The 56,144-nt window shown below is 62.9% G+C and carries 56 protein-coding genes, 1 tRNA gene and 1 pseudogene (1 of these 58 running past the window's edge); 40 read left to right on the top strand and 18 right to left on the bottom strand.

Annotated features, from left to right (window positions below):
* Window positions 1–80 precede the first annotated feature (80 nt).
* On the top strand, window positions 81–581 hold the full coding sequence (locus tag LDB26_RS08350) for a hypothetical protein (RefSeq protein ID WP_257541561.1): 501 nt from the start codon (window positions 81–83) through the stop codon (window positions 579–581).
* 49 nt (window positions 582–630) lie between these two features.
* Here the strand turns inward: LDB26_RS08350 and ppdK are convergent, their stop codons facing one another.
* The 3 genes from ppdK to LDB26_RS08335 all read right to left on the bottom strand — a co-directional run bounded on the left by ppdK (window position 631) and on the right by LDB26_RS08335 (window position 6,549).
* Window positions 631–3,333, bottom strand: coding sequence for a pyruvate, phosphate dikinase (gene ppdK, locus LDB26_RS08345; RefSeq protein ID WP_257541559.1), 2,703 nt, complete (start codon window positions 3,331–3,333; stop codon window positions 631–633).
* A 142-nt stretch (window positions 3,334–3,475) separates the two neighbouring features.
* Window positions 3,476–5,677: a glycine--tRNA ligase subunit beta gene (glyS, locus tag LDB26_RS08340; protein ID WP_257541556.1), complete on the bottom strand. Its 2,202-nt coding sequence runs from the start codon at window positions 5,675–5,677 to the stop codon at window positions 3,476–3,478.
* Complete coding sequence (locus tag LDB26_RS08335; protein ID WP_062068812.1) at window positions 5,677–6,549, bottom strand: glycine--tRNA ligase subunit alpha; 873 nt, start codon at window positions 6,547–6,549, stop codon at window positions 5,677–5,679. The genes glyS and LDB26_RS08335 overlap by 1 nt, the downstream gene beginning before the upstream one ends.
* A 157-nt stretch (window positions 6,550–6,706) precedes the next feature.
* On the opposite strand from LDB26_RS08335, the gene LDB26_RS08330 reads away from it, so the two are divergent.
* The 5 genes from LDB26_RS08330 (at window position 6,707) to LDB26_RS08310 (ending at window position 11,639) form a co-directional block, all read left to right on the top strand.
* Window positions 6,707–7,621, top strand: coding sequence for a TraB/GumN family protein (locus LDB26_RS08330; protein WP_257541554.1), 915 nt, complete (start codon window positions 6,707–6,709; stop codon window positions 7,619–7,621).
* 7 nt (window positions 7,622–7,628) lie between these two features.
* Window positions 7,629–8,510, top strand: coding sequence for a TraB/GumN family protein (locus LDB26_RS08325; RefSeq protein WP_306812062.1), 882 nt, complete (start codon window positions 7,629–7,631; stop codon window positions 8,508–8,510).
* 117 nt (window positions 8,511–8,627) lie between these two features.
* Entirely contained in the window at window positions 8,628–9,248 is a 621-nt protein-coding gene (locus LDB26_RS08320; protein ID WP_062065566.1) for a 50S ribosomal protein L25/general stress protein Ctc, read from the top strand.
* A gap of 86 nt (window positions 9,249–9,334) precedes the next feature.
* The gene (gene pth / locus LDB26_RS08315; protein WP_257541550.1) at window positions 9,335–9,904 is read left to right on the top strand and encodes an aminoacyl-tRNA hydrolase; all 570 of its coding nucleotides are present in this window, start codon (window positions 9,335–9,337) and stop codon (window positions 9,902–9,904) included.
* 106 nt (window positions 9,905–10,010) lie between these two features.
* On the top strand, window positions 10,011–11,639 hold the full coding sequence (locus LDB26_RS08310; protein ID WP_257541548.1) for an alpha-D-glucose phosphate-specific phosphoglucomutase: 1,629 nt from the start codon (window positions 10,011–10,013) through the stop codon (window positions 11,637–11,639).
* Between the two features lie 4 nt (window positions 11,640–11,643).
* Here the strand turns inward: LDB26_RS08310 and LDB26_RS08305 are convergent, their stop codons facing one another.
* Window positions 11,644–12,096: a DUF983 domain-containing protein gene (locus LDB26_RS08305; RefSeq protein WP_082635216.1), complete on the bottom strand. Its 453-nt coding sequence runs from the start codon at window positions 12,094–12,096 to the stop codon at window positions 11,644–11,646.
* 147 nt (window positions 12,097–12,243) lie between these two features.
* On the opposite strand from LDB26_RS08305, the gene ychF reads away from it, so the two are divergent.
* The 3 genes from ychF (at window position 12,244) to LDB26_RS08290 (ending at window position 14,414) form a co-directional block, all read left to right on the top strand.
* Window positions 12,244–13,344 carry a redox-regulated ATPase YchF gene (gene ychF / locus LDB26_RS08300; RefSeq protein ID WP_062065557.1) on the top strand — a complete coding sequence of 367 codons (1,101 nt, stop codon included), beginning with the start codon at window positions 12,244–12,246 and terminating at the stop codon, window positions 13,342–13,344.
* A gap of 6 nt (window positions 13,345–13,350) precedes the next feature.
* Window positions 13,351–13,869, top strand: a complete 519-nt coding sequence (locus LDB26_RS08295) for a DNA-deoxyinosine glycosylase (protein WP_257541546.1) — start codon at window positions 13,351–13,353, stop codon at window positions 13,867–13,869.
* Window positions 13,870–13,946: 77 nt separating this feature from the next.
* Window positions 13,947–14,414: a MaoC family dehydratase gene (locus LDB26_RS08290; protein WP_257541544.1), complete on the top strand. Its 468-nt coding sequence runs from the start codon at window positions 13,947–13,949 to the stop codon at window positions 14,412–14,414.
* 9 nt (window positions 14,415–14,423) lie between these two features.
* Here the strand turns inward: LDB26_RS08290 and LDB26_RS08285 are convergent, their stop codons facing one another.
* A complete protein-coding gene (locus LDB26_RS08285) occupies window positions 14,424–14,975 on the bottom strand; it encodes a hypothetical protein (RefSeq protein ID WP_231746281.1) in 552 nt (183 codons plus the stop codon).
* Between the two features lie 2 nt (window positions 14,976–14,977).
* Window positions 14,978–16,753 carry a DNA mismatch repair endonuclease MutL gene (gene mutL, locus LDB26_RS08280; protein ID WP_062065548.1) on the bottom strand — a complete coding sequence of 592 codons (1,776 nt, stop codon included), beginning with the start codon at window positions 16,751–16,753 and terminating at the stop codon, window positions 14,978–14,980.
* Between the two features lie 90 nt (window positions 16,754–16,843).
* Here mutL and LDB26_RS08275 point away from each other — a divergent pair, with 90 nt between their 5' ends.
* From LDB26_RS08275 to LDB26_RS08250, 6 genes are all read left to right on the top strand, one after another.
* Window positions 16,844–17,890, top strand: coding sequence for a rod shape-determining protein (locus tag LDB26_RS08275; RefSeq protein WP_021246840.1), 1,047 nt, complete (start codon window positions 16,844–16,846; stop codon window positions 17,888–17,890).
* An 18-nt stretch (window positions 17,891–17,908) separates the two neighbouring features.
* The gene (gene mreC / locus LDB26_RS08270) at window positions 17,909–18,823 is read left to right on the top strand and encodes a rod shape-determining protein MreC (protein ID WP_257541542.1); all 915 of its coding nucleotides are present in this window, start codon (window positions 17,909–17,911) and stop codon (window positions 18,821–18,823) included.
* Window positions 18,820–19,347, top strand: a complete 528-nt coding sequence (gene mreD, locus LDB26_RS08265; RefSeq protein WP_257541540.1) for a rod shape-determining protein MreD — start codon at window positions 18,820–18,822, stop codon at window positions 19,345–19,347. The genes mreC and mreD overlap by 4 nt, the downstream gene beginning before the upstream one ends.
* Window positions 19,344–21,413 (top strand): penicillin-binding protein 2, encoded by a 2,070-nt coding sequence (gene mrdA, locus LDB26_RS08260; RefSeq protein ID WP_062065539.1) that lies wholly within the window; start codon window positions 19,344–19,346, stop codon window positions 21,411–21,413. The genes mreD and mrdA overlap by 4 nt, the downstream gene beginning before the upstream one ends.
* Window positions 21,410–22,522 (top strand): rod shape-determining protein RodA, encoded by a 1,113-nt coding sequence (gene rodA, locus LDB26_RS08255; protein WP_062065536.1) that lies wholly within the window; start codon window positions 21,410–21,412, stop codon window positions 22,520–22,522. Before mrdA ends, rodA begins: the two co-directional genes overlap by 4 nt.
* A 117-nt stretch (window positions 22,523–22,639) precedes the next feature.
* A tRNA-Lys gene (locus LDB26_RS08250) sits at window positions 22,640–22,715 on the top strand.
* A 330-nt stretch (window positions 22,716–23,045) separates the two neighbouring features.
* Here LDB26_RS08250 and LDB26_RS08245 read toward each other — a convergent pair.
* Window positions 23,046–23,261, bottom strand: a complete 216-nt coding sequence (locus LDB26_RS08245; protein WP_086485633.1) for an AlpA family transcriptional regulator — start codon at window positions 23,259–23,261, stop codon at window positions 23,046–23,048.
* 431 nt (window positions 23,262–23,692) lie between these two features.
* Here LDB26_RS08245 and LDB26_RS08240 point away from each other — a divergent pair, with 431 nt between their 5' ends.
* Both LDB26_RS08240 and dmeF read left to right on the top strand, forming a co-directional pair.
* Window positions 23,693–23,968, top strand: coding sequence for a metal/formaldehyde-sensitive transcriptional repressor (locus LDB26_RS08240; protein WP_086485632.1), 276 nt, complete (start codon window positions 23,693–23,695; stop codon window positions 23,966–23,968).
* A complete protein-coding gene (gene dmeF / locus LDB26_RS08235; protein ID WP_257541538.1) occupies window positions 23,965–24,969 on the top strand; it encodes a CDF family Co(II)/Ni(II) efflux transporter DmeF in 1,005 nt (334 codons plus the stop codon). Before LDB26_RS08240 ends, dmeF begins: the two co-directional genes overlap by 4 nt.
* A 131-nt stretch (window positions 24,970–25,100) precedes the next feature.
* Here dmeF and LDB26_RS08230 read toward each other — a convergent pair whose 3' ends face one another.
* Window positions 25,101–25,517: a helix-turn-helix transcriptional regulator gene (locus LDB26_RS08230; protein WP_086485630.1), complete on the bottom strand. Its 417-nt coding sequence runs from the start codon at window positions 25,515–25,517 to the stop codon at window positions 25,101–25,103.
* 447 nt (window positions 25,518–25,964) lie between these two features.
* On the opposite strand from LDB26_RS08230, the gene LDB26_RS08225 reads away from it, so the two are divergent.
* From LDB26_RS08225 to LDB26_RS08120, 22 genes are all read left to right on the top strand, one after another.
* On the top strand, window positions 25,965–26,273 hold the full coding sequence (locus LDB26_RS08225; RefSeq protein WP_086485629.1) for a hypothetical protein: 309 nt from the start codon (window positions 25,965–25,967) through the stop codon (window positions 26,271–26,273).
* On the top strand, window positions 26,260–27,042 hold the full coding sequence (locus tag LDB26_RS08220) for a DsbC family protein (RefSeq protein ID WP_160985502.1): 783 nt from the start codon (window positions 26,260–26,262) through the stop codon (window positions 27,040–27,042). Before LDB26_RS08225 ends, LDB26_RS08220 begins: the two co-directional genes overlap by 14 nt.
* A gap of 156 nt (window positions 27,043–27,198) precedes the next feature.
* Window positions 27,199–27,516: a hypothetical protein gene (locus LDB26_RS08215; RefSeq protein WP_086485627.1), complete on the top strand. Its 318-nt coding sequence runs from the start codon at window positions 27,199–27,201 to the stop codon at window positions 27,514–27,516.
* 133 nt (window positions 27,517–27,649) lie between these two features.
* Entirely contained in the window at window positions 27,650–27,916 is a 267-nt protein-coding gene (locus LDB26_RS08210) for a type IV conjugative transfer system protein TraL (RefSeq protein WP_086485626.1), read from the top strand.
* 9 nt (window positions 27,917–27,925) lie between these two features.
* The gene (locus tag LDB26_RS08205) at window positions 27,926–28,564 is read left to right on the top strand and encodes a TraE/TraK family type IV conjugative transfer system protein (RefSeq protein WP_086485625.1); all 639 of its coding nucleotides are present in this window, start codon (window positions 27,926–27,928) and stop codon (window positions 28,562–28,564) included.
* Window positions 28,548–29,306: a type-F conjugative transfer system secretin TraK gene (locus LDB26_RS08200; RefSeq protein WP_086485624.1), complete on the top strand. Its 759-nt coding sequence runs from the start codon at window positions 28,548–28,550 to the stop codon at window positions 29,304–29,306. The genes LDB26_RS08205 and LDB26_RS08200 overlap by 17 nt, the downstream gene beginning before the upstream one ends.
* Window positions 29,303–30,628: a TraB/VirB10 family protein gene (locus LDB26_RS08195; RefSeq protein ID WP_086485623.1), complete on the top strand. Its 1,326-nt coding sequence runs from the start codon at window positions 29,303–29,305 to the stop codon at window positions 30,626–30,628. The genes LDB26_RS08200 and LDB26_RS08195 overlap by 4 nt, the downstream gene beginning before the upstream one ends.
* A gap of 35 nt (window positions 30,629–30,663) precedes the next feature.
* Window positions 30,664–31,257, top strand: coding sequence for a TraV family lipoprotein (locus LDB26_RS08190; protein ID WP_086485622.1), 594 nt, complete (start codon window positions 30,664–30,666; stop codon window positions 31,255–31,257).
* Window positions 31,254–33,776, top strand: coding sequence for a TraC family protein (locus LDB26_RS08185; protein WP_086485621.1), 2,523 nt, complete (start codon window positions 31,254–31,256; stop codon window positions 33,774–33,776). The genes LDB26_RS08190 and LDB26_RS08185 overlap by 4 nt, the downstream gene beginning before the upstream one ends.
* Window positions 33,773–34,099, top strand: coding sequence for a hypothetical protein (locus LDB26_RS08180; RefSeq protein ID WP_086485620.1), 327 nt, complete (start codon window positions 33,773–33,775; stop codon window positions 34,097–34,099). The genes LDB26_RS08185 and LDB26_RS08180 overlap by 4 nt, the downstream gene beginning before the upstream one ends.
* Window positions 34,096–34,503, top strand: coding sequence for a hypothetical protein (locus LDB26_RS08175; RefSeq protein WP_086485619.1), 408 nt, complete (start codon window positions 34,096–34,098; stop codon window positions 34,501–34,503). The genes LDB26_RS08180 and LDB26_RS08175 overlap by 4 nt, the downstream gene beginning before the upstream one ends.
* On the top strand, window positions 34,500–34,736 hold the full coding sequence (locus LDB26_RS08170; protein WP_086485949.1) for a hypothetical protein: 237 nt from the start codon (window positions 34,500–34,502) through the stop codon (window positions 34,734–34,736). The genes LDB26_RS08175 and LDB26_RS08170 overlap by 4 nt, the downstream gene beginning before the upstream one ends.
* The gene (locus tag LDB26_RS08165) at window positions 34,726–35,385 is read left to right on the top strand and encodes a conjugal transfer protein TraW (protein WP_254908046.1); all 660 of its coding nucleotides are present in this window, start codon (window positions 34,726–34,728) and stop codon (window positions 35,383–35,385) included. Before LDB26_RS08170 ends, LDB26_RS08165 begins: the two co-directional genes overlap by 11 nt.
* Window positions 35,382–36,398, top strand: coding sequence for a TraU family protein (locus tag LDB26_RS08160; protein ID WP_086485618.1), 1,017 nt, complete (start codon window positions 35,382–35,384; stop codon window positions 36,396–36,398). Before LDB26_RS08165 ends, LDB26_RS08160 begins: the two co-directional genes overlap by 4 nt.
* Before the next feature lie 319 nt (window positions 36,399–36,717).
* A complete protein-coding gene (locus tag LDB26_RS08155; RefSeq protein ID WP_086485617.1) occupies window positions 36,718–38,655 on the top strand; it encodes a hypothetical protein in 1,938 nt (645 codons plus the stop codon).
* A complete protein-coding gene (gene traN, locus LDB26_RS08150; RefSeq protein ID WP_160985500.1) occupies window positions 38,652–39,767 on the top strand; it encodes a conjugal transfer protein TraN in 1,116 nt (371 codons plus the stop codon). The genes LDB26_RS08155 and traN overlap by 4 nt, the downstream gene beginning before the upstream one ends.
* Complete coding sequence (locus LDB26_RS08145) at window positions 39,739–40,617, top strand: type-F conjugative transfer system pilin assembly protein TrbC (protein WP_048577678.1); 879 nt, start codon at window positions 39,739–39,741, stop codon at window positions 40,615–40,617. Before traN ends, LDB26_RS08145 begins: the two co-directional genes overlap by 29 nt.
* Entirely contained in the window at window positions 40,589–41,185 is a 597-nt protein-coding gene (locus LDB26_RS08140) for a S26 family signal peptidase (protein WP_048577677.1), read from the top strand. The genes LDB26_RS08145 and LDB26_RS08140 overlap by 29 nt, the downstream gene beginning before the upstream one ends.
* Entirely contained in the window at window positions 41,182–42,054 is an 873-nt protein-coding gene (locus tag LDB26_RS08135) for a conjugal transfer protein TraF (RefSeq protein WP_231923301.1), read from the top strand. Before LDB26_RS08140 ends, LDB26_RS08135 begins: the two co-directional genes overlap by 4 nt.
* Window positions 42,055–42,137: 83 nt before the next feature.
* A complete protein-coding gene (locus LDB26_RS08130; RefSeq protein ID WP_373886193.1) occupies window positions 42,138–42,635 on the top strand; it encodes a hypothetical protein in 498 nt (165 codons plus the stop codon).
* Between the two features lie 45 nt (window positions 42,636–42,680).
* Window positions 42,681–44,105, top strand: coding sequence for a conjugal transfer protein TraH (locus LDB26_RS08125; RefSeq protein ID WP_048577675.1), 1,425 nt, complete (start codon window positions 42,681–42,683; stop codon window positions 44,103–44,105).
* 14 nt (window positions 44,106–44,119) lie between these two features.
* Window positions 44,120–47,890, top strand: coding sequence for a conjugal transfer protein TraG N-terminal domain-containing protein (locus tag LDB26_RS08120; RefSeq protein ID WP_048577674.1), 3,771 nt, complete (start codon window positions 44,120–44,122; stop codon window positions 47,888–47,890).
* Here the strand turns inward: LDB26_RS08120 and LDB26_RS08115 are convergent.
* The 6 genes from LDB26_RS08115 to LDB26_RS08090 form a co-directional block, all read right to left on the bottom strand.
* Window positions 47,877–48,332, bottom strand: a complete 456-nt coding sequence (locus LDB26_RS08115) for a hypothetical protein (RefSeq protein WP_048577673.1) — start codon at window positions 48,330–48,332, stop codon at window positions 47,877–47,879. The genes LDB26_RS08120 and LDB26_RS08115 overlap by 14 nt on opposite strands.
* Before the next feature lie 243 nt (window positions 48,333–48,575).
* The gene (locus tag LDB26_RS08110) at window positions 48,576–49,103 is read right to left on the bottom strand and encodes a hypothetical protein (protein WP_048577672.1); all 528 of its coding nucleotides are present in this window, start codon (window positions 49,101–49,103) and stop codon (window positions 48,576–48,578) included.
* A complete protein-coding gene (locus tag LDB26_RS08105; RefSeq protein WP_237449632.1) occupies window positions 49,100–49,345 on the bottom strand; it encodes a DUF1778 domain-containing protein in 246 nt (81 codons plus the stop codon). The genes LDB26_RS08110 and LDB26_RS08105 overlap by 4 nt, the downstream gene beginning before the upstream one ends.
* A 267-nt stretch (window positions 49,346–49,612) precedes the next feature.
* Entirely contained in the window at window positions 49,613–50,491 is an 879-nt protein-coding gene (locus LDB26_RS08100; protein WP_202408155.1) for a LuxR family transcriptional regulator, read from the bottom strand.
* 117 nt (window positions 50,492–50,608) lie between these two features.
* Complete coding sequence (locus LDB26_RS08095) at window positions 50,609–50,767, bottom strand: hypothetical protein (RefSeq protein ID WP_158500997.1); 159 nt, start codon at window positions 50,765–50,767, stop codon at window positions 50,609–50,611.
* Window positions 50,768–50,958: 191 nt separating this feature from the next.
* The gene (locus LDB26_RS08090) at window positions 50,959–51,891 is read right to left on the bottom strand and encodes a 1-phosphofructokinase family hexose kinase (RefSeq protein ID WP_048578303.1); all 933 of its coding nucleotides are present in this window, start codon (window positions 51,889–51,891) and stop codon (window positions 50,959–50,961) included.
* A gap of 233 nt (window positions 51,892–52,124) precedes the next feature.
* Here LDB26_RS08090 and LDB26_RS08085 point away from each other — a divergent pair.
* A pseudogene (locus LDB26_RS08085) lies at window positions 52,125–52,721 on the top strand (MBL fold metallo-hydrolase); the annotation flags it as partial.
* Between the two features lie 125 nt (window positions 52,722–52,846).
* Here LDB26_RS08085 and istB read toward each other — a convergent pair.
* The 4 genes in view from istB to LDB26_RS08065 are tightly spaced (at most 59 nt apart) and all read right to left on the bottom strand, a layout consistent with a single transcriptional unit that may run on beyond the window.
* Window positions 52,847–53,614 carry an IS21-like element helper ATPase IstB gene (gene istB, locus LDB26_RS08080; protein ID WP_063976957.1) on the bottom strand — a complete coding sequence of 256 codons (768 nt, stop codon included), beginning with the start codon at window positions 53,612–53,614 and terminating at the stop codon, window positions 52,847–52,849.
* A complete protein-coding gene (istA, locus tag LDB26_RS08075; RefSeq protein ID WP_081261070.1) occupies window positions 53,611–55,101 on the bottom strand; it encodes an IS21 family transposase in 1,491 nt (496 codons plus the stop codon). Before istA ends, istB begins: the two co-directional genes overlap by 4 nt.
* A 59-nt stretch (window positions 55,102–55,160) precedes the next feature.
* On the bottom strand, window positions 55,161–55,565 hold the full coding sequence (locus LDB26_RS08070; RefSeq protein WP_245843016.1) for a phasin family protein: 405 nt from the start codon (window positions 55,563–55,565) through the stop codon (window positions 55,161–55,163).
* Window positions 55,566–55,612: 47 nt separating this feature from the next.
* Window positions 55,613–56,144, bottom strand: the 3' end of a protein-coding gene (locus LDB26_RS08065) for an ABC transporter permease (protein ID WP_088137969.1). The gene runs 599 nt beyond the window's last position; the window shows 532 of its 1,131 coding nt (coding positions 600–1,131); the start codon falls outside the window, past its right edge; it ends in the stop codon at window positions 55,613–55,615.

Raw genomic sequence — 56,144 nt, 5'->3', positions numbered from 1 at the left:
TTTTCCGCCTTTCCTTCCAGGGAGCCTTCCGAGCAACTTTCCGGCGCTGAAATCGTTCAATCTTCACAGAGAGGATAGCCATGTCTTTTACTTTGAACGAGATCGCATTGCTTGGCATCGCCCTGGTCGTTGGGTTGATCCTGGGGCTTATGATAAGCGGCCGAGGCAAGTATAAAAGGCTGTGGCGGGATGAGCAGACCGTCCACAGACACAGCATTCAGGATCGGGATCAGCGGCTTCATGCCGCCAATGAACGGATTGCCGAACTTGAGAGGCAATCAGGCCCCATTGGCCCGGGAACCGCCTCTGCCGTAGCTGGTGCAGCTTATGGTCGGGACGATCTGGCCATGATGCAGGGCGTATCGCTTCAGGACGAAATCACGCTCAATGAAGCTGGCTATCATCGTTATTCGCAGATCGCAAACCTGACGGACGAGCAACAGGCGACATTGGAGGCCCGTCTGGGGCGCGCGCCCGGTACCATTCATCGCGAGGAATGGCTTGAACAGGCGCAACTGCTGAATGAAGGCAAATTGGAAGAGCATGGCCGTCGATATGACCGGCCCGCTATCCCACAATAATGCCTATAGAAAGGGCGGATCATCAACCCGCCCTTTTCCATTTCTATTTCTATGCCTTGTTAGCCAGCGCCGCCTGCGCCGCGGCTAATCGGGCAATCGGCACACGATAGGGCGAGGCCGACACATAATCGAGACCGGTTTGCTCACAAAAGGCAATGGAGGCCGGATCGCCGCCATGCTCGCCGCAAATACCCAGCTTGATTCCAGGACGCGCCGCGCGACCGCGTTCGGCCGCCAATTCGATGAGTTCGCCCACGCCCTCCACATCGATGCTGACGAACGGGTCGCGAGCGAAGATGCCCTTGTCGACATATTGCGTCAGGAAGCGGCCTGCATCGTCACGGCTGATACCAATGGTCGTTTGCGTCAAGTCGTTCGTACCGAAGGAGAAGAATTCACCCACCTCAGCGATCTCACCGGCCTTGAGCGCTGCGCGCGGTAGTTCGATCATGGTGCCAACCAGATAATCGACCGTCGCCCCCTGCTCCGCAAAGACCTCGCTGGCTACGCGATCGACGATCGCCTTCATCAGTTCCAGTTCCTTCTTCGTCGCCACCAGCGGGATCATGATCTCTGGGATCGGCGCTTCGCCGCTACGCTGCTTGATGAGCAATGCCGCTTCGAAAATGGCGCGGGCCTGCATCTCATAGATTTCGGGATAAGTGACGCCAAGGCGGCAACCGCGATGGCCCAGCATCGGGTTGAACTCGTGCAGTTCGGCGGCACGGCGCTTGAGCGCGTCGACTCCGACCCCGGCTGCCTTCGCCACTTCCTCGAACTCCGATTCGCCATGGGGCAAGAATTCGTGCAGCGGCGGATCGAGCAGGCGTATGGTGACAGGTAAACCCGCCATCACCATGAAGATCTGCGCGAAGTCGTCCCGTTGCTCCGGCAACAGCTTTTCGAGCGCGGTGCGGCGCCCCTTTTCACTGTCGGCCAAAATCATCTCACGAACCGCCGTGATCCGCGCGGCATCGAAGAACATATGTTCGGTGCGGCACAGGCCTACGCCTTCCGCACCGAAATCGCGCGCAGTCTGGCAGTCGAGCGGCGTTTCCGCATTGGCGCGGACCTTAAGCCGGCGGACCTTGTCAGCCCAAACCATCAGCGTACCGAAATCGCCCGCCAGTTCAGGCTGCACCGTCGGGACTTCTCCCGCCATCACCTCACCGGTCGAACCGTCGATGGTAAGAATGTCTCCTTCCCTGAGTTCGCGGCCGTCGATACGCAGTGTCTTGGTGGCGTTGTCGATCGACAAGCTGCCCGCGCCGGAAACGCAGGGACGACCCATGCCGCGCGCCACCACTGCCGCGTGGCTGGTCATGCCTCCGCGCGCGGTCAGAATGCCCTTGGCCGCGTGCATGCCGTGAATATCTTCGGGGCTGGTTTCGACGCGGACCAAAATGACCGAATCGCCCAGTTCATTACGGCGCTCAGCGGTATCGGCGTCGAACACGATCGCGCCCGAAGCCGCGCCCGGCGAAGCAGGCAGTCCCTTGGTCAGCACGTCGCGGGACGCTTTAGGATCGAGCGTGGGATGCAGAAGCTGGTCGAGTGCGGCGGGATCGACGCGGGCGACGGCTTCCTCTTCCGAAATCAGCCCTTCGCTGGCCATGTCGACTGCGATCTTGAGCGCAGCCTTGGCGGTGCGCTTGCCCGAACGGGTCTGGAGCATCCAGAGCTTGCCCTGCTGCACCGTGAACTCGATGTCCTGCATGTCGCGATAATGTTTTTCGAGGGTCTCGAACACCCGCGCCAGTTCGGCATAGGTTTCGGGCATCGCTTCTTCCATCGACAGCGGCTTGGCCCCTGCCCGTTCGCGTGCCTGCTTGGTGAGATATTGCGGCGTGCGGATACCCGCCACTACATCCTCACCCTGCGCGTTGATGAGATATTCGCCATAATAGGCGTTCTCGCCAGTAGCCGGGTCGCGGGTGAAGGCGACGCCGGTGGCGGACGTGTCGCCCATGTTGCCGAACACCATCGCCTGTACATTGACGGCAGTGCCCCAGTCGTGAGGAATGGCGTTCAGGCGGCGATAGACCTTGGCACGGTCGGCCTGCCATGAACCGAACACCGCAGAAATCGCGCCCCATAGCTGGTCGCTCACATTCTGCGGGAAATCCTTACCCCAAAGTTTTGAAACAAGGGTTTTATATTCCGCGACCAGTGCTTTCCAATCCTCGGCGGTCATTTCGGTGTCGAGCGTGTAGCCTTGATCTTCCTTAGCGATTTCAAGGGCTTCCTCGAACGCGCCATGGTCGAGTTCCAACACCACATCAGAATACATCTGGATAAAACGGCGATAGCTGTCCCATGCGAAGCGCTCGTCACCCGAGGCAGTGGCAAGGCCGAGCACGGTTTCGTCATTGAGGCCCAGGTTAAGGACGGTATCCATCATGCCGGGCATCGAAATGCGCGCGCCGGAACGGACGGAAACCAGCAGAGGGTCGTCGGCATCACCGAATGTCTTGCCTGTCACCGATTCGATATGGCTGATACCGCTTTCGACTTCGGCCTTGAGGCTTTCGGGATAGACGCCGCCATCCTGATAATAGCGGGTGCACATCTCAGTGGTGATCGTAAAGCCGGGGGGCACGGGCAAGCCAATGGCGGCCATGCCGTCCAGATTAGCTCCCTTGCCGCCGAGAAGATTCTTGTCTCCCTTGCCGCCATCATCGACGCCGCCGCCGAAACGATAGACATAACGAGTGGCCGTAGTGCTCATGCTGTTCTCTTCCATCGTCAACATATCCGCGGCTCCCAAAAACGTGGCCGCATCTTTGTGCGTTGCAACAAGCCCTAAACAATATGCAGGCGACAAATGCACCTGCTTTTACGATATTTTACGCGCAAAGTCGCAACTGCCTCACAGAATTCGCCATTTTTTGCCGCTATCCGGTAATTTTTGAAAAGTCAGCAACCGCGTGAACCGCGTCCCGCACCCGCGCAAGAAGCGCGAGACGCGCTGTACGCTTAGCCGGATCAGCATCATTGACCGTGACGCTTTCGAAGAAAGCATCGATGGGCCCGCGAAGCATGGCCAGCGCCGCCATTGCGCCTTCAAAATCTTCCGTCTCCACGGCCTGCCGCGCACGTGGCTCGGCTCCTTCGAGCGCAGCGATGAGGTCCGCTTCCGCTTTTTCGGGTGTGTAAGACAACGGCTTTTGCTCCGCCTGCTCCACGCCTTCCTTCCTGAGGATGTTCGCGGCGCGCTTGTAGCCCGCGAGCAGGTTCTCGCCGTCGTCGGTAGCGATGAAGAATTGCAACGCCTTCACGCGGGCCAGAAGGCAGACGAGATCATCCTCACCGCCGAGCGCGAACACCGCGTCAATGAGGTCGTGGCGAACGCCTGCTTCCTTTTGCTGGACCTTTAGACGGTCAGCGAAGAAGTCGAGAATGGAAGGCACTGCCTCAGAAACGATATTCCAAACTTGATCCGCCTCTTCTTTCGGCGTTTCAACAGCATTCAAGGCCGCTGTCAGCGCTACCGTAGCAGCACCTTCTCCAACGGCGGCAATCAACGATGGGTAAACTTTTACCAACTTATGGCCAACCGATGGCTCAGTTTGCAGAAGCACGTTCATGGCAGCTTCAACGATTGCTTTTCTAAGCGGTATTCTAAGTCCGTTATCTATCGTCGTGGAAGAAACGCCCAAAACCGCACGGCGCAATGCGAAGGGGTCTCGCGAGCCGGTCGGTCTCTCATTTTTAATAAAGAAGCCGACAATCGTATCCAACTTATCCGCTAATGACACAGCCACCGTCACCGAGGCAGTCGGAACATCATCGCCCTGCCCGACTGGCTTGTAATGATCGCGGATAGCGTTTGCCACAGCATCGGGCAGCCCCTCGGCGCGCGCGTAATAGCCACCCATGATGCCCTGCAATTCAGGGAATTCGCCAACCATTTCGGTGACGAGGTCGGCCTTCGCGAGGCGGGCAGCCTGTTCGGCCTGATCCGCGTCCGCGCCCTTCACGATGCCTTCTTCCACCAGCCAGCGGGCGAGTTTCGCCACGCGCTCCACTTTGTCGGCGACGGTGCCGAGCTTCTCGTGGAAGGTGATGCGTTCCAGTTTCTTCGCATGGTCCGCCAGACTAGTCTTGCGGTCCTGCTCCCAGAAGAAGCGGGCATCGGAAAGGCGCGCGGCCAGAACCTTGCGATTGCCTGCGATGATTGCCGCACCGCCATCCTTTGCCTCGATATTGGCTGTGCAGATGAAGGCGGGAGCCAGTTTGCCCGCGCTATCGCGTAGGACGAAATATTTTTGGTTGATACGTAAGGTTAGCTGGATAACCTCAGGCGGCACCTCAAGAAAGGCGGGATCAAAATCGCCCAACAGCGGAACGGGCCACTCGGTGAGGCCTGCATTCTCCGCGACCAGGCCTTTATCCTCGATCACGGTATAGCCGTGCGCCGCAGCGGCTTCATTGGCTTTCGCCTCGATGATTGCCTGTCGTTCCCGATGGCTGACGATCACATGGCAGGCGCGCAGCTTTTCGGCATAGTCCTGCACACCGCCTATGGTGATCTCACCGGGATGGTGGAAGCGGTGGCCGAGCGTGGTGTAGCCGCTTTTGACGCCCTCGATCTCAATATCGACAAGGTCTTCGCCAAGGATCGCGACGATCCCTTGCAGCGGCCGGACCCAGCGGAGGCTTTCAGTCGTCCGCGACGCCGTGCCCCAGCGCATCGACTTGGGCCAGGGGAAAGCACGGATTATGGCAGGAATGGCTTCCGCGAGAACTTCCGTCGTAGCGCGACCCGGCGTATTCACGACGGCGAACCAGACGCCGTCGCGGTCCTCAAGCTGCTCCTGTTTCAGGCCGGTCTTGCGGAGGAAACCCTCCAGTGCCTGCGGGGGGGCATTGGTGCGGGGGCCTTTGAACTCCTCGTTCACCGCCTGCGTTTCGAGCGGCAGGTCACGGGCGATCAGCGCTAGGCGGCGGGGTGTGACGAAACTGTCGATAGCGGTGGGCTTCAGACCTGCCCTGCCCAATTCCTCGGTAAAGAGGCGGGCCAGGTCGTCCGATGCCTTGATCTGCATCCGCGCAGGGATTTCCTCACAACGCAGTTCAAGCAGGAAATCGGTCATTATGCGGCCCACCCGTTCACTTCCATCCATGCCTCGCAGCTTCCCTTTGCGAGTTCGCGGACGCGACCGATATAGCTGGCGCGCTCCTGCACGGAGATGACACCGCGAGCCTGGAGCAGGTTAAAGACATGGCTCGCCTTGATTGCCTGATCATAGGCGGCAAGGGGCACGCCTGCTTCTATGCAGGTCTTGCATTCCGCTTCGGCGTCGCGGAACCAACGGAACAGCTTTTCGGTATCGGCGATCTCGAAATTCCATTTCGACATCTGCCGCTCGTTGGCGAGGAACACGTCACCATAAGTAACACCGGCATCGTTGAATTTCAGGTCATAGACGCTGTCGACGCCCTGGATATACATGGCGAGGCGTTCAAGGCCGTAGGTCAGTTCGCCCGCAACGGGTTTGCAGTCGAAGCCGCCCATCTGCTGAAAATAGGTGAACTGGGTGACTTCCATACCATCGCACCAGACTTCCCAGCCAAGACCCCATGCGCCTAGCGTCGGGCTTTCCCAGTCGTCCTCCACAAAGCGGATGTCGTGGACCAGTGGGTCGATGCCGATTTCCCGAAGCGATCCCAGATAGAGGTCTTGCAAGTTCGCCGGGGATGGCTTCATGATGACCTGATACTGGTAATAATGCTGTAAGCGGTTGGGGTTCTCGCCATAGCGGCCATCGGTCGGGCGACGACTGGGCTGGACGTAGGCAGCATTCCAGTTATCCGGACCGAGGCTGCGGAGCGTAGTCGCAGGATGAAAGGTGCCTGCGCCCACTTCCATGTCATACGGTTGCAGGATGACGCAGCCCTGCTTCCCCCAGTAAGCGTGAAGGGTCAGGATCAAATCCTGAAAGGATAGCGCTTTGCCTTCGGCCACCGATGGTCCTTCGGAAATGACGGTTTCTTTGCCGCGCGCCTTGGCGCAGCCGGGGCGAACGGTCAAGGGCAAGAGGGGCCGATGAGGGTTAATCCCCTTGCTCTGGCGCTCCCACGTCCGCATGGATGGAGAATGGATCACAGGATATCGGGCTGAGATGAGATTGTTTTTCCCCCGGCTGCTAGTCGCCGCGCTGTTGCTGTCTGGCGGACTGCTTGCGGAACACCGCACAGCGTTCGCCCGGACGGAAGCGCATAATGGGCTTATCGCCCCTGCTCTGTGGGAAGTGAAGGATGCGGACACGACCATCTATCTGTTCGGGACCGTCCATGTACTGAAACCGGGCGTGGACTGGTTCAAGGGCGGGATTAGGCGCGCCTTCGATCAATCCGATGAACTGGTGCTCGAAATCATCGAGCCGGACAATCCGAATGAGATGGCCTCCATTATGGGCGCGAAAGCCATCGCACGGGACGCGGCGGCGCTTTCCAAGCGGCTGGAGCCCACGGCGCGCGAGAAATATCAGGCAGCGATGGAGGCCAACGGCCTGCCTTGGCAAGCGTTCGAAGTCTTCAATCCGTGGATGGCCGGCCTTGCCCTATCGGTCGCGCCACTGGAAAAGCTGGGATATAAGGCCGATCAGGGCGTGGAAAAGATGTTGAGCGCCGCTGCTAGGGCCACCGGCAAGAAGATCGGCGCGCTGGAAACCCCGGAGCAGCAGATCGGCTATTTCGCGGCGCTGCCGATGGAGCAGCAGATAGCCTTCCTCAATTCGACGGTAGAAGGCCTTAACGACATAGAGGCGCAGTTCGATTCGCTGGTCCAACACTGGCAGGCGGGTGAACCGGACAAGCTGGCCGAGGAAATGAACGAATCGCTCGAAGCGACGCCAGAGTTGGCACAGATCCTGCTGTTCCAGCGTAACGCCCACTGGGCGCAATGGATCAAGGCGCGGATGGGGCAGCCAGGAACCGTATTCATTGCCGTGGGCGCGGGACATCTGGCAGGAAAAAACAGTGTGCAGGACCAGTTGAAAGCGCTGGGAATCAGCACGGCGCGCATCCAGGAATGAGTCAGTGATACGCATCTTCACTCGCTTCCTGACCCTCTTTGCGTTCGCCTTCGTCGCAGCCTGCGGGCAGGAACCTCCCACGCCGCAGCCGGAGCATGGCCCGGCCATCTGGCGGGTGCAACGGGGCGCGCTGGACGGGTGGATTTTCGGCACCATTCATGTGCTGCCAAAGGGAATTGCGTGGCAAACCCGCACATTCGGGGAAGCCATCCAACAGGCCGACAGGCTGGTTCTGGAGGCGGCAGATCTACAAAATCCGCAAAAGACGCTGGCGCTGTTCGAGAAAATGGGGCGCAGCCCTGATCTGCCGCCGTTGGGAGCCCGCATCCCCCCCGCCGACCGTGACGCGCTGGAGCAGATCGTCGCGGGCGGAGGCACCAGCACACAGGCGCTGGCGGGCTATGAAAGCTGGGCTGCGGCAATGCTCCTGTCGGCGGCAACGCAGCAATCCTTACACGTCAGTCAGGACAATGGCGTCGAACCGGCATTGATCGCAGCCTTCAAGTCAGCGGGGAAGCCCATCGACGGCCTCGAAACCGTGGAGCGGCAGTTCGCGGCCTTCGACACTTTGCCCGAAGCGGCGCAGCGGCGCCTGCTGGTGCAAACCGTGCATGAGGCGAAGGACATGCGCGCGCTTTACGACCGCATATTGAATGCGTGGATGAAGGGCGACATGGCCGCCATCGCGAAGGAGGACCAGATAGGGGATCAGCCCGATCCACTGGTCGAGGAAGCCGTGCTGATCGCCCGCAACCGCGATTGGGCAAAGGCCATCGAGCCGATGACCGGTCGCCCATTCATCGCGGTAGGTGCGGGACATCTGACCGGCACCGACAATCTGATCGACCTGCTCAAGGCAAAGGGTTTTTCGATCACGCGCCTGCAATAAGTTGAGCGCAGCCTTGCCTTCTGACGCCTTTCTGCTACAGGGCCGCCTTCCCGTGATGGTCATCCCTGGAGGCGTCACGGGTTAAACCGCAATATTTACGCTTTTGGAGACATGCAAATGAGCGAGCAGCTTACGCTGTCGGCCGAGGCACGCGATCGGGCAGGCAAGGGAGCCTCCCGCGCCCTCCGCCGTGAGGGCCGCGTTCCCGCCGTCATCTATGGTAACAATGAAGAACCCCTGTCGATCCACGTCGAGGAAAAGCTCCTGGGCAAACTGCTCGGCACCGGCCACTTCTTCAATTCGGTCGTCATGGTTGAAGTGAACGGCAAGGCCGTACGTACCCTGCCCAAGGACGTGGCTTTCCATCCCGTGTCCGACCGTCCGCTGCACGCCGACTTCCTGCGCGTTTCCGAACATGCCCAGGTGCACGTCAACGTGCCCGTTCGCTTTGAGAATGAAGACGCTTCGCCGGGCCTGAAGCGCGGCGGCGTGCTCAACGTCGTGCGCCACGAGATCGAACTGATCGTCGACGCAGCCCATATCCCCGACGATCTGGTCGTCGACCTCAAGGGCTTTGACGTAGGCGAATCGATCCACATCAGCGCCGTCACGTTGCCCAAGGGCGCGAAGACCGCCATTGATGATCGCGACTTCACCATCGCGACCATCGTTGCGCCGTCTGCTCTCAAGAGTTCCGAAGGCGACAACGAAACCCCGGCGGTCGAGGAAGGCGAATAAGCCTTTCCTTTCCGCCAGAGGGCTGGAAATTCCGATCCCGTCCGCCTACCCGGCGGGCGGGATTTTCTTTTCGGGAGCATGGGACGATGCAGATCTGGGTAGGCCTTGGCAATCCCGGTCCCCAATATGCAATGCAGCGGCACAATGTCGGCTTCATGGCGGCGGACGTGATCGCGGACCTGTATCGCTTTACCCCGGTAAAAAAACAATTTCAGGGCTGGGTGCAAGAAGGCCGGATCGGCAACGAAAAGATCCTCCTCCTGAAACCGGCGACCTTCATGAACGAAAGCGGCCGGTCCGTGGGCGAAGCCATGCGCTTCTACAAGCTGGCACCGGAAGACGTAACTGTGTTTCATGACGAACTCGACCTTACCCCAATGAAGGTGAAGGTGAAGCGCGGCGGCGGCAATGCCGGGCACAACGGCCTGCGTTCAACCGACGCGCATATCGGCGCGGATTTCCGGCGCGTGCGAATCGGCATCGGGCATCCGGGGCATAAGGACCGGGTGCACGGTTATGTCCTTGGCAATTACCACAAGAGCGAGATGGACGCTCTTTCCGACATGTTAGGCGCGATCGGCGCGGAGGCGGAGTGGCTGGCGAAGGGCGACGACGCGCGTTTCATGAACGAAGTAGCGCTGCGGATGGCCGATTGAGCGGCAGCCAGCCTCTTTGCAGCGCCGGAATGGCGCCGTTCCGCATTGCACAAGAAGCGCACGGCAGGCCATAAGGCATTAATTCCAACATGCTGAGAGGTTTTGGGTGATTCAGCGTCTGTCCACCACCCCCTTCAACGACCAGAAACCGGGCACTTCGGGCCTCCGAAAGAAAGTTCGGGTCTTTCAGCAGCCCCATTATGCGGAAAATTTCATTCAATCGGTGTTCGACAGCCTGGAAGCGTTTGAAGGCAAGACGTTGGTGCTGGGCGGCGACGGACGTTTCCTCAATCGCGAAGTGATCCAGATTGCGCTGAAGATGGCGGCGGCCAATGGCTTCGGGCGCGTTTTGGTGGGCCGAGGCGGAATATTATCGACGCCCGCTGCATCGCATCTGATCCGGTCATCGGACGCTTTTGGCGGGCTGATCTTGTCGGCCAGCCACAATCCGGGTGGGGCGGACGAGGATTTCGGGATCAAATATAACGTGTCCAACGGCGGCCCCGCGCCGGAAAAGGTGACGGAAGCCATCCACGCACGAACGCTGACCATCGACCACTACAGGATATTGGAGGCGGGTGAGGTGGACATCGACACGCTGGGCACGAGCCTGCTCGGCGAGATGGCCGTAGAGGTCGTCGATCCGGTGGCGGGTTATGCCGATCTCATGGAAGGCCTGTTCGACTTCGGCGCAATCCGGGCGATGATCGCGGACGGCTTTACCCTTTCCTTCGATTCCATGAGCGCCGTGACCGGTCCTTATGCGGTCGAAATTTTCGAGAAACGGCTAGGCGCGCCTGCTGGCACCGTACGGAATGCAATCCCCCTTCCCGACTTCGGTCATCATCACCCCGATCCCAATCTGGTCCATGCCAAGGAGCTTTACGACCGGATGATGGCCGAGGACGCGCCCGATTTCGGCGCGGCTTCTGACGGCGATGGCGACCGCAACCTCATCATTGGGCGGCACAGCTATGTGACGCCATCGGACTCGCTGGCGGTGCTGGCGGCGAACGCGCATCTGGCACCCGGCTATGCGCTGGGTCTCAAAGGTATTGCGCGCTCCATGCCGACCAGCGGCGCCGCTGACCGGGTCGCGGAAAAGCTGGGCATTCCGCTTTACGAGACGCCGACGGGTTGGAAATTCTTCGGCAACCTGCTGGACGCCGGGATGGCGACTATCTGCGGCGAGGAAAGCGCGGGCACGGGTTCCGATCATGTACGGGAGAAGGATGGCATCTGGGCAGTGCTGCTGTGGCTCAATATATTGGCGGTTCGGCGGCAAAGCGTCGCCCAGATCATGACCGAGCATTGGGTCAGCTATGGTCGCAATTACTATGCCCGGCATGACTATGAAGGCATCGCGAAGGATAAGGCCGACGCGCTGATGGAAGCGTTGCGCGGCAAGCTGGCATCGCTGCCCGGCACGTCGAACAGTGGCGGCAAAGTGGAAAAGGCCGACGACTTCACCTATACCGATCCGATCGACCAGTCCGTTAGCCGCAACCAGGGCGCGCGCATCCTGTTCGAGGACGGATCGCGGGTGGTGTTCCGCCTGTCGGGAACGGGAACGGAAGGTGCGACCCTACGCATCTATATCGAACGCTATGTCGGCAGCAGCGGCGAACTTGGCATGGCGACGGCAGAGGCGCTGGCGCCGCTGGTGAAGGCGGCGCAGGAGGTCGCAGATATTTCCGGCTTCACCGGGATGGAAGGACCAAGCGTCATCACTTGACGGGTCAGGCGTTGGGGCCCTCTCCCTTGGTGCCGTGCAACCTGGCCCACAGCTCGGCCGTACCCGCTTCCTGCGCCTTGTTGGTGAACTGCGCGGCGACTAGCCATCCCTTGATAGGACGCAACGGCAAAATGGTAGTCAGGATCAGCACGGGCACGCCGACTGCCAAATGAATCCAGAGACCCGGCCGCGCCATGATTTCCAGCATCACAATAAAGATGACACCCGGCACGCAGGCGAAAAGCTGGACAAAGACCGCAGGGCCGTCAGCCGGATCAGCGAAAGAATAATCAAGGCCGCACACATCGCAATGGTCGCGGATCTTCAGGAACCCAGTGAAGATATGCCCTTCTCCACAGCGCGGGCAGCGGCCAAAAGGACCCGTTTCATGCGCGGGGCGCCGGGGCCAGCGCCTTCCGGCTTCGTCCACGAACATCTGCTGGTCATCCTGGGTCATTGCAGCCTCCTCAAGCTCGGGTCCCGCTGGGACCATAAGGCAGATATTGCAATTGCGCCTTTTGTCCTACCCCCTGCGAGGCAGGCTGGCCAAGCGGGCGGGAAAAGGCTATCGGCGCGGCCATCATCCAGACATGAAGGCAGTTCCATGGGTTTTCGTTGCGGTATCGTCGGGCTTCCCAATGTGGGGAAATCCACTCTGTTCAATGCGCTTACCGAAACGCAGGCGGCGCAGGCGGCGAACTATCCCTTTTGCACCATCGAACCCAATGTCGGGCAGGTCGCGGTGCCGGACGAGCGGTTGCAGACCATCGCGAAGATCGGCGGATCGGCCAAGATCATCGAAACGCAGCTTGCCTTTGTCGATATTGCGGGGCTGGTGCGCGGTGCATCCAAGGGCGAAGGGCTGGGGAACCAGTTCCTTGCCAATATCCGCGAGGTGGACGCCATCGTCCATGTGCTGCGCTGCTTCGAGGATGACGACATTACCCATGTAGACGGCAAGGTCGATCCCATCGCCGACGCAGAGACGGTCGAAACGGAATTGATGCTGGCGGACCTTGAAAGCCTGGAAAAGCGGGTGCCTGCCTTCGCCAAAAAAGCGGCGCAGGGCGACAAGGAGGCGAAAGCCGCCGCGTCCGTGCTGGGGCAGGCGTTGGACCTGCTGCGCGACGGCAAGCCTGCGCGGCTGACGCAGCCCCGCGACGACGAGGAAGAGCGGCTCTTCCATCAGGCGCAACTGCTGACAGCCAAGCCCGTTCTCTATGTCTGCAATGTCGAGGAAGAGGCGGCCGCTGAGGGCAACGCCCATAGCGCGCGCGTGTTCGAAAAGGCCACTGCGGAAGGCGCCAAGGCGGTGATCGTGTCCGCCGCGATCGAGGCGGAACTCATCACCATGCCGGTGGAGGAACGCGCCGAATATCTTGAAGCCTTGGGCCTTGCCGAAGCGGGCCTCGCACGGATCATCCGGGCGGGATATGAGTTGTTGGGCCTCATTACCTTCTTCACCGTGGGGCCGAAGGAAGCGCGGGCCTGGACGGTAACGCAGGGATCGAAGGCTCCGCAAGCGGCGGGCGCGATCCATTCCGATTTCGAGAAGGGCTTCATACGGGCCGAAACCATGGCCTATGCCGACTATGTCCAATTCAACGGCGAGGCCGGGGCCAAGGAAGCGGGCAAGTGGCGCTCCGAAGGCAAGGATTATGTGACGCAGGACGGCGACATCATGCTGTTCCGCTTCAACGTCTGATCCGGCATGCTGCGTCCCGGACAGATGCCGGCGCAGCGCAAGGCGGCTTTTCCCCCCAGCGTGGATGAAAATACACGCCTGCTGATCCTCGGCAGCCTGCCCGGCGACGCCTCGATCCGACAGGGGGAATATTATGCCCATCGCGGCAATGCCTTCTGGTCGCTGCTCGGCGATGTGCTGGGTGAGGATTTGCGCGGCTTGCCATATGCAATGCGTCTCAAAAGGCTGCGGATGCGAGGCGTGGGCTTGTGGGACGTCATCGAAAGCGCGGATCGGGAAGGCAGTCTGGACAGCGCGATCCGGGGCGCGGAATTGCGCGACCTTCCTATCTTTGTGTCGCGGCTTCCCGTGTTGCGCGCAATCGCCTTCAACGGAAAAACAGCCGCGCTCCATGGGAGGCGGCAGATTGGCGAAGATAGCGGATTGGCGCTGATTGACCTGCCCTCTTCCAGCAGCGCTTACGCCTCCATGCCGCGTGAAAAGAAGGCCGAAGCCTGGCAGCTTTTGCGGCGCTGGATCGACTAGCTCGACCTTGATTCACTTGACGCGAACGTAAAGCATCTTTACCTGCGCTTTCGTTGCGGAAGAAAACGGAACCAGGCATGAGCGAAGCCATCTATTTCGAAGACATAAAACTAGGCGACAGCATCAGCTTCGGTCCGTTGACGGTCGATCGCGACGAAGTGATCGAGTTCGCGGGCAAATATGACTTCCAGCCCTTTCACCTCTCAGACGAGGCCGCGGCCGAAACCCATTTCGGTAGCATCATCGCCAGCGGCTGGCACACGTTGGCGCTCTATATGAAGATGTTTCTGACCGAGATGCAGAAACATGGCTGGCAGGAAGCGAGCCTTGGCGGCATCGGCATTGACGAATTGCGCTGGCTAAGGCCAGTCCGTCCCGATGACACGCTTCGTGGCACGGCGGAAATCATCGAGACATCGGCATCACGAAGCCGCCCGGAAATGGGCATCGTGAAATCGAAAGTCATGCTGTTCAATCAACACGACGAACCCGTGTTGACCATGATTCCTATTACCATGGCGCGGACCCGGCCCACCGCCGCCTGAAAATCCTCCCTAAAAATCTTCGTCGTCCGGCTGCGGCGCAGGCAGGTTGGCCAACGCATCCGCAGCCATGATACGGATTTCCTGTCCCGGCGCACCGGCAATCTGGACAAGGTGCAGGCCCTCCCGCAGATCGAACCAGACGATCTTGCGGATGCCCGAACAGTCGGGACCATGACCATGGTCCGCTGCCACAACCGTAGACTTGTTATCGACCACATCGACCCAAGCCGCATCGGACAACGCGATGCCGACATGTGCCGGAACCCTGAGCGACAAAGTAAAAAGACCGCCCTGCCCCTGACCAGCGCCTTTGTCGGGAATTACTGCATAGTGCACATAAGCTGATGGTCGAAGCGTTGCCATTACAGGTTTTCCGAGGATAAGGGGAGGCGCGCTGACACTATCTCCTCCCGCGATGACGGCCCCGCTTTGCGTCCAACTCGTCCATGGCTCGGCAAGCGGCGTTGGGCTTTCACAGGCCGATTTCTCGCTCGTCTGCGCGAAGGCCGATAGCGGGATGGAAAATATGCCGAGCATCAGCATGTTTGGAAAATGCTTCATCCTCATTTCCTTCCGAACAGCTTTTCGATGTCGCCATGGCCCAGCTTCACCCATGTGGGGCGGCCATGGTTGCACTGGCCGCTACGGGGCGTGACTTCCATCTCACGCAGGAGGGCGTTCATTTCCGCCACGCTCAGCACCCGACCCGCGCGCACGGATCCATGGCAGGCCATGGTCGCGGCAATGAGGTCGAGACGCTCCTTGAGCGAAAGCGCGCTGTCATATGCGGCCAGATCGTCCGCCAGATCGGTGACGAGCCCCTGTGCGTCGGCCTGCCCCAAAATCGCGGGAATAGCGCGCACCAACATGGCCGAGGGACCGAAACGCTCCAGTTCCAGACCAAATTCGCGCAATTCCGGCACCCGCGCCTCCAACCGGTCGCAGGCAGGTTCGTCCAGTTCGACGACTTCTGGAAGAAGGAGCGCCTGTGAAGCCACCCCTTGCCCTTCCATCGCGCGGCGCATCCGTTCCAGCGTCAACCGCTCATGCGCCGCGTGCTGGTCGACAATGACGAGGCCGTCCTCCGCTTCCGCAACGATATAGGTGCGCGCCACTTGCCCACGCGCAACGCCGAGAGGAAAATTCTGGCCTTCCGGCGCAGGCGCTGCGGCAGTTTCGGCGCGAGCCTGCGGCGGGGGCGTGAAGAAACTGGCGCGCCGATCCGCGAAGATGGGGGACGCAGACGCGCTGGCATTTGCCGCCTCGAAGATGGGCATGGCACTGATCGGCGTTGGGGATATAGGCTCGCTTTTCCAGGCCGAAAGCGCAGCGGGATCGGCATGTTGAACGGCGCGGAAGCCTTCCGCATCCAGCGCGCGGCGGAGGCCGGATACGATCATGCCCCGGATCATTGCTGGATCGCGGAAGCGCACCTCCGTCTTGGCCGGATGGACGTTCACATCGACCTCCAGCGGCGGCACGTCCAAAAACAGGGCAACCACCGGATGCCTGTCACGCGCCAGCATGTCGGCATAGGCGCCGCGGACCGCCCCCACCAGCAGTCGATCGCGCACCGGTCGGCCGTTCACGAACAGAAACTGATGATCGCCGACGCCGCGATGATAGGTTGGGATCGACGCCACGCCCGACAGGCGCACCCCTTCCCGCTCCAGCGAGATGATGACATGATTGTCCGCCAGCGCCCGGTCGGTGAGTGCGGCCACGCGGTCCTCCCGCGAATCCCCTTCCTGCACGTTCAATATGCGGCGCCCGTCATGCTCCAGGCTGAAGGCAACGGAGGGGTGCGCCATCGCCAGTCGGCGGACGACATCCATGCAGGCGGCATATTCGGACTTGGAAGAGCGCAGAAATTTGCGGCGCGCCGGCACACGGGCGAAAAGCTCTTCCATCACCACGCGTGTTCCGGGTGGGAGCGCTGCGGGGCCTTCGCTCACCACTGCGCCATTATCCACCGTGCGATTCCAACCGTCCATCCCATGCGGGCGGCTGTCTATCGACAGTCGGGCCACGCTGGCGATGGATGGAAGCGCCTCCCCCCGAAAGCCGAGTGTCGCGACATTCTCGATTGCGTCATCGGGCAGCTTGGAGGTTGCATGACGTTCCAGCGCGAGCGCGATTTCGCCCGAATCCATGCCGCAGCCGTCATCGCTGACCTCCACGCGATCAAGCCCGCCATTGGACAAGCGGATGACGATCCGTCTCGCTCCGGCATCCAGTGCGTTTTCAACGATTTCCTTGAGCGCGCTGGCGGGCCGTTCGACCACTTCGCCCGCAGCGATGCGATTGACCAGATGTTCGGGCAGACGGCGTATTGACATTAGTTAGTGACTAGCCCAAGCGAGCGCTTTCCGCGACCCACAGCCCCAGCTTTTTTTCGTCGGTCAAGGGCAGGCTGAACAGGATAAGGCATGTCGATTTTTTCGCGTCTCTTCAAATTCTCCTCTCAGGATATGGCAATCGATCTGGGCACCGCCAATACGGTGGTCTACGTGCGTGGGCGCGGGATTGTGCTGAACGAGCCTTCCGTGGTGGCGGTTGAAACCCTGAACGGGGTCAAGCGCGTCAAGGCCGTGGGCGACGATGCGAAGTTGATGATGGGCAAGACGCCCGATTCGATTGAAGCCATCCGCCCGCTGCGCGACGGCGTCATCGCCGACATTGACGTCGCCGAGCAGATGATAAAGCATTTCATCACGAAGGTGCATGGCGGCAAGCAGCGCCCTTGGCGCTTCCCCGAAATCGTGATCTGCGTGCCCAGCGGTTCCACCAGCGTCGAACGCCGCGCCATCCGCGACGCGGCCAGCAATGCGGGTGCAAGTCAGGTGTTCCTGATCGAGGAACCCATGGCTGCTGCGATCGGTGCGGACATGCCCGTTACCGAACCGATCGGTTCGATGGTCGTCGACATCGGCGGCGGCACGACTGAGGTCGCGGTCCTCTCGCTGCGCGGCCTTGCCTACACCACCTCCGTCCGCGTGGGTGGAGACAAGATGGACGAAGCCATCGTTTCCTTTGTTCGCCGCCATCACAACCTGTTGATCGGCGAAGCCACCGCCGAGCGTATCAAGAAGCAGTTCGGCGTCGCCCAGCCGCCCGAAGACGGCGTAGGCGAAACGATCCACATCAAGGGCCGCGACCTGGTGAACGGCGTACCCAAGGAAATCAGCATCAATCAGGGCCAGATCGCCGACGCGCTGGCCGAGCCGATCAGCACCATCGTCGAAGGCGTGCGGATCGCACTGGAAAACACGGCGCCCGAACTGGCGGCCGACATTGTCGATCAGGGCATCGTGCTGACCGGCGGCGGCGCGCTACTCAAGGGGCTGGACGACGAACTGCGCGATGAAACGGGACTGCCCGTCACCATCGCGGAAGATCCGTTGACCTGCGTCGCGATCGGCACCGGGCGGGCGATGGAAGACCCGATCTTCCGGGGCGTGCTGCAAACCACCTAAGGCACGGGGGAGCAAGAGATGGCGCGGCCACCCAGCCGACGCCCCGGCCATAACCGGAAGGCGCAATATAGCCTGTTCGCCAGCTATGTGGTGGCGGTGACTGGCGCGGTCGTCGGCCTGCTGCTGGTGGTAGTCGCCATATTCGATCCCACGGGTTTTGCCGCTATCCGAACCGGCACGGCCGAATTGACGCGTCCGATGTCCACAGGCCTTCGCCACATGGTTAGCGGAGCGGCGTCCCTGGATGAAGTGCTGGCCGCCTATTGGCGCGCCGGCACACAGAATGTCGCATTGCGCCGGCAAGTGGAAGCGGATCGCAACCTCATCATCGAAGCGAAGGCTGTCGCGCAGGAAAATACGCGGCTGAAGAAGCTGTTGAAACTGGTGGATGAAGATGGAAGCGAGCTGCTTGCCGCCCGCCTCATCAGTTCCTCTTCCAGCAGTACGCGGCGTTTCGCGCGGCTGAATGCGGGCAGCTGGCAAGGGTTGAAGACCGGAATGCCGGTGCGTGCTCCCGAAGGACTGATCGGGCGTGTGCACATCACAACACCCAACACGGCCGAAGTGCTATTGCTGACCGACAGCAGCAATATCGTTCCGGTGCGGCGCGCCAACGATAATATTCCGGCGATTTCAACGGGTCTTGGCGACGGCACATTGGAAATCCGCGCATTGTCGGCAGGGCGCAACCCTTTCAAGCCCGGCGACCTGCTGGTCACGTCCGGCATAGGCGGCATCTATCAGCCCAATATTCCCGTTGCTGTGGTGGTCCGCGTACAAGGTGAAATCGGCTATGGCGTCCCGCTCGCCAACCCTTCGCGCGTGGATGCCGTCGTCGTGGAGCGCGCTTTCGAGCAGGTCGTGACCCGTTCTGAAGCCAACGCCCCCGTTGAGCAAGAGGCGCCCGCCGCAGAAAATGCGGCGGCCCGATGATCGACCGGCATCTTAACCATGCCACCCGACTTGGCCGCCATCCTTCCCGTTTCCGCTTGACCGGCACGCCGGTCATCACTGTCCTGGTGGGATCGATGGTCACGACCCTGCCGGTAATTGCTCAATTTCCGTCCATGCCGCCCTTTGGCCTTCTGATTCTGCTCGCCTGGCGGTTATTGCGCCCCGAATTGTGGAGAGCATGGATCGGACTGCCGCTGGGGCTGTTCGATGACATGTTGAGCGGGCAACCTATTGGTTCCGCCATGTGTCTTTGGACACTGACCCTGATCGGCATCGACGCCATCGAACACAGAATGGTGTGGCGCGGCTATCGGCAGGACTGGCTTATCGCTTCGGTCGCGATTATCTTCTGCCTCGCTGGAGGCGTATTCTTCGCGCGCATCACCGGTGGAGGAGAAATCAAGCTGATACTGGTCGCGCCGCAGATGTTCTGGACGATATTGCTTTTTCCCTTCATCGTGCGGCAATGCGCCCGGATAGACAGCTGGCGCGTGATGGCATGAAATTTCCCCGTTCCAAGCGCAAGATCGTCACGGAAGCCACCCAGTCCTTCACCTTCACGCGTCGGGCCATGGTAGTGGGCGGGCTGCAAGGCGGTTTTGGCCTGTTGCTGGCTGGACGCATGGCGTGGATCAGCGTGGCGGAGAATGAGAAATACAAGCTCCTGTCGGAAAGCAACCGCGTCAATTTGACGCTCATTCCGCCGCGTCGTGGATGGATCATAGACAGGAATGGCCGGCCGCTGGCCAATAACCGCACCGATTTCCGTGTCGACCTGATCCCTGAGCGGGTGAAGGATGCCGAAGGCACCATCCGCAGCCTTGCCGCACTGCTGGCGCTGGAGTCGGATGAAATCGAGCGGATCAAGGAAGAGTTGGACAAATCGCCCGGATTCCGCCCGGTGCAGGTCGCGGACAAGCTGACCTACGATCAATATGCTGCCGTCAGCGTCCGCTTGCCCGACCTGCCCGGCGTCGCGCCCAGCCAGGGCTTTTCTCGCTATTATCCGGCGGGAGCGTCCGTGGGGCATTTGCTGGGCTATGTCGGCGCGGCTTCCGCCAAGGAATATGAAGAACGCAAGGACCCGCTGCTCATCACACCTGGCTTCAAGGTCGGCAAGGATGGTCTGGAACGGTCGTTCGATAGGGAACTGACCGGGAAACCGGGCGCCAAGCGGGTCGAAGTCACAGCGCGTGGCAAGATCGTGCGTGAACTGACCACCCGGCCGGATATGCCCGGCAACACCATCCGCCTGACAATTGACGCCGGATTGCAGGAATATGCGGGCCGGCGCCTTGCCACGCAGAGCGGTTCCGTCGTCATTCTCGATTGCCGCAACGGCGATGTGCTGGCCATGGCGTCCATGCCCAGTTTCGATCCCAACAGTTTTTCCGACGGCATCAGTCACCTGGAATGGGAAATGCTGTCGAAGGACGATCATGTCCCACTGCGTAACAAAACGTTGCAGGGGCTATATCCGCCGGGCTCTACCGTCAAACCCATGGTAGCGCTCGCACTACTGGAAGCGGGTGTCCAACCGTCCGAAACAGTGACCTGCGCGGGCGCGATCAGAGTTGGCAACACATTGTTCCACTGCCACAAAAGGCGCGGTCATGGCGCGGTCAACATGCGGACCGCCATTGCCCAAAGCTGCGACATCTATTTCTATCAGATGGCCCAGCGCATTGGCATGGACCGGATCGCCAGCATGGCGCGACGCGTGGGCATGGGACAGAAATTCCCCCTGCCCTTTCCCAGCCAGAGCTATGGAACGGTGCCGGACCCTGCCTGGAAGCTCAAGAAATATGGGCAGCAATGGCAGGTATATGACACGGTCAATGCCACCATCGGTCAGGGCTATATGCTGATCAACCCGCTCCAGATGGCGGTGATGGCGGCGCGGCTGGCCACGGGCAGGCAACTCATGCCCAATTTCATCCATGGCGCCGATCGCCCCGAAGCCGAGCCGGTCGGCGTCAATGAAGGCCATCTGGTCGTCATCCGCGACGCGATGAGCGCGGTGGTGAACGGCGGTGGAACGGGTGGCGCGGCGCGTATGAACATCCCGGGAGTGATGATCGCCGGTAAAACCGGCACAGCCCAAGTTCGCAGAATCTCCATGTCCGAACGCGCAGGCGGCGTACGCGGCAATGCCTCCTTGCCCTTCAAGCTGCGCGACCACGCCTTGTTTCAGGGCTTCGTTCCATTCGACAATCCGCGCTACGCGGTGGGCTGCATCATCGAGCATGGCGGTCACATCAACCGGGTTGAAGACGCGCCAATGATCTGTAGCGATACCTTGTCCTTCCTCTTCGACCCGAAGAAAGCGACGGAAAAGCTAGAAACGCTGGAAAAAGGCTGGGGCGGCACGCCCGCAGAGCGTCTGGCGCGGCAAACCGCCGCGTTTCGCCTTTCCAATGCAATCAAGAAGGGTGAAGTCCCAGCCCCCGAAGCCAGCAATGCGGCCCACGCAACCACACCGCCAATGTCGTCTGTGCCCGGCACGGCTCCGGAAGACGATAATGATGCGCCGCCGCCTCCGGGCTCAAATCCGGCCAGCGCGCCATGAGCATCATTCCCCAGCCCCTCACTGAACTTCCATGGCGCGTGCTGCTGTTGCTCCTGGCGATTGCCGCTTTCGGCACTGTCGTTCTTTACAGCGCTGCAGGCGGCAGCATGACGCCATGGGCTGTCAACCAGATCGTCCGCTTCATCCTCTTTTCGGTGATGGCGCTGGTACTCAGTCGGATAAGGGTGGAGACCTTCGCTCGTTTCGCTTTCCCTGCCTATGCGGCCGTCTTGATTGCGCTGGTGGTGGTCGAACTGGTCGGCGGAGTGGCGGGCGGAAGCCAGCGGTGGATCAATCTCGGTTTCATGCAGCTTCAGCCATCGGAGTTCATGAAACCCATCATCGTCCTTGCCGTCGCGCGATTTTACGCCCTGCTTTCCGTCGGAGAAATTCGCCGATGGAACGCGATCTGGCCCGCACTGGTCCTGATCGGCGTCCCTTGGTCGCTGGTCCTGATCCAACCCGACCTGGGCACGGCAACCATGATAGCGGCCGGTGGCATCACCGTCATGTTCCTGGCTGGGCTGCCTCTCCGTCTTTTCATCGGATCGGCATTGGCGCTGGCGGCCATCATCCCCATAGTTTTCAGCTTCTTGCATGATTATCAGCAAAAACGGGTTCTCATTTTCCTTGATCCTGAAAGCGATCCGCTGGGCGCTGGATACCATATCAGTCAATCGAAGATCGCCATTGGATCAGGTGGCATTTTCGGCAAGGGCTTCCTGAAGGGAACACAGAGCCACCTGGACTATTTGCCCGAAGGCCACACCGATTTCGTATTTGCGACCATGGCGGAAGAATGGGGGCTGGTGGGAGGTATTCTACTGATCTGCGCGTTCATGTTGCTGTTCCGGTGGGGCCTTCGCGTATCGACGCGCACGCAGGACAAGTTCGCCCGACTTGCCGCAGCAGGCCTTACCACCACCATCTTCTTCTACATGGCGATCAATCTGATGATGGTCATGGGGCTCGCACCGGTCGTCGGCATCCCCCTGCCTTTCATGTCCTATGGTGGATCATCGATGCTGACCGTGATGCTCTGCGTTGGCATCATCATGAGCATCGATCGGTCCTGCAGGCGAGGAAATCGGCCAAGTGATTGGTCCTGAAATCCGGCAGCGGGATTTTTTTCGGCGCTGCATCATTTTATGTTTGCAAGCCGGGAGGATCATGCTAACCGGCCGACCTCACGACGGAGCAGGCCACCAAGCTGCTCCAAACGATGTGGACGCATAGCTCAGTTGGTAGAGCAGCTGACTCTTAATCAGCGGGTCCTAGGTTCGAGCCCTAGTGCGTCCACCACTACTTTCTTAATAATTTCAGTGACTTGTCACAGTAACCTAAGGTCGATTTTCGATCAAGATTCCGCTGGTGTGCAGCAAACTGTGCAGCAGATTTCACGTGATGCGAGGCTCCCAGAGGTTCGGGAATGTTCCTGCCAGTGACGCCTTGTTCGCGTGCGCCGACCTCAAAATCTGCCGTGCAAGACCTGACTTGAGGCATCTAGCCCTGGCTTGTGAACGAGCCTTATGCTGCTCACGGAAAGCCGATTCGCAAGCGACGTTCGGGGAAGGCTTTGCCTGCGCACCGTTCGGAACTAGCGGACGTTCGGTCTGCTATCGTGAAAATTGACTATGGGTTTCCTGGCCGCGATGCCAGAGCCTCATCCCGGGCGGCCTTTCGCTGATCCAACCAGTCATCGATCTCGGAAGCTATCCAGCGGTTCGTGCCTACGCCCAGTTTGATCGGTGCGGGAAAGCGCCCCTGCTTGATCAAGCGTGCCACATGCTGGCGGGTGAAAGGAATATCCTTCGCCTTTAGATCGGAGAATGCCAGCAGATTACGCATTGCAACGTCCGATCGGGTCGCCTGCCGACTTCAGTGTTGTGGTTGAGGGATTGGGGTCTTCGACAGTTGTCTGTCCGCTGCTTCCGCTTCCTTCCCTCTCCCTTCCCTTCCGGCCGATTTGGAACGGTTGGACCGCCATCCGGCCATTACGCGAACGCGTTCGCCGAAGCTGATCGTATGAGTCCGCATGGGAATAGCGCATGGATTGCTACCCTGTGGGCAACGCAGGCAGGCCATGACGCGCAGCCAATCTAGCATTTCCGGAGCGGCTTCCAAAGGACGAAGATCGCGCTTTCAGGCAAGCAAATGCCGCATATTGCGTTCTCGCTTATCATTCCCGCGGCGGGATCTCGTCGCTTAGCTCCGGTGTATGCCACCGCCCGCCCGGAACAGTTGTCAGCCTGTCCCTAAATAATATAGGGGGGTATAGTATGGCACACACATCTCGAAACGACTCCGATCTCATGGCGCGGGTCAAACGCATCGCAGGACAGGTCGCAGCGGTCGAACGCGGCCTCACTGACAAGGCGCCCTGCGCCGATATTCTCCAACTCGTCGCGGCGGTGCGCGGCGCTGTGAACGGGTTGATGGACGAGATCATCGTCGAGCATCTCAATGAGCATGTCGCACGGCCCGGCCTTGACGATACCGAGCGCGCGGCCGGCGCCGCGGAGCTGACAACCGTGATCCGGCGCTATTCCAAATGACTCGCGATACGGACGTCTTGCGAAGCGCCGAGACCCTCGCGCACTATCACAACTTCCTGGGCGCGAGCCATGACGAGAATGCGCGGCGCACCCGCATCGTCGTCGTGCTGACCTTCGCGATGATGATCGGCGAGATCGCCGCCGGCTATCTGACCGGATCGATGGCGCTGCTCGCGGACGGCTTCCACATGGCGACCCATGCGGGCGCGCTCGGCGTCGCGGCCTTCGCCTATGGCTATGCCCGGCGCCATGCGCGCGATCCGCGCTTCACTTTCGGCACCGGCAAGGTCGGCGAGTTGGCCGGCTTTGCCAGCGCCCTCGTGCTGGCGATCATCGCGCTCGGTATCGGCATCGAGTCGGTCCGGCGACTCTTCGCGCCCGCCGACATCGCCTATGTCGAGGCGATCTGGATCGCGATCCTCGGCCTGATCGTGAACCTCGTCAGCGCCTGGCTGCTCGGCAGCCATCATCATCGCCACGGTCACGAGGGCCATCACGATCATCATGCGCACGACCATCACGGGCATTATCGCCATCATCACGAGCACGACAACAATCTGCGCGCGGCCTACTTCCATGTCCTCGCCGACGCGCTGACCTCGCTGCTGGCGATCGCCGCGCTGCTTGCCGGTTTGTTTCTCGGCTGGCGCTGGATGGATGCCGCCATGGGAGTCGTCGGTGCGGTCGTGATCGCCCGCTGGTCATTCGGCCTGCTGCGCGACAGCTCGGCCGTGCTGGTCGACGCGGCCGCCAATACCGAGCTTGAAGACGAGATCCGCGAGGCGATCGAGGACGGCGATGCCCGCATCACCGATCTTCACGTCTGGCAGGTGGGTCCGGGCAAGTTCGCCGCGATCGTCGCTCTGGTCGCGGAACGACCCTTGCCTCCCGGGGATTATGCCAGACGGGTCCGGGTGCATGACGAGTTCGTCCACGTCACGATCGAGCCGCACCCCGCCAGAGAAGAGACCGGGCACATATGCGGGCTGTGTAGTCGCTGACCGTTGGTCTGGATCCAGCTGCGTTGGCCGATCATCGCAAAGCAGCTGTGGCCCTATTTGTCTGCGGGTCAATCGGATCGAACAATATCCGCTCGATGAAGATGCGTCGCAGTTCGGAGCGGTCGCGGGTTTCATATCTGGCCGCAATCATCGCCGCGCCGCCATTGGGGTGAGAGATCCTGCTTGAGCGCGGTGAGCACCGAATCCGATATCATCTCGATGCACTTGCGCTCGATGGCGGGCAGATCGCCGTAGATGAGCTGACGCGGGAACCGCATGCGCTGGCCCGCAAAGAGGATCGAGAAGGCGATATGTCCCGTCGGCATACCGAGGCTGAGCGTGGCTTTCAGATGATCCTCCAGCTTCGTGCCCGGCGCCCCGGCCTCGATCTCGCGCATCCAGCGCGGGCTGCCGCCCATGTTGGCGGCAAGCTCTATTTGCGTGATGCCGCGCAGGTTCCGCTCGTGCCTGATCCGCTCGCCGGACAGCAGCTTGATCTCCCTGAAGATCGACGTGTCGACGGCGGCAAATTTATCGTCGGGCTCCATGATCTCGTCCTCCGCAGCAACGCGTCCTGGCGCGATGGATCGCCCGAAATATCTAATTAGCCCAGACGGTCGTCCGCAATAATAGATGCCGATGATTTTAGAGGAATATATCTACCGAATAGGCATGAATACGTGCCCGCACCAGTCGAATACGGTATAGTCGGCATTTCGTTGCCGAATTCATCCAAAATGGGGTGTTTCGGAGTTTATCTTCCGAAAGTGCGACAGAGCGGCGCGAACGAACCCATCATACCGAAATAAAGCTATTTTCGAGCAATTCCGGCTAATTTCGAAGCTGGCGGCACTCAGCTGCCGGGGCCTGTTGCAATCGACTTCGAATCCCATCAGTCAAACCTCGTTCCGAACAACTCAAGTCGAATCGGGCCTGATACTTCGGATCGTTAAGTAACTTTAACCTTGGCGCGTTGCGCCGACATGGAGTCGTGCATGAAGCCGATTGCCAAAGCGATGACGGCTGCCCTGGGCGTCCTCGTCCTTACGACGACAGCCTGCGCGACGCCGGACAATCGCTCCCAGCGCCTCAGCTCCATGCCGGACGTGGGGCGGCATCGGACCATCGCCGCGACGGCGGACGGCTTTGTGATCCGCGCGGCGGCATCGGCCCCGGCGGAGAACGGCGGCCTGTCGGCCACGGCCCGTGAACACATCCCGGTAGGATCGGGCACGCATCTCGATGCGCGCCTGCTCTCACCTCCGGTTAGCGCCATTCAGGAGATTTCGCATGCGCATCCGTAAGCTCGGGCCAAAGATCGGGGCAGCAGCCCTCGCCCTGCCTCTGATCCTCGCTGCCCAAAGCGCCGCCTCGGCGCAGCAAGCCGATCCGCTCGCCGCGGCGGCGCGCGAAGCCGAGAGCGAACTGCGGCAGACCTTCACCAATCTCCAGTTCGAGGATTTCGGACCGGCGCCGGTCAAGGGTCCGATCTACCAGGCGAGCGCGGGTGGTCGCATCATCTACTACGCGCCCGAGAGCGAGCACCTGCTGTTCGCGGAGGTCTACGACCGCAACGGGCAGAATCTGACCGCGCTGGCGCAGAATTCCACTGCGGCGAGGAAGCTCGCCGCGATCGACACCAGCAAGGCCCTAGCTATCGGCCCCGAAGGCGCACCCGTCGTCCTCGAGTTCACTGATCCCGATTGCCCCTACTGCCGCGCGCTCGACCGCTTCTGGGCAGCAAAGGCCGCCGAGGGCAAGCCGGTGCGCCGCCTCATCTTCTTCGTCTCCGGCATCCATCCCGAGGCTGCCGCCAAGGCCGAGCATGTCCATTGCTCGCCCGACAAGGAAGCCGCGTTCAAGGCGATCTACGCCGGTGCCGCTCCCGCGCAGTTGCGCAAATGCGCGGAAGGCAAGGCGCGGGTCGAAGCCGACGCCGGCGTCGTGCGCAGCGTCGGGATCACCGGCACGCCGACGCTGATCGCGGAAGGCAAGATCATCTCCGGCTTCCGGCAGGCCGAGATCGAGGAGTTCCTCGCCGGGACGAAGGCGCTCGCCAATGCCGGGCGCTGACCACGTCCCGATCCCTGGTGCGGCGATCACCGCGCCAGCCCCATGCCGGCGGCGAGACCCGAGACGGGCCGTCCAGCCTCGCCGCCGGCCGACAGCGATCCCCATCGATGCCGGCAAGCAGATCCCGGAGCGGCCCATCTTCACAGGAGCAAATGCATGTTGAGGACCATCGGTCGGCAGACCGTCTCGCTCGCCAATGTCGGCATCCCTTTGACCGCGCTCGCGCTGCTCGGCGCCGGTGGGGCTCACGCCTTCTCCGCGCCGGCCGCGGGTGACCTCGGCTACGACATCTACGATATCGTCGTGAACCAGGGCGTCAAAGGCCCGCTCGGCTTCGTCGGCGGCGTCGCCGCCTTCCTGTTCGGCGTGAGCAGGCTGTTCTCGAACATCATGATCGGCATCCCGACGATCGTCGCGGCGGTCTGCCTGATCAAGGCGGACTCGATCCTCCAGACCTTCGGGATGGTCATCTGACGGTTCGGTCCGTGGTCCGCCCACGCGGACCGCGGGCCTCAACGGGCCAGCGCGCACAGGCGCGATGGCGAGACAGCCCACGAAGTTCAACCGGCTTCGGAAGGGAGGTCACGACGCAAGGAGGAGAAGGCTCATGAACGAGCGGCTACCCCAATATCTGCACAAGCCGGTCCAGATCCTGTGGTTCGGATCGGACGAATTCGTGCTGGTGATCACCGTCATCTTCGTCGCCGTAGTCCTCGGCGGGATGCTCGGTTGGGCGCTCGTTGCGGGTCTTCTCCTTTTCGTCCCCTGGCTTCGCACCAAGCCGCGCGGGTTCATCCCGCACATGGCCTGGCGCTGGGGCCTCGTCAGCTTTCGCAACTATCCGGGTCCGACGCAGACCCGCTTCTTCGAGTGAGTCCAAGCGATGTTCGGACGCAAATCCCCCGACGCGCCTCCACGCGACCCCCTGCTCGGCAAGCCCGCAAGCTTCGGCATGCACCGCTACCTGCAGGGCGCGAGCAACCTGTTCGAGGAGAACCGGCTGCTGAAGCTCGCCGTGATCGGCCTGTTCGGCATTACCGCCGTGCTCGGCACGCTCATCTACACCTCGAACCAGAACACCCGCACCGTGGTCGTGCCGTTCGGCAGCGGCGGCGACCTCTATGTGACCGGCAGCGAGCCGTCCGAGGCATACCTGCGCACGATTACGCGCAACGTGGTGTCGCTGTCGGGCACCTATTCGGCTTACTCGGCGGACCGGCAGTTCCAGGAGCTGCTCTCGATCGTCCACCCCTCGACCTACAATAGCGTGCGCGACAGTCTCAACCGCCTGCTCGACGAGCTGGCCGACAATCCGACACTCTCGATCGCGACTTATATCCGCCCCGATCAGCCGGTGACCTGGACCAGGACCGAGATCCTCGTTCCCGTCGAAAAGGTGCGCGTGATCGGCGGCGTGATCCGCAAGTTCCGGGGCAATCTGCGGATCCGATACGTGATCGACAACGGCCGCTTCTGGCTGACCGCCCTCAATGAGGAGAAGTTTGATGCACAGCCCCGCTAAGCGGCTGCTGGCGCTCGGCCTCGCCCTGATGCCGCTGCCCGTCATGGCGCAGACCATCGTCGCGCTGCCCGACCAGACCAGCACGATCCGCCTGTCCAACCGCGACATCAATCATGTGATCTGCGCGGGCGGCGAGATCGAGGACGTCAAGTTCTCCGCCGAGAAGGCGATCGCCGTCGAAAAAGCCGGACGCGACGCGTGGATCAAGTTTCTCGTCCGCGAGATCGACGACGCCGGTGCGGTGACGCGGACTTTCGTGACGGTCCCGTCCGAATTCTTCATCACCTGCAACGGCGCGGTCTTTGCGCTTTACGCCGAACCATCCGACATTCCGGCGCAGACGGTGACGTTGCAGCCGGGGGGCGCCCAGCGCGCGCAGGCGAACGAGGAACTGCTCGGACCGCTGGTCGAGGAAGAACGCGCGGTCTCGATCACGCTCTCGATGCTCCAGGACCGGATACCGGCGAGCTTCACCAGCGTCGCACCGCGCTCGGGCCCGCTCCGCCTGGGGCTGCTCCCCGATGCCAGCATCGAGGAACGGCGCCGCATTGAGGTCGACGGCTCGGGCCTCTCGGCCTCGGAGTATCTGGTGTCGGTGGCGAGCGACACGCTGCTCGACGAACGCAGCTTCCTCGACAGCGCGCTCGGCGCCAATATCTTCGCGGTCACGCTCGACCGCGGCACTCTGTCGGCGGGCGAGACGGCCCGGCTGATCGTCGTGCGCCGGGGAACCATACAATGAGCCCCGCCGGTCCCAATGATCGCAGCCCCGGCAATCGCGGCGGTCGCGGTGATCGCACGCTTCAGGACCGGGACGGCGAACTCGACCTCGACGGTTTTCAGGAGGAACGCGTTCGTCCCGACCTCGCCTCGCGCGGTCCGGCATTGCTCGATCTCAAGGCGCGCTGGCAGACGCTGAGCGCGCGCCAGCAGCTGCGCTTGAAGCAGCTCGGCGTCGCCGGCGTGATCGGCGCGCTGGGGCTCGGCCTCTATTCGGCGAGCGGCGACAAGGCCGAGGAAGCCGCCGCGCCGCCGAGTTCGCATCTCGACATGGGTGCGGGACTTCGCGGCGACAGCCTCGAGATCAAGCTGCGCGGCGACCTGAAGAAGATCCTCGACGGTCAGACGCTGCTCGGCGAGCGCGTGACCGCGATCGAGGAAGGCAAGATCGTGCCTGGGACCGGCACGGCGGGCGCGATCGACGGCGACCTGCCGCCGGCGATCCCCGGCGCGGTTCCCGACTTTCCCGAACCGCCCGCGACCGGCGACATCGATCCATCGGCGTCCGCTCCTCCGGCGCCTCCCGCGGCCCCGCCCGCACCCCCTGCTCCGCCGGTCGAAAAGACAGTGGGCGCGATCGGCGCGGCGACCGCGCCGGTCGGCGGCGGAGATGCGGCAGCGGGCGCTAAAAAAAAGGCCCGGACGATCTATTTGCCGCCTGGTTTCATGAAGGCGCGGCTGCTGACCGGGATCGACGCGCTGGCGAGCCGGGACGCGACCAACAATCCCGAGCCGCTGATCGCGCGTGTCCAGGCGCCTGCCGTGCTGCCCAATGACGTCAAGGCCAACCTCTCCGGCTGCTTCGTCATCGGCAACGCCACCGGCAGCCTCGCCAAGGAGCGGGTCGAAGTCCAGCTGGTCTCGCTGTCCTGCGTCGACTTCGACGAACGCTCGGTGGTCGATCAGCCGATCAAGGGCTTCTTCGTCGATGCCGACGGCAAGAAGGGCCTCTCCGGCAAGGTCGTCACCCGTGCCGGCGCGGCGCTGGCCCGCTCCTTTATCGCGGGCACCATCACCGGAGTCGCGCAGACGGTCGAGAACACGGTCGGCAATGTCTCGACCTCGGCGCTGGGCTCGGTCCGCACGCTGGATGCGGGCGACGCGGCGCAGGCGGGCATCGCCGGCGGCCTGTCGCGCTCGTCGGACAAGCTGACAGACTTCTATCTCGATCTCGCGCGCCAGGCCGGCCCCATCGTCGAGGTCGGCGCGGCCAAGGATGTCGTCGTCGTCATCCAGGAAGGCGTCAGCCTCGAAATCAAGCCCACCGCGGGGAGCAAATTCTGATGCGCCCGCCAGCAAACACCAGGGGAGTACGTCCCATGTTTCATCGTCCGCGAGGCCGCGCGATCCGGGCCGCTGCATTGATCCTCACGCTTCCCTTGCTCGGCGGCTGCGCGACGCTGGGATCGGTGATGTCGCCCTACAGCGAGAAGTTCAGCTGCAAGAACGACGATCATGGCCAGTGCATCCATCCCGACAAGGCCTATGCCGACGCCGTGGCTGGCGTGGCGTCGAAGTCCGATCCGGCCGTCACCAACGACAGGAAGCTGCTGAAGGACGGCAAGCCCGCGCGCGGTTCCGGCAAGGCAGGCACCGCAAAGACAGGGTCGGGCGCGTTCGCGGGCTATCGTGACTCCGTATATCGCGAACTGCAGGGCCTGATCGAGCAGCCAGTCACGCCGATGCTGAAGCCCCCGCGCACGGTACGCACCCTGATCCTGCCCTATGCCGATCGGCAGCGGCCCGACCGGCTCTACATGCCGCGCTATGTCTATTCTTTGGTCGAGCGCCCGCAATGGGTTGTGGGCGACTATCTGGTCACGCCCGTATCTCCGGCATCGCGCGCGAACGTGCTCGAACAGGTCAGGGATCGTGCCGACGACGGCCAGAACGACACGGGACCGCGGCCATGACCAGCTACCAATCCGGCATGACGCTCGCGCGGCTGCGCCGCAGCGTCGAGCGCGACAGCTATTCCGACTATCTGCCGCTCGCCGCCTGGGTCGAGGAAGAGCAGGCCTTCCTCACCATCGACGATGGCTGGGGCTACGCCTGGGAGCTGGTTCCCACCGCCTATTTGTTCGCGCATGTGCATGAGGCGTTGCTGGGGCTCCTCAATGTCAACTTTCCCGAAGGGACGATCCTCCAGCTTCAGAGCTTCGCCGATCCGCTGGTCGAAGGCGCTCTCGATGCCTTTCTCGATCTCAAGACGCGCCCCGATCCGCTGATCCAGGCATCGGCGCGGCGGACCTTCGACTATCTCCAGGCGGGAACCATGGGGCTGAAAGCGCTCCACGGCATCCCGGTCCGCAATTTCCGCACTTTCCTCTCGGTCAAGGCCAGGGCGCCGATGGACAGCGATCTGCGCCGGCAGATCGAGGAGCAATTATCCAAGCTCGGTATCCGGCCGATGGGGGCGGGCGAGATCGTTAGTTTCTATCGCCGCATCTTCAACGGCGTCCATGCCGCCGCGCCCGGCGTGTTCACCCAGACCGCCGATGTCCCCTTGCGCCGCCAGATTATCGACGCGGGACCGGCGCTGCTTTTCGACGGACCGGAAGTGTTTCTCGGCAACCAGGTGGCGCGCTGCCTGACCCCCAAGTCGCCGCCCAAGCGGATTACCGCCGAGCGCGCCAATCGCCTGACCGGCGGCATGCGCGGCTCGGCCGAGGACAGCGACCAGATCGGCGGGCCGTTCCTCTTCACCCTGAACGTGTTGTTCGACCATTCGCAATTCGAGATCCACAAGCGCGCGCAGATCCTCTCGGCGCAGAAGGCCGCGGGCAGCTTCGCGGTCGAGGTCGGCAAGCAGATCGAGGAGATTTCGTGGATCCTGGACGAAGTGGGCAACAGCCGCTTCGTCTCGGTGATCCCGACGCTCTGGGTGTTCGGCCGCGATCGTCACCAGGCCCGCGAGATGGCGGCGCGCGCCAAACGCCTCTGGGAGAGCGAGCCGCTGCCCTGGATGGTGCAGGAGGAAAGCTACCTCAATCCGATCCTGCTCGCCGCGAGCCTGCCGTTCGGTCTCTATCCCGAGCGCCGCACGGTCCGCATGCTTCAGCGCGATTTCCGCGTGCCGGTGCGCGCGGGCGTGCTGATGTCGCCGATCCAGACCGATTTCCGGGGCGGCGGCCGGCCGGCGCTGCTCTACACGGGCCGCAAGGGTCAGCTTATCACGCTCGACCTCTTCGATCCTCGGATCAACAATTACAACTTCATCGTCTCGGCCGAGTCCGGCGCGGGCAAGAGCTTCCTGCTCAACAACCTCTGCCAGCAATATTTCGCGCAGAACGCGCTCATCCGCATCATCGACATCGGGGGCTCCTACCGCAAGCTCTGCTCGCTCTGCTCGGGCCGCTACATCGACCTCGGCGAAGAGCATCTCGTCCTCAATCCCTTCGATCTGGGCTTGGCCCTCGACGGCGACGATCGCGAATCCGCGATCAGCATGGCCGTGTCGATCGTCGCGGAAATGGCCAATGCCGCGACCCGCAAGGGCGTCACCACCTCGGAATGGAACCTGCTCAAGTCCGCGGTGCAATGGGCGATCGACAGCGGGCGGGCCGAAGCCGGGATCGACGCGGTGCGCGAATGGCTGGGAGCCTATCCCGCCAACACCGCCTCCGATCTCGACCGCGTGGACCATCTGGTGCCGACCGCGCGCGAGCTCGCCTTCAACCTGCGCGATTTCGGTTCGGACGGGGCTTACGGCCACTATTTCAACGGGCCTTCGACCTTCGACATTTCGAGCGACGAATTCGTCGTGCTCGAACTCGAGCGCCTGAAGGCCATGCCCGACCTGTTCAACGTCGTGATCATGGTCGTGGTCAACGCCGTCACCCAGGAACTCTACCTGTCGGCGCGTGACCGGCCCCGCTTCGTGCTCTGCGATGAAGCCGCGCAGTTCATGACGCGCAGCGACGGGCAGGATCTGTCACGGCTCGCCGAGGCATTTTCCCAGGGGTATCGCCGCGCCCGCAAATATCGCGGCAGTTTCGGCATTGTCCTCCAGAGCATGAACGACCTCATGCTGTTCGGCGGCACCGGCCAGGTCATCCTCGAGAACGCCGCCACCCGCTTCCTGCTGCAGGGCTCGACCTACGACAAGGCGGTCGAGAACAAGATCCTCGACTATTCGGGTTTCGTTCTCGATCTCCTGAAATCGGTCCGCAATAACAAGCCCAACTACAGCGAGGTGTTCGTCGACTCGCCGCTCGGGCTCGGCATTGCACGCCTCGTCGTCGATCCCTTCTCCTACTGGATCAACACCTCGGCGCCCGAAGATGTCGCGGCCTTCGAGGCGCTGGTGCGCCGAGGCCGATCGCCGCTCGAGGCGGTCTGCGATCTTGCCGGCGTCGATCCCGCCGAGGTCCTCGGAAACGCGGGCCAGACGGACAGCGCCGTCGCATTCAAGCGGGGTGCGCGGTCATGAGCCGGCGTTTTGCCTCCCCCGACCAGCTGCCGCTCCGGCTCGTCGAGAACGGCGACAATGACCTCGAACGGATCGTCGAGGCGCGCGTGGCGAAGCGCGCCGAGGCCGATGCGCTGCGCTGGCGGTTCCGCCTCGTCGTCATCGAAACGGTGATGATCGCATCGCTGGTGCTCGTCGCCGGGCTGGTTCTCGAGCAGCCGACCGGACTCGTCCTGCGCAGCGCTGCGCTGGTCGGCGCTGGCTGCTTCCTGACCGGATTGCTGATGATCGCGCTGACCGGTGCCGTGAGCCGGTTGCTCGCGAAATTGCGGAGGCCTCGATGATCCTCGACCCGCTCCCGCCCCAAGACACCAATCCCCTGGCGGCCGTTCAGCGCCGGCCCGACGAAACGCTGCACGCCTACCTGCTCCGCTGCCAGGAGGAACTGAGCGGCCGGATCCAGCTGCTCGCGGCGGTCCGCGATGCCTATATCCAGATCCTGGGCATGGAGCGCATCCGCTGGCGGCGGTGCAAGCTCCTGCTGGCGTTCACCGGGCCGGTGATCGCCAGTCTGGCCTATGCGGGCCTTGCTTGCTGTGCAGCCACGGACAGCGTTCCCGCGCCGCTCATGGCCGCCCTGATCGCCTGTGCCGGGCTCGCCGGCGCGGCGCTGGCGCTCGCCGTCGCGCACATTCTCGATCGGCTTCCCGATTGGATGGCCGCGCGAAGGTCACGGAGATGGCGATGAACGGCATCTTCTCCGCCTCGCCCTGTCCGTCCTCGATCCGCCTGCTGGTCGGCACGCATCTGCTGCTGATCGTGCAGTCGGGGCTGGTGCTGTGGTCGGCCCCGGACCTCGGCGGCAACCAGGCGCTCATCTGGCTGACCCTCGTGCTCGGCCTCTCGGCGTTCATCTGTGCGGTCTGCGGCGAAAGCCGCACGCCGCCCGTGCCGTGGAGGGAGCGCCGCCGTGGCCGATGATCGCACCCGCCAGCGCTGGCCCATCGTCGCCTTCCAGTCCGCGACGATCGCCGGGCTCCTGGCCCGCGCGGTGCTGATCGCGTCGTCCGCCCGTGCCGACACCTCGACCATCGGCCGCACCTGGCCGATCGCCGAGCCCGACGCGATGGCCGAGATCGAGGCCCGCGCCGCGCAGCAGCCGCCCGATATCAGGGCGAAGTTCGGCCCGCGTTCGGCATGGAGCGCGCTCAAGGGTGCGACTCTCGCCACCGCGCGCGAGAATCGTGTGCGCCATGTCGTGCCTTTCTACACGCTCGACCAGGAAATCCGTCTGCCCGACGGCAAGCTGCTCTATCCCAAGGGCTTCACCTTCAACCCGCTGACCTATGTCTCGCTGCCGCAGCGCCTCGTCATCGTTCACCCCCGCGATCTCGCCTGGGCGCTGAAGACGGCGACGCTTACCGACTGGATCGTCCTGACCGGCGGCGGCGATCCAAAAGACGATGCCCTGTCGCTCGGCGAACGCCACAGCCGCGCGCTGTTCATGCTCGAGGAACGAGTGAAGGACCGGCTCGGCCTCACGGTCGCGCCCGTCATTGTGCGGCAGGTCGGACAAAAGCTCGAACTCACCGAAGTCAACCTGTCAGCCAAGGGAGGGCGAGGCCAATGACCCGCCTTGCATCCGCTCTGCGCGTCGGAGCCGCCGCGATCCTGCTGTCGCTGCTCGCGCCCACCACGCCCGCGCATGCTTCCAAATGCCCTTCGGACACGGTGTTCAATCCGATCACCAAGGTCAGGTGGAATTGCATCTTCCCGATCACCATCGGCGGCGTGCGCGTCGGCAGCTACGACAAGCTCGACAAGGCGCTCGACGCGCAGTCGGCGTCCAAGCCGCTCTGCGCCTGCCGCAAGGGCGCGACCTTCTGGTTCGGGGTCAAGGTCAGCTTCTGGACACCCAACCGCATGGTTGACGTCGTCACCGAGCCCGGCTGCATGACGGCGCTCGGCGTCGACCTCCTGCCGACCGGCGGCAAGCTCCAGGGCAGCCAGTCGTCGATCTCCGACGGGACCAACACCACCAAGCTGTTTGCGCAGGCGCATTACTACATCGCGCCGGTCTGGAAGATGCTCGACATGTTCACCGACCTGCCGTGCATCGAGGATGACGGCTTCGATGTCGCGATGATCACCGAGGTTCTGCCGACCTGGCAGTCGGGCACGCTCGGCGCGATCATCCAGCCCGAGGGCATCCTGTTCGGCAATCCGGCAGCAGGCCTTGCCTGCATGGCCGACAGCGCCGCCGCCGCCGCGGGCAAGACCATCGATCCCCTGTTCTGGTGCATGGGGTCGTGGGGCGCGACCTATCCGGTTGCCGGCGACATCCATATGGGCGACCGGGTCGAGGCCTGGGCCGGGCTGGCGGCGCGCACGACATTCATGATGGGGCGCCTGGGCGCACTCACCATCCATTCCGAGGACGGCTGCTCGTTCAAGGCTCAGCCGATTTGGACCAAGAGCCGCTACAAGCTCCAGATCATGGAGCCCGTCAAGGGCGGCAAGTGCGTCAACATCGGCCGGCCCGGCGCGCTCTGGACCAGCGGCAAGCATGCGCCGGGCAAGGACAACGCCCAGTTCATGCTCTTCGAAAAAGCGATCTGCTGCGCGGGGATTTCCACGCCATGAGCCGGTCGCTTCCCCCATCCCGCGCATCCGGCACGGGCGGTTGTCCCGCTCGTCACGGAAGGCTCCCCACCGTGAGCGGGCGCGCGGACGGAGCGGCGGCGGTGCCCCCTGCCGCCGTCGCTCCACCTATGGTCAGCGCGGCCGAATGCCCCCCATCGTGGGCGGCAGGCCCCCCTCATGCCGCGCCGGTGGCGGCCGCGCTGACCACCTTCGAGGGCCAGGCCGTCTTCCGGATACTCTCGCCCGGATCCAGCGCATTCCGCGCGGGAGACGTGTTCCGGTTCCGGCGCGGTTCACGCGGCACGCGGGCGAGGCAGCCATGAAAGTGCGCTGTCTCCTCCTGCTGGCGGCGACCGCCACTCTACCAATGTCGGCCTCGGCGCAGACAGTCGAGGATCGCGCCCGCGCCGCCGCCGAGGCCTCGCGCGCGAAGACGTCCGACAGCGATGCGATCCAGGAGAACTATCTGACGCCGGGCCTTGCCGGGCAGCCGATCACGACCGTCGACAACAGCAAGACGTTCAACCCGAATATCGCGTGCCAGAAGACGGCGACGCTGCTCGAACTGCTCGCGCAGCCTGCCGGAACGGGGGACATCGGGACGCTCCGCATTTCGCGCGACAAGGATCTCGACGGCAGCGTCGACCAGACATTGACCTTGCCCGTGCCGGTGTCCGGCATCTGCGCCAACGGCATTGTTTCCTGCCAGCCCGGCACCTGGAACCAGTGCAAGACGTTCAAATGGGATGTCGCCTCGAGCGGCGACCTCAAGCTCACCGAGGTCGGGTTGACCGATCTCGCCGGCTGCTACTGCATCAACAACAGCTGCGGCGCGAACCTGGTCTGGGGCAATATGGCCTCGGTGCTGAAGGACCTGGGTGGCGGGGTGATCGGCGCGCTCACCACCGCCGATCCGCGCGTCGGCGTCGCGCAGGCCGCGATCGACGGCCCGGTGATCCGCTATACCGGCGCGCAAAGCACCGCCTGCACGCCCAATCCGTCGCTGCCCCAGACCGCCTATCGCGCCAATCCGACCGCGATCCAGGGTGACGCCTCTGCGGCGTCGACTTCGAGCAGCATCTTCCAGGCGCTCAAGGCCTCGCCCGCTGGCGTCGGCAAGGCGGATCAGGTGAGGCTCTGCACGATCGAGCGGGAAGTGACGCTGGCGCCGGCGATCTATGACGACATCATCAGCGTTTCCGGACAAGTCCAGTCGGTCACGAGCTGCGGAACCGACTGCCGGCGCTACCGGATTGGCGGCAACGGCAATTGCTCGGCCGCACCGCCCATATTCACGGCGACGTTCCAGGTTCTGAGGCCAGACGGCCTCGTCTCTGCCCGCATCGTCCGGCAAGACGCCAATGACTGGCTGCAATCACGCGTCAACGGCGAGGTCGTCGGCTATGCCGGCAAGCGGCCGTGGCTGGGCGACGCCCTGCCTTCGGGCGACTGCAACGTCGATGCCGAAACGGTCAACCTGACGCCGATCGATCTCACCGAACGGTTCCGCGCTGGAACGGCGGCGCTCGGCGTGCGCGTGCGCGGCGGCGGTGACGGCCGTTGGGGCTGGGTCGATATCGAGGTCCGGGTCGATGCGAGCTGCGGTGTCTCCGAACGCCTCGTCGATCTCTGCTCGGGCTATGCCGCCGATTCCGCCTGCCGCCTCGATGGCGAGACCGTCGACGGCGTGCAGACCGTCAGGAACGGCGTCGGCACCGGCCTCACGCCGCTACCGCAAACGCGCCTGTTCGGCAATGGGATCTGCACGATCCGGCTGACCCGCGATTTCTTCAAGCGCGAGCGCCGCTACAAATGCGCCGTCGATCTCGGCTCGCCGACGCCGCCCGATCTCAGCCGCGGCGCCTATATCATCGACCATTCGACCGAGGCGCTGCTCGCCGACCGGGTGAAGACCGCCGATGACGGCTATACGACGTCGTCGCGTCCCTTCGCGCTACCCGATCGCGGTACGGTCCCGGCCTGCGAGCCGGTCTGCAAGACACGCGCGCCCAAGGCTAATGACGGCGTGGCATTGGATGGCGTCGTCAGCTCCAAACAGAACGCGCCCACGGGTTGGGACACATTCTACTACGCTTGCAAGACCGGCAGCGCGGGCGGTGACATCTGCCCCGCCGGTCCGGGCGAAGAGATCGTCTCGGCCTGCGGCTGTCTCGACGATTTTCCCGAAGCAGTCGTGATGATGCAGACTGTCCGTCTCGGCGGCGCCGATCTCGTCTGCACCGGAGAAGTGCGATGATCTGGCGTCCTCTCCTCTGGCCGACGCAGGTTGCCCTGATCGCGCTCGCCATCTGCGGGTTTCTACTCGCCGGTCAGTTCGCTCCGGCGCAGGCGCAGCAACCTGTCTGCGCGGTCGACCTCGACGGCAATGGCGATGCCGGCGATCCCGGCGAGGTCGTGAGCTGCTCGGCCATGGCCGACGACGCCTGGCTCTGCCCGGTCCAGCAGGTGATGTGCGTCGCCGATGCGCAGGGCGAATATAGCTGCCCGCTGGGATCGCAGCATCAATGTCTGACCCCGGCGGGCGGCGGAACGCCGATGTGCTCGCCCCATGCGTGCACGGGGAGCGACGGCGCTGGAATCGAGGACGATCCGGTCATCGACGATCCCGGCGCGCCCGCCGACGGCGTGGTCGATGCAGAGGGGCATTGTCTCGGCAATATCGAGATCTTCGCAGGGCGCGCGGTGCGCTGCCGCCCGGCGGGGCTGCGCACCACATTCCAGAATTGCTGCAAGGACAAGGGCAAGATCGTCAAGGACGGGATGGGCTCGTCCATCTCATCGATCCAGACCAAGATCGCCGTGGCCAAAGGCGTCTATACCGGCATGAGCGCCGCCTACACAGCCTTCCGGGCCGGAGCGACCGCTGGTCAGGCCGCGACATCAGGCGCGAACGCCATCATCGCCGGCATCGATCCGACCTCGATCGCGATCAGCCTCGCGATCAACTTCATGATGGATTTTCTGCTCTCGGGCTGTGACCAGCAAGACATGGAAGTGGGCATGCTCCGGGGATCGGGCATGTGCCACGAGGTCGGGCGCTACTGCTCCTCGCGCATTCTCGGCGTCTGCGTCCAGCGGTCGCGCGGCCATTGCTGCTTCAACACCAAGCTTGGCCGCATCATCCAGGAACAGGGCCGCCCGCAGCTCAAATCGTTCAACAGCGTCGGCTGGGGCACGCCGAAGAACCCCTATTGCCGCGGCTTCACCCCGGAAGAGTTCCAGGCGCTGGATTTCTCCAAAATGGACCTTTCCGAATATTATTCCGAGATCGAGGCCCGCGCCCAGGCCGACATCCAGATCGACATGAAGGACAAGATCGATGCCCATATGCAGGCCATCGGCCAGTAGCGTGCGGCCTCTCGCCGCCGCGATGGCGATGCTCGTCTCCGCTTCCGCTCTGGCGCAGGACAACCCTCGCCCGGACAATGCGCGTGATGGGGCAGCAGCGCAAGGTGAGGCCGCACTCGACCGGCTCGAACGCGCCACGGCCGCCCGAAAGCAGGAAGCGGAAACGCGCGGTCCGACGTCACTGCCGACGCCATCGGAAGAATCCCGCCGCCGCGCCTTTGAAGGCCTGCGCAAGCGTGCCCCGTCCCCTGCGATGGACGCCCGCGCGCGTACAGCCATGGACAAGGCCAAGGAGGCTATGGCGGCCGAACGCGAAGCAATGGCACTTCGCCTTGGCCAAGCTCTCGGCCTCGAAGCGCCCGACATGGAGGCGGTCGTCGGCATCACCGCGCCGCCGAGCGCCAAAGGCTGGGTGCCGGTGCTGTTCGTGTCCTCGTCCATGCCGGTGACAACGCTGCGGACCTACGCAGGGCAACTTGAACGGGTCGGCGGCGTGCTCGCCTTTCGCGGAATGCCGGGCGGACTCACGAAGGTCGCCCCGATGGCGAAGCTCTCGGCCGAGATCCTGCGCCATGATCCCGGCTGCGAAGGCCCGGCCTGCGCGATGCGCGACGTGCAGTTGATCGTCGATCCACTGATCTTCCGTCAGCACAGTGTCACCCGCGTTCCAGCGCTCGCCATGGTGCCGGGCGATCCCGCCCTGCCCTATTGCGAGCGCGAGGATGACAGCCCGCGCGCGGCCCATGTCGTCTATGGCGACGCGGCGCTTTCCGGACTTCTCGAAGAATATGCCCGCCTCGGCGGAAAGAAGGAGGTCAGCGATGCTCAGGCTCGCCTTCAGGGCCGCTAAAGCCGGCTTCGTCGAATTGAAGGCGCTGCCGCTGAAGGCGGCGGTGGCGCTCGGCAGTTCGGGGCTCGGCCAGCCTCCGCGCCCGAAGCAACTGTGGAAGGCCTTTGGCATCGTGTTGCCGGTCGGCCTCTTCACCTGGTGGGCGATCCCGCAGGCGACGATCGTCATGAGCCCGTCGATCGACGCGTGGCTCGTCCGCAAGGCGCCGGGACCGATCGGCCGGGACGATCTCGTCTCGTTCACCTTGTCGCACCCGCTCGCCGGCCCCAAGCCGGTTGCTGTCACCAAATATGCCATGTGCCTCCCAGGGGACCGCATCTCGCTGATCGAGAAGCCGTCCATGACCTATGGCGAATGGGATGGCTGGTATTACTGCAACGGCAGGCTGCTTGGCGTCAGCAAGCCCTTCGGTCACGACGGTCAGCGTCTCGATCATTGGCAACCCGACAACGGTCTCATCCTGCCCGGAACAATCTATGTCGGATCACCGCACGCGAGCGGATTCGACAGCCGTTACTATGGTCCGGTCGAAATCGGACAACTCCAACGCATGGAGAAACTGCTGTGAGCCGGGCGGCCCTCCTGCTCGCGGCGGCGCTCGTGCCTGCCATGCCGGCCCCTGCACAAGCCGCCGACCAGCGCACCGGCTATTGGTGGTATCAGGCCCCGCCCGGCCCTGCGGATGATGAAGCCGATCCAGATGCGCTGATGAAGCCGGCGATCCCGCCGATGGCGGAGCTGGCGACATGGACACCACCGAAGATCAGGAATCTGATCGAGCAGCAACGCGACTATGCTGCGACCGTACTGACGGTCGATGCCGTGGCGGATTTCTGGCGGTTGCAGGATTTCGCGAGGCGCAAGGCGCGCGCCTTCGCGGGAGTCACCCAGATCGCCATGCTCCAAAATCCCGAACTCAACGCCAAGTCCGCCAATCCGATGGTCGGCGAGGCCCGCGACCAGCTTTCCGCGCAAAAGGATCAGGTCCGTCGCCAGTATCTGCGCGGCCGGGCCAACGAGTTCGCACTGGTCATGTTCTCGCGTTCGACTTGCGGCTATTGCCGCGTCCAGTGGCCGATCGTCCAGCGCTTCCAGGAGGAGATGGGCTGGCAGGTCACGCTGATTGACATCGAGCGCAGGCCCGAGCTGGCCCAGCGGTTCGGGGTCGAGATCACGCCGACGACGATGGTGATCAGGCGCAACAGCCAGCAGCGCATGGTGATCGCGAGCGGGGTCGAGGCTTATCCCAATCTCATCCAGACGGCCTATCAGGCGGTGCGGCTGCTTGCGGGTGATATCCGGCCCGAACAGTTCCTGACCGGGGCCGGCGAAGAGGACGGCTTTTTCGATGCCCTCTCGGCCGGGCCGGTGTCCGCAACCGATCCCCGCGCGCTTGGCGGCGATCTTGTCGGCGCGAGCCTGGAGCCGCAGCGGTGAAGCGGCACCTGGCCTGCACGCTGGCCGTGTTCCTTGCGGGCGCTTCCCCGGCGTCCGCACAGCCTGTCACCCGCGAGCAGGCGATGCGCGCGGCGATCCATCCCGTCGCAACCGAGGCCGGGATGCGACAATGGCTCGCCCGCGTGCCGGTGACACGCAACTGGCCGCCCGATTTCGCGGAAACCATGAAGGGCCAGGGACCGGCCTTCATCGTCGAGATGAGCACGGCGCCGGGTTGCGTGCCCTGTGCCGATCTCTGGAACAGACTCGGTGCCCTCGGGCAACGCTATGGTTGGAAGGTGCGCACGATCGGTAGCCAGGAGGCGATGCTGCGCTCCGGGCGACTCGGTCTGCCCTGGGTGGGGCATCCCGTCGCCTGGGTGCGCCCGGTCTCCGATCCCAATCGCATCATTCCGGTTGCGATCGGAACCGACCACGAGCCGAACCTGGCGCGCAACCTCTACCTTGCCGCCAAGATGCTGACCGGGGTGAAGCCCACCGTCGGCGTGCGCGGCATGTCGAAATTCACCGGGATCGTGGCCGCATCGCCACGCCCCGTCCCCAACCGGGCGAGGAATTGACATGGGGAGCCACGTCCTCGCCCACTTCCAGGAAAGTTGTCTGCCATGGCCTCCGCTCGTTGTCGTCTGACCTTGCTTGCCCTGCCGCTGCTGGCGGTCTGCGGCTTCGCTTCCCCCGCGTCCGCGCAAAGCTGGGCCGAGAGCTGGTTCGACAATGTTACTTACACCAGCCCCGGCAGCTTCGAGGATCAGACTCGCGGCTACATCACCGCGGGCGGCATGTCGGGCCGGGTCGACGTCCATAACGACTATCTGATGAGCGTCACGCTGCCGAAGATCAGGGCGGGCTGCGGCGGAATCGACATGTTCCTGGGGGGAATGAGTTTCCTCGATCCGGACTACCTCGTGCAAAAGCTCGAAAGCATCCTGCAGGCCGCGCCCGCCGTTGCTTTTCAATATCTACTCGAAACCCTTGATGAAAAGATGGGCAACATCATCTCGAAGATGGAGGCCGCGACCAACTTCCTGAACTCGATCCAGGTCAACGACTGCCGTCTCGCCAACCGCATGGTGCAGATCGCCAAGGGTGACGACAACATGTCCGGCATCATCGAGGAGATGACCGGCTATAAGTCGGTGCGCGAAGGTTTCTCGAAAAGCTATCAGCAGAGCCGTGAGAAAATCCAGGCCAATCAGGGCAATCCGACCGAGGATTTGAAGGACGCGCTCGAAAACTGCCCCGCCGAGGTCACCGACATCTTCAAGACCGGCTCGCTGCTCGCCCACGCCGCCGCGCGGGTCGGAGCATCCGAATGGGCCGGCGTTATGCGCGCGCGCGTCGGCGACGTCTATATGCGCTGGGACGCCACCGATCGCGTGCCTCTGTTTAGCGCGATCCCGGCCTGTCCACGGCAGGATACCGAGAGCGTGGACGATTTTCTAACGGGCAAGGTCCAGACCCGAGCCATCGCCGTGCCGCCAACCTCGACTGATTGTTCCGTGGACGGCAGCGGCAAGGGCGCACTGATCCTTTCGCGCGGACGGATGGAGTCAATTGCGGTCAAAATCCGCACCCGGGCTGCTCTGACGCCCGAGGAACGCCAGTTCGTCGCCAATGTCCGTACATTGCCGGTCTATCGCCTGCTGGAATGGGGCGTGCGGCAGGGCATGGTCGAGAGCGTGATCGGTGACACCGATGAACTGGTCGCCCTGACGCTCGCCTATCAGATGCTCAACGACCTCACGCGCAGCATCGACTTCGCGGTGTCCAATGCCGAACGCGGCGCGACGGCGGCAGGGGCCAGCGATCCCGGAAATGCCAAGGTCTGCCAGACGCGCATCCTCAGCAAGGGAATCGAGCAATTGAGCGGACTGCGCGACGAAGTGCTGCGCCAGCGCGCGCAGATGCGTCAGTCCTATATGGCAGCGCTTGAGTCGGCGAATCTCTCGGCCAACTATGCCGGGGTGGTTCGCCAGCGCGACCGCGATGCGCGTGATGCCGCCGGCGCCGCCGCCAACCGCAACCGCTGAGCTAGGGCCACGCCATGATCCGCATTCTCCGCGCCCTGTCCGTCCTGATCGCGCTTTTCGTGGCCACACCCGCGCTGGCGATCGATACCAGCTTCCATACTTATGACGGCTTTGCCGAGACTGTGGACGCCTTCCGCCTGGTCTCGATGATCTTCGGCGATCCGCGCTACGAGACACTGGTACTGATCGTCGCGGTGGTCGGCATCGGCCTCGGTGTCCTGCTCGCCGGCATCCGCGGTCAGGGCATGGGGCTGGTCGGGTTCGGTTTTCAGATGCTGATCGGCGTCGGGCTGTTCGTCGGCATGGTGGCGACCACGGGCACGGTCCATGTCTATGACCGCGTCCGCAACGCCTATCAGCCGGTCGGCGACGTGCCGAACCTGATCGTGCTGGTCGCGGGCGTGACCAATATGATGGAGCGCGCGCTGGCCGAGGTCATCGACGACAATACGACCGATCCGCACGCCAAGCTCGAGTTCGGCGCGGGCGGCCACACGTTCGATCTGTTTCTCAATGCCGCGTCCCCGCGCGGTCCGATGACCGACACCTTCCTAGATAGCACGATCAAGGACTATGTCCGGCAATGCTATCCGGTCGCGCGCGTCTCGCCCGCCTATGGCGTTGACGATGATATGCTGTTCCGCACCGCCACCGATCTGCCCGCCGCCTTCGCGGGTATGGCGGGTCCCGCGACATTCAGCACGGTGTTCACGTCCACCGACAAGGGCGGCACGACGGTCAGCTGCACCGAAACCTGGGAGCATATCTCGACGCGCCTCTCCGAGCCCGCGCTGTTCGACAATTACGTCGCGCAGGTCTGCACACGCACCGGCTACGATATCACCAACGCGACCCAGCTACAGCGTTGCCGATCCAACATCGGCGAACTCGGCCAGATGATGATGGACACACCCCAGTCGCTCCAGCAGTTCCTGACCAATGTCATGCTCGGCAGTACGGTGGGAGACGTGCTGTTCGAGGACAGTCCGGCAACCGCCGCGCGCGTCATGGCCAATCGCGCCGTCGTCTCCTCCGGCCTCGCCACCATGTCGACCGCCAACGAATGGATGCCGACCATCCGGGCCACGGTCTTCGGAATCATGTTATTCATGATGCCGATCGCGCTCCTGTTCATCCTCACCCCGATCAACCTGCGCGTCGCGTCGTTCGCGCTCGGTCTTTTCGTGTTCGTCGCGCTTTGGGGCGTGATCGACGCCGGCATCCATCAACTCACCTTGGGCCGCGCGACCGACGTGCTGGCCGAGATGCGCGCGAACAATGTCGCGGCCAACGCATGGATGCTCGCGCCCTCCTCCGCGATGAAGGCGCTCGCCATCTTCGGGAGCTTCCGCACGGCTGCGGCGGGACTTGCGGGCGCCTTCGTGTTCACCGTGTTCCGTTTTTCGGGCAACGTGTTCACCTCGTTCACCAGCGGCGCCCTCGGTGTCCAGGGACAGGGCACGGCCGCCGCCGCGCCGCTCGCCACAAGCGAGGGCTATGCGGGCGCGCTCGAGGCGCAGGCGACGGCGGCGGGCACCATGGCGCGGCGCGGTGCGGCGTCGAACTTCGGCGACTTCGGGGAGCGCTCGACCTTCGGCGCGAACCGGGCATTCGGCGCCGCAAGCCGGGTCCTCGGCGAGCACGGCGGCGGGGCGAACGGCACGGCCGCATTCGGCATGGGTGGGCTCGATAGCGCACGAGAACTGGGCGGGTTATCGCCAGCGCTCACTGGCCGTAGTCTGACCGATCCAGCGACCGTTCGCGCAGTGCGCGACAATGCCGCGACGACGGCGATCCATAATTTCGCGGAGAAGGATGCGCTGCGCGCGCTGGGCACGGGATATTTCGGCCAGGGACAGGCGGGCGAAGGTGCCTTTGCCGCCTTTACGCAACGGATGGTCCAGTGGAAGGCGTTCGGCGATACGCGCGCCTATGACATGATGTTGTCCGGCGCACAGCGGCATTTCGAGCGGAACGGCTACGACCAGAAGGACGCGGTACTGAAAGCTTCGACGGTGATCGCGCAGGCATCGGCCGATCCAACCTTCGCCAAGCTGATTGCCAACACCTTCGACCAGGAGCAGATGCTGCGGAACGACCTCACCGCCGCTCAGGTCCAGGTCGGCGCGATGGAAGGACGGCGCGATTTCGCGGGCGACAATGTGACGCGGATCGAGCGCGGCAATGTCGCGACCGAGCAGGCACACCGCACCGGCAGCAATGAGGGGCAGCGTAATGCCGCATCGATGCTCGGCCTCGGCGTGCAGGAAACCTCCCGTCGGATCGCCTTCATCAACGCCCTCTCGGGCGAAGCCCGCTCCACCGCCATTTCCCAGCTCTCCCGCGCAACTGGCCGCAACGAAGCGCAGGTGATGCGCGCGCTCGAAACCTACAATGCCGCTGTGCAGGTCGGCACCGCCGACGGCGCGACGGCCGAGGCTGCCCGGGAAGGCACCAGCGTCTACGGGCGCACACGCGAGGCGGCGGGCTACGACTTCGCCGAGCGGTCGGGCAAGCTCGATGCGCAGCGCGAGGTCGGCCATGATGGAACGCGCTCTGCGGCTCGGATCGGCGAGCAGCGTCGACAGGCCGACAATGCCGGCTTTGCCGAGGGTGCGGCGGCTGCGGGCATGTCGGTGCGGCAGGCGGCCCACCTCGATAGCTTCATTCGCACATTGTCGCAGGGTGCCGGCAATCAGGTCGATATGGCCGAAGGCGGCGCGGAAGGAATTGCCGATCGCGCGCGCAACGAGCGCCTGACCCGCATTGTCGACAATGAGCGCCTGACCCGCATGCAGCAACTGCTGGGCGAGCATGGCGTGCAGATGTCCAAGCGCCAGATCGCCATGGCGCAAAATGGTGACCTGAGCCTCAATCTGACGCCGGAGACCGCAGCGCAGATGTGGCGCGGTGGTCTGATCAACGAGAGCCAGCTCGGTGCGATCGCCAATGGCGGGCGTGCGCGATTTTCGTTCGCCGACAACGATGTGCTGGTATCGAGCTCGGTCGGGTTCCAACAGTCGGCGCGCAACGACACCAGTACGCGTTTCGAGGCGGGCAAACAGGCCGGGCCCGACACGATCGAGCATTTCCTGAGCAGCGGCGAACAGGGCCAGGCCATGATGCAGAACTGGCTGCGCGGCGGGTTCGAGATGGACCGGCACGGCAACTGGCGGCTCAATCCGCAGGTAGCAGATACGCTCACCAGGGACGTCCAGGCGATCATCGCGCAGACCGGATGGCAGCGGGGGCTGTCGCGCTCGGCGCAGGATCAGGTCACGATTGGTACGTCTGTCGGTGCTCATGTCGGAGGGAGTATCGACTCTCAGGAATCCGAAGCTATTGGCGGCCGCGGACAACCGGCCGGCAAGGGACAGCAATCGAGCCAAACGCCGACCACCCAGAAGGGCCGTTCCACCTCGGGACGTGTCGGCGGAAGTCTGGGGTTCGAGAGCCGTGATGTTGGCATTTCAACGGAGAATGCTCAGTCGAGCCTGGATATCGTGAACTACGACGTTCGAGAGGCAATTGCTGCCGCCGAACGTGCCGCGGCCCGGTCCAGCGATCCGGCTGCAACCTTCTCCCGCGAACTGTCAGATCGCATCCTTGGCCCGGATGGCATGCGTAACCGCTACCTTCAGGACGCGGATTCCGGGCGCGCGACATTCGACGTTACTGGCCCTCTCACATCGGTTGAACAGAACGCGGTTCTGAAGGGCGGGAGATTCTCCACGGACATCGAGGGCAGCCCGGGCGATGGCGACAGCAGCTTCAAAAAACGCTGATACGAGCGCCATTGTTAGGGCTTATCGGATTGCCGATGTATAGCGCCCCGGAGCGCGGATCGTGGATATCGCTGCCGGCTCGGATATCTTCCATAGCGCGATCATGCTCTTCCCACAGACGGGCAATTCTAGCCCGCGCCTCATCGGATATAGGATCGCCCTCGCCCTGCGGCGCAAATGCCGTCAGCCAATCCTGCGCGTAACCGACACCCAGCGCCAGGAGCGCAGTCATCGGGAAGAAAAGCACATTGAGAAAACCGGCAGGCGCGCTGTCGTAGAAGGCCTCCAGCGGCGCGATCTTCGTGGACGCCGCCATGCCGATCCACCAGACCGGGATCGTGGCCCACCACGCCTTTGCATACCACGGACGCCACAGCCAATCGGCTAGCCTCAGCCGCGGCGCTGCAGGATCGGTTGGGGGCATGTCGGCTGCGGTATTCATCGATAGTTCCTCGCAGCCGACTATAGCAGAGATCTTGTCATTGTTCCATCATTCATAGCCGGTTTCGTGCGGCAAATCGCACTGGAACACTGGTTTGACCCCGCTGATTCTGTTCTCTGCAAGCCGATCTGGAGCGCGCCTCAGCCTTCGGGTTCCGATGTGGATATGGTCGCGCGAGTGACCCCGGTGTGGAGCTCACGTCGAAGACAAACGACATTGCACGGCGCATCGCGCCCTGAACGCCTAGAACTGGCCTGCAGCTCTCAATTCACGTTCGAGTGTCGCAAAGGGCAATATGAGCGTCAGCGGTTTGTCGTGCAGCGGAATAGCGCCGTAGCCGGCATACCAGTCCGCGGCGCGCTCGTTTTTGGCGTCGATGATCAGCATAACCCCGCCGACCTCGGTCGCGACGCGAATGCATCTGCGCCCGATCGCGCCCAGGAGCTGACCCCCGAGCCCTTGCCCCTGCACACGCAGATCCGTTGCTAGCCGCGCGAGCCGGAAGCCCGGCACCTCATGCCTGGCGAGTCCTCGCCTCGCCAGTTCTGGCGTATCCGCATGATCCATGCTGCCCGGAGCGATGCTGTAAAAGCCGAGAACCGTCTTGCTGTCGGTGTCGTCGATGGCGAGGAACGTCTTCGCCCCGCCTGCCTCGTGGCTTTGCCGCGCATAACGCTGCAAGTAGACGTTCAGATCATTGTCGCCGCAGTCGAATGAAGTCCGGTCATGCGCTTTCGAAATCGCTTCCTCGTGCCATGAAGGAAGCGTCATGCCAACTTCGGCATCGCGGCGATGGCAGCGCGCAGTTTCGCATTCACCGGCGGCGGGTTCTCGAGCAGATCAAGAACGAGCAGGCTGTCTCTCTCGCTCAGTTTCGTCCGCTCCGACTCTTCGATCACGTTCTCGGCCTCGCGCAGCGCCGAACGTGTGACAAAGGTCGTGAGATCGGTATGCTTGAGCGCAGCCGCCCGGGCAAGCAAAGCCTTTTGCTCCGGCCGAATCCGCAGGCTCATGCGTCTGTTGTCTTCCACTACTGCTCGCGGCATTGTGTGCCTCCACTCGTACAGCTTCAATTGGTACACCCTTCCGCTGCCGTTCGTCAAGCAGTGTACGCTTTGAAAGAGCACCGGGGCGCTTGGGGGCGTTAACGCGCTTCCCCACTCACCACCTTTCCGATTCTACTCCACCGCCTCAACCAACCTCCACCCTTCCGCGCTGCTCGCCGCAAAATGGTCCAAGCCGTATCTGGCGCATCGTCCGCTCCCGCAACGCGATGTGAGCTATCCACGCTCCGGCTTGTCGTCGGCGCTCTCGGGCACCTTGCTATCCCTGTCCTGGCCATCACGGATGACCTGAGCATCGATGATCGCGCGCGCGACCAGCTCCGAGCGCCTGAAGACGCCGTAGCGTTGCTTCGCTCTCGTTATGAAATACCGAACCGTGGTTTGGGCGATCCCGAGGATCTGGCCGATCTCCCAATCGGTCTTGCCGAGCGCGATCAGCGCCGTGCATTCTGCCTCGCGGCGCGTAAGCCGGGGAACATTGCGGTCGTGCATGGCGTGATGGAGATAGAGGCCCGCCCTGAACGCGAAGCCGGCGATGATCTGGAGCGTGGTCATCAGCGATGGCGTGATCTCGATCGGTTCCGGGCGGGCGAAGGTGCATGACGCGTAGGACTCGCTCGGGATGTGTAGCGGCACGGTGACGCCGTGAACGATCCCGTAGCGCCCCGCTTCCTTGAAAAGGGCATGCTGGTGATCGGCAAGCTCGACGACGTTGCTGATCTCCTCCCAGCCGAACGGCCGATCGAGAAGCTGGCTCACTTCATAGACCGGGTCGATAACATAATAGTGGTTTGCGATGTAGGATTGGACGAACTTCGCCGGATAGTTGGTGACCACCATCGAGCACTCGACCAGCCGCGGCAGACCGCCGTGTTGGACCAGCGCGATATAGGGAAAGCCCATTTGCCTGGCGGCATCAGCCAGTCCGTCGCGCAGTGCCTCGGTCGACGATGCCATGTTGAGACGGGATAGCGCTTCAAGCAGGCGGGGTCCGACATACACGGGTTTCTCCTCCTCGCCGGCGCAGATCTTCGTCCAGTCGCAGGCTTCCGCTCCGACCAGACTAGGCGGAAACTTCTCGAAGAAGGGACGCATCTGCGGTTGTCTTAGCGTCTTGCGGACGACAACTTTTCTGATCGCGTGAGCTTGAAAAGCAATTTTTAGCCGAATCGAGGCCGGTCGTGCTAATATTCATAAAGGATGGATCCTTTGCTAGATTTGAGGGGCCTGCTGCTGCTCCAGAGCGGCCGTGATTATGGCGGCCTGCATGTGCGGCAGAAAAAGCAGTATCCTCGCCGCCTCTGGATGAGCAATCGGGAAGGGCGCGCGGACGTTCATGTTCGCCCCGTTGGGAGTATTGTCGGTCATCATTCAGTCTCTTTGGCGTAAGAGGTTGACTGACCGACCGGCCTTTTTCCAGCAATGCGGGATTCTACGCACCAGGGTCTGTTGCGCGCCGCCTAGCGCTATCGCCGTCGCAACCAGGCTCGCGATCGAACTAGCGTCGAGCTTGCGCATGATTCGGGCGCGATGAATCTCAGATGGCCGATTTGCCGCAACACTCAGGGTATTGGCGTAACCTGCTGGTATAGGTGCTGGATATTGTCTGGTCTGGCGAGATCGTGACCCGGGCTCATCACGGCGGCAGCGCCAGCAGCAATTCCGAAGCGGAACGCTTCGGCCGTATCCCAGCCGATCGAGATCGCAAAGAGCATGGCGGAGAGGAAACTGTCACCGGCGCCAACCGCACTTTTCGCCTCTATGGAGGCGGCCGGCAGAAAAAGCTGTCCGGTGGCAGTGGCAAGGATTGCGCCGTCATGGCCCATGGTCACGGCGACATGCGCGGCTTGTCCCGATCGAACGATTTCCATTGCGGCATTGGCGATCTCGTCGGGTGTCGCGAGTTTCTGGCCGGTGAATTGCCGCAACTCGCCGATGCTGGGTTTTACGAGAAAGATGCGGCCTTCCTGAAGGCCACCCTTGAGACCGGGCCCTGAACTGTCGAGCACAACCGGGATATTGCGTCGGTGCATCAGCGCCGCGACCTGACCGTAGAAGTCACCGGGCATACCCCGGGGTAGCGAACCGCTTAGGACCATGAATTTGCACTGCGCGTTTTCAAGCTGGGCAAGACACGCCTGCCATTCGACAGGCTGGATTGTCGGGCCGGGCGGGACGAAGCGGAATTCCTTGCCGCTTTCGATCTCCAGCACGGCAGATGCAACGCGGGTGTGGCCCGCGATGGTGATGCGATTGCGAACAAGCTGATGAAGGTCGAGCAGGCCGTCGAGCGCATCGCCCGTTGCGCCACCCGCCATATAATAGTTTCGAGCATTGCCGCCGAGGCGGACGAAGACCCGGGCGACGTTGATGCCGCCACCGCCTGGGCTGTAAAACTCGGATTTTGTCCGCATCTTGCGCGTGTGGAACATGCGATCGACTTCGTAGGCGACGTCGATCGTGGGGTTCAGCGTCAGGGTGGCAATGTTCGTCATTCTGCCATTGAGCGGGCCGGCCGCATTCCGGTCTATCCGCAATATCCCCAATTCAACCGGCCCATATTCGCGGATGTGATCGAGGATCGACGACGTCGCGGTCAGCGCGATGTGCTCGGCCAGTACGGCAATGCCAGTTGACGCGGCCCACTACGGGATATCTCGCATAGCTCGAGTTATAGGGGTGTCTAAGGGTCGGACTGTTGCAGACCAAGCAGGAGCAGAGTGAGCCGATGAGTAACGAGCCCAAGATCACCTTCCACGGCGCTGCAGGGACAGTCACCGGCTCGTGCATGGAACTGCACTATGGAGGGAGTACTGTGCTTATCGACTGCGGCCTTTTCCAGGGATCGCGGACTCTCGAAACGCTCAATCGGGACCCATTTTCATTCGATGTGCGCAGGATCGACGCGGTCGTGCTGACCCATGCGCATATCGATCACAGCGGGCTTCTGCCCAAGTTGTCGGCCGAGGGCTACCGTGGCCCGATCTACTGCACTCCCCAGACCAAGGATCTTCTCTACTACATGCTGCCGGATGCCGGACGGATCCAGGAGAGCGAAGCGGAGCGACGCAATCGTCGGCGTGATCGCAGGGATGAAGTGCCGTTCGAGCCGATCTACACCGAAGCGGATTCGATGGCCGCTTACAGCCTGTGCGACACGGTCGAACTGAATGAGTGGTTCGAGCCGGTACCGGGCTTCAGGACCCGGTTTTGGAATGCAGGGCATATTCTGGGGTCAGCGTCGGCCGAGATGCACGTCGGAGGCTCGCACCTATTGTTCTCGGGAGACCTTGGACCGCATCACAAGGCATTCCATGCGGATCCTGTCAACGGCGGCGTAAAAGTCGTCCATTGGGCGGAGCAAAACCAGGCCACTTGATCCGGGTGTTGGCGAGCGCCGGGAGGGCGTAGCCCGAGCGGGGGTCGCCAACACCCGGATTGCCGTTTCTGTCAGGGGTTGGGACGTGCTTTGCGTGCCTGGCTCTGGGCCAGGCGATAGCTCTCGCCGTTCATCTCGAGGATGCTGACGTGGTGGGTGAGCCGGTCGAGGAGCGCGCCTGTCAGGCGCTCGGAACCGAACGTCTCGGTCCATTCGTCGAACGGCAGGTTGCTGGTGATCAGCGTCGAGCCGCGTTCGTAGCGCTGTGAGATCAGCTCGAACAGCAGTTCCGCGCCGGTTTTGGAGAGGGGCACGAACCCCAGCTCATCGATGATGAGAAGCCTATAGCCGGTCATCTGCTTGTGTAAGCGCAGTAGGCGGCGTTCGTCGCGTGCCTCCATCATCTCGCTGACCAGCGCGGAAGCAGTGATGAACCCGACCGTCAGGCCCTTCTGGCAGGCCGCCAGGCCAAGACCGATCGCGACATGGGTCTTGCCGGTCCCCGACGGGCCAAGGGCGATGACGTTCTCGCGACGGGTAATCCAGTCACAACGCGCCAGTTCGAGCACCTGCATCTTGTTGAGCTTCGGAATGGCGGCAAAGTCGAAGCTGTCGAGGCTCTTGGCGGCCGGGAACCGCGCGGCCTTGATCCGGCGCTCGACCATCCGGCGTTCCCGGTCGATCAGTTCCAGTTCGACAAGCCGAGCAAGGTAGCGGACATGATCTACGCCCTCTGCTGCGCATTGCCGGGCCAGCTTGTCATGCTCGCGCAGGAAGGTTGGCAGCTTGAGCGTCTTGAGGTGGCTGGCGAGCAGCAGTTCGGGAGCTTGGCTGCTCATGCCGCTGCTCCGCCGGTCAACAGCCGCATGTACGAGCGCGCCGATGTTGTCTCCACTCTGGCCCTGGGCAGGTAGGGATAGATCGCCATGTCCAGTCGGGGCGGGCGGCGCTCCACCCGGCATAACAGGAGATGCTTCACCGCATCGAAGCCGATCGCGCCCATATCAAGGGCCTGCTTCACCGCGCCATGCAGATCGGCCAGAGCGAAGCTCTCCAGCAGGCGCAGTACCTGCACATATTCGCGCCGGCCATGCTTGCCCATGCGCGTCTCCATCAGCCGGCGCAGCGTTGTAAATACCTCGGGCAGGTCCCAGCCCTGCAATGGTGCGGCCTGATCGAGGGCATTGATCTTCTGTTCGATCAGGGGAAGGTAATGGATCGGATCGAAGATCACATCCTCGCGCTCGTAGCTGCGCACATGGCGGGCAATGATCTCGCCCCGGCAACCGATCACCACCTCGTCGACATAGCCCCTGATCCACACCTCCTGGTGGCCGAAGCGCACCGGCACCGAGTAATCGTTGGTCCGGTAACGCACCAGCGCCTGCGATGAGACCTGGCCGCTGGTCTGGTCACAGGCCTCGAAGGGGGAAGCCGGCAGTTCCTGCATCGCCGCCAGATCGCGCCGCAGCCTCTCGCCAATCGTCTCACTCTCGCCCCGCAGCCGGTCGTTCTGCCGTTTGCGGCATTGCTCCTCGAGCCACAGGTTGAACGCCTCCCATGTCGGGAACCGGGGGATCGGCACCATGAAGTTGCGCCGGCAATAGCCGACAAGGCCTTCAACGCCGCCCTTATCGTTACCCTTGCCGGGGCGGCCGTAACGATCACGGATCAGGTAGTGCGACAGGAAGGCGCTGAACAGCCTCGCGCGCAGCCGCGTCCCGTCAGGCAGGATCTTCGAGACCAGGCAGCGGTCGTTGTCGTAGACGATCGACAGCGGCACCGCGCCGAAGAACGCAAAGGCGTGGACATGGCCGTCCATCCAGGCCTCGGCAACGGCAGCCGGATAGGCGCGTACGTAGCAGGCGTCGCTGTGCGGCAGATCGAGCACGAAGAAGTGCGCCTTCTGCTCCACCCCGCCGATCTCGACCAGAGCTTCTCCAAAATCTGCCTGCCCATGGCCGGGTGCGTGTGCCAGCGGCACGAACATCTCCCGGCTGCGCTGATCCCGATCCCGGATGTAATCCTTGATGATCGTGTAGCCTCCGGTGAAGCCATGCTCTTCGCGAAGGCGATCGAACACACGCTTCGCCGTATGGCGCTGCTTGCGCGGGACCGACCGGTCCCCATCCAGCCAGCCGTCGATGATCGGTATGAACGCTTCCAGCTTCGGTCGCCGCACCGGGGCGCTGCGACGGTAACCGGGCGGCTCGGAATACGACAGCATCTTGCGGACCGTGTCGCGCGATATGTTGAAATGCTTCGCTGCCGCCCGGGCGCTCATGCCGCCCGCGCAGGCAAGACGAACCTTCAGGTAAAGTTCCACGGTGTAAATCCCTCATCCCTCCTCGCCAGCATCGCGAAAAGGGAAAAAGTGGACGACTTTTACGCCGCCCGCAGCAGCACTTCGCCGCCGCTACCGTGGTCTAATTTTGCACCGCCGTTCTCAGCCTGCGTAACCGATTTCTGCCAGTCTTGAATAGCTATTTGCAGGCCTTGGGTGAAGGTTGTCTGGTTTTTGATCGCGACTTGTGTCAGCGCCTGCGCGCCGCCCACGTGGTACTGGAACTGACGCCAGAAGGCTTGTGCGGGCAGCGTGGCCAGTTCCTGCCAGTTCTTGGCCTTGAGCAGGTTTTCGATTTCTGCGCCGGACTCGGCAATGCCGTCTTTGCCTGCGCGCGTGGCGTTCTCCAACCATTGCTGGCCGTTTTCCTGCACCAGGCGCTGGAGGCGCAACTGCAGTTCCAGGTTCGCCTTGAACAGGTTGAGAGGGATGGTTTCATTGCTCATGGTCAAACTCCTTACTGGGTTGAGTGCCCACTCGGGCGATCAAACGATCAGGCCATCTGGCCGATCGTTTTGCGAAAGCGTGCCAACGACAGGAAAAACAGCACCGTGCCGATCAGGGCCAGCGCCAGGAACGGCTGCCATACCGTCTCCAGGCCCGCGTCCCGGTAAAGGATGGCCTGGCTCAGTTCCACGAAATGGGTGGTGGGTGCGATCAGCATGATGTTCTGCACGATCTCGGGCATGCTTTCGCGGGGCGTGTCGCCGCCGGATAGCATCTGGAGCGGCATGATGGTCAGCATCATCAGCATGCCGAACTGCGGCATGTTGCGCGCCAGCGTGGCGATGAATATGCCCATGGAGGTGGTGGCGAACAGGCTGAGGGCCGCGCCGGCGAAGAACAACACAATGGAGCCCTCGATGGGCACGCCCAGGATGCCGCGCACCATGAGGTTGAGGGACAGGAAGGAGGCGATCAGCACGACCAGGGCCATCGACCAGACCTTGGAGAGCATGATCTGCGCGGGTGTAACCGGCATCACCAGCAGGTGCTCGATGGTGCCGTGCTCGCGCTCCCGGATC

It is taken from the genome of Sphingobium sp. CFD-1 (genome assembly GCF_024611115.1).
In the GTDB taxonomy this organism is placed as follows: Bacteria; Pseudomonadota; Alphaproteobacteria; order Sphingomonadales; family Sphingomonadaceae; genus Sphingobium; species Sphingobium baderi_A.
This window is presented reverse-complemented; position numbering and strand designations above follow the sequence as displayed.

Bases quoted from the DNA above. Each gene is read 5' to 3' on its own strand.
- LDB26_RS08295 (WP_257541546.1), top strand. From the start codon at position 13,351: ATGCTGCGTCCCGGACAGATGCCGGCGCAGCGCAAGGCGGCTTTTCCC.
- LDB26_RS08185 (WP_086485621.1), top strand. From the start codon at position 31,254: ATGACCAGCTACCAATCCGGCATGACGCTCGCGCGGCTGCGCCGCAGC.
- LDB26_RS08170 (WP_086485949.1), top strand. From the start codon at position 34,500: ATGAACGGCATCTTCTCCGCCTCGCCCTGTCCGTCCTCGATCCGCCTG.
- LDB26_RS08160 (WP_086485618.1), top strand. From the start codon at position 35,382: ATGACCCGCCTTGCATCCGCTCTGCGCGTCGGAGCCGCCGCGATCCTG.
- LDB26_RS08275 (WP_021246840.1), top strand. From the start codon at position 16,844: ATGTCGATTTTTTCGCGTCTCTTCAAATTCTCCTCTCAGGATATGGCA.
- LDB26_RS08215 (WP_086485627.1), top strand. From the start codon at position 27,199: ATGTTGAGGACCATCGGTCGGCAGACCGTCTCGCTCGCCAATGTCGGC.
- dmeF (WP_257541538.1), top strand. From the start codon at position 23,965: ATGACTCGCGATACGGACGTCTTGCGAAGCGCCGAGACCCTCGCGCAC.
- LDB26_RS08205 (WP_086485625.1), top strand. From the start codon at position 27,926: ATGTTCGGACGCAAATCCCCCGACGCGCCTCCACGCGACCCCCTGCTC.
- rodA (WP_062065536.1), top strand. From the start codon at position 21,410: ATGAGCATCATTCCCCAGCCCCTCACTGAACTTCCATGGCGCGTGCTG.
- LDB26_RS08155 (WP_086485617.1), top strand. From the start codon at position 36,718: ATGAAAGTGCGCTGTCTCCTCCTGCTGGCGGCGACCGCCACTCTACCA.
- LDB26_RS08240 (WP_086485632.1), top strand. From the start codon at position 23,693: ATGGCACACACATCTCGAAACGACTCCGATCTCATGGCGCGGGTCAAA.
- LDB26_RS08305 (WP_082635216.1), bottom strand. From the start codon at position 12,096: ATGACCCAGGATGACCAGCAGATGTTCGTGGACGAAGCCGGAAGGCGC.
- istB (WP_063976957.1), bottom strand. From the start codon at position 53,614: ATGAGCAGCCAAGCTCCCGAACTGCTGCTCGCCAGCCACCTCAAGACG.
- mutL (WP_062065548.1), bottom strand. From the start codon at position 16,753: ATGTCAATACGCCGTCTGCCCGAACATCTGGTCAATCGCATCGCTGCG.
- LDB26_RS08070 (WP_245843016.1), bottom strand. From the start codon at position 55,565: ATGAGCAATGAAACCATCCCTCTCAACCTGTTCAAGGCGAACCTGGAA.
- LDB26_RS08110 (WP_048577672.1), bottom strand. From the start codon at position 49,103: ATGACGCTTCCTTCATGGCACGAGGAAGCGATTTCGAAAGCGCATGAC.
- LDB26_RS08350 (WP_257541561.1), top strand. From the start codon at position 81: ATGTCTTTTACTTTGAACGAGATCGCATTGCTTGGCATCGCCCTGGTC.
- LDB26_RS08115 (WP_048577673.1), bottom strand. From the start codon at position 48,332: ATGAATACCGCAGCCGACATGCCCCCAACCGATCCTGCAGCGCCGCGG.
- LDB26_RS08095 (WP_158500997.1), bottom strand. From the start codon at position 50,767: ATGATGACCGACAATACTCCCAACGGGGCGAACATGAACGTCCGCGCG.
- traN (WP_160985500.1), top strand. From the start codon at position 38,652: ATGATCTGGCGTCCTCTCCTCTGGCCGACGCAGGTTGCCCTGATCGCG.
- LDB26_RS08290 (WP_257541544.1), top strand. From the start codon at position 13,947: ATGAGCGAAGCCATCTATTTCGAAGACATAAAACTAGGCGACAGCATC.
- LDB26_RS08285 (WP_231746281.1), bottom strand. From the start codon at position 14,975: ATGAAGCATTTTCCAAACATGCTGATGCTCGGCATATTTTCCATCCCG.
- mreD (WP_257541540.1), top strand. From the start codon at position 18,820: ATGATCGACCGGCATCTTAACCATGCCACCCGACTTGGCCGCCATCCT.
- pth (WP_257541550.1), top strand. From the start codon at position 9,335: ATGCAGATCTGGGTAGGCCTTGGCAATCCCGGTCCCCAATATGCAATG.
- LDB26_RS08100 (WP_202408155.1), bottom strand. From the start codon at position 50,491: ATGCGTCCCTTCTTCGAGAAGTTTCCGCCTAGTCTGGTCGGAGCGGAA.
- LDB26_RS08190 (WP_086485622.1), top strand. From the start codon at position 30,664: ATGTTTCATCGTCCGCGAGGCCGCGCGATCCGGGCCGCTGCATTGATC.
- ychF (WP_062065557.1), top strand. From the start codon at position 12,244: ATGGGTTTTCGTTGCGGTATCGTCGGGCTTCCCAATGTGGGGAAATCC.
- LDB26_RS08200 (WP_086485624.1), top strand. From the start codon at position 28,548: ATGCACAGCCCCGCTAAGCGGCTGCTGGCGCTCGGCCTCGCCCTGATG.
- LDB26_RS08105 (WP_237449632.1), bottom strand. From the start codon at position 49,345: ATGAGCCTGCGGATTCGGCCGGAGCAAAAGGCTTTGCTTGCCCGGGCG.
- LDB26_RS08320 (WP_062065566.1), top strand. From the start codon at position 8,628: ATGAGCGAGCAGCTTACGCTGTCGGCCGAGGCACGCGATCGGGCAGGC.
- LDB26_RS08225 (WP_086485629.1), top strand. From the start codon at position 25,965: ATGAAGCCGATTGCCAAAGCGATGACGGCTGCCCTGGGCGTCCTCGTC.
- ppdK (WP_257541559.1), bottom strand. From the start codon at position 3,333: ATGTTGACGATGGAAGAGAACAGCATGAGCACTACGGCCACTCGTTAT.
- LDB26_RS08175 (WP_086485619.1), top strand. From the start codon at position 34,096: ATGATCCTCGACCCGCTCCCGCCCCAAGACACCAATCCCCTGGCGGCC.
- LDB26_RS08090 (WP_048578303.1), bottom strand. From the start codon at position 51,891: ATGACGAACATTGCCACCCTGACGCTGAACCCCACGATCGACGTCGCC.
- LDB26_RS08195 (WP_086485623.1), top strand. From the start codon at position 29,303: ATGAGCCCCGCCGGTCCCAATGATCGCAGCCCCGGCAATCGCGGCGGT.
- LDB26_RS08210 (WP_086485626.1), top strand. From the start codon at position 27,650: ATGAACGAGCGGCTACCCCAATATCTGCACAAGCCGGTCCAGATCCTG.
- LDB26_RS08125 (WP_048577675.1), top strand. From the start codon at position 42,681: ATGGCCTCCGCTCGTTGTCGTCTGACCTTGCTTGCCCTGCCGCTGCTG.
- LDB26_RS08230 (WP_086485630.1), bottom strand. From the start codon at position 25,517: ATGGAGCCCGACGATAAATTTGCCGCCGTCGACACGTCGATCTTCAGG.
- mrdA (WP_062065539.1), top strand. From the start codon at position 19,344: ATGAAATTTCCCCGTTCCAAGCGCAAGATCGTCACGGAAGCCACCCAG.
- LDB26_RS08140 (WP_048577677.1), top strand. From the start codon at position 40,589: ATGCTCAGGCTCGCCTTCAGGGCCGCTAAAGCCGGCTTCGTCGAATTG.
- mreC (WP_257541542.1), top strand. From the start codon at position 17,909: ATGGCGCGGCCACCCAGCCGACGCCCCGGCCATAACCGGAAGGCGCAA.
- LDB26_RS08180 (WP_086485620.1), top strand. From the start codon at position 33,773: ATGAGCCGGCGTTTTGCCTCCCCCGACCAGCTGCCGCTCCGGCTCGTC.
- LDB26_RS08330 (WP_257541554.1), top strand. From the start codon at position 6,707: ATGAGATTGTTTTTCCCCCGGCTGCTAGTCGCCGCGCTGTTGCTGTCT.
- LDB26_RS08220 (WP_160985502.1), top strand. From the start codon at position 26,260: ATGCGCATCCGTAAGCTCGGGCCAAAGATCGGGGCAGCAGCCCTCGCC.
- LDB26_RS08130 (WP_373886193.1), top strand. From the start codon at position 42,138: ATGCGCGCGGCGATCCATCCCGTCGCAACCGAGGCCGGGATGCGACAA.
- LDB26_RS08245 (WP_086485633.1), bottom strand. From the start codon at position 23,261: ATGCGTAATCTGCTGGCATTCTCCGATCTAAAGGCGAAGGATATTCCT.
- LDB26_RS08120 (WP_048577674.1), top strand. From the start codon at position 44,120: ATGATCCGCATTCTCCGCGCCCTGTCCGTCCTGATCGCGCTTTTCGTG.
- LDB26_RS08145 (WP_048577678.1), top strand. From the start codon at position 39,739: ATGCCCATATGCAGGCCATCGGCCAGTAGCGTGCGGCCTCTCGCCGCC.
- glyS (WP_257541556.1), bottom strand. From the start codon at position 5,677: ATGACCGATTTCCTGCTTGAACTGCGTTGTGAGGAAATCCCTGCGCGG.